Genomic DNA, 57,671 nt, shown 5'->3' on the forward strand with positions numbered 1-57,671 from the left:
CCCATCATCATATAGGTTTCCGGCCAGCCGATCCGCGCAGCGATAATCAGGCCGAGCGCGCCGCCCACCAGAGAGGAGAGGCGATAACCCATCTGGTAGACGGTGGAGAGAATGTCGATCGTCGCCACTTCGTCTGCGACATCGATGCGCCATGCATTGATCGCGATATCCTGTGTCGCACTGGCAAAGGCGCCGATCCCTGCGAGCAGCGAGAACATGCCGAGCTGCGTTCGCGGTTCGAGCACGCTCATCGTCACCAGGATCGCCCCCAGCAGAAGCTGCATCGGGATGATCCATTGCTTGCGCCGGCCCAGCTTTCGCAGCAGCGGAATGTCGACCTTGTCGATCAGCGGCGACCACAGGAACTGGAATGCGTAAGCCAGCCCGATGAGCGAGAAGATGCCCATCGTCTCGAGGTCCACATCCGCCTCGGTCAGCCAGGCAAACAGCGTGCCCAAGAAAAGTGCGAACGGCAGCCCGCTGGCAAAGCCGAACAGCAGCATGAAGCCGGTCTTGCGGTTGCCGAGCGCCAGACCAAGCGCTCGCCAGGCTGAAATCTTTTTCTTATGTTCTGCGACCGCGGCCATTCCCTAGCGTCCTTCCTATCGGGCGTGTAATTTGCAACACTAACGGAGTGTGAGAGAGAGGAACAGGCGTCATGAGCGATGTCGACACCAAACATTCGGCGCGGCGACCAACCGACGGCATGCTGGCTTTGGCGAAGGACATCGCAGACGGGCGCATGCGCGATTCCTCGCAGGCTACCACCGTCCCCGCCAGCGTCTACACCGATCCCGGATACTGGGCGCGCGAGAAGGCCGCGATCTACGACCGGCTGCCGCAGATCCTCGCCCCGTCGGCGCTGCTTCCGGACCCCGGGATGGCAGTCCCCCACGATGCAACCGGGCGCCCCCTCCTGATCACGCGCGATGGCGACGGCACGGCCCGCGTATTCCTCAACGTCTGCCGCCACCGTGGCACCCGGCTGGTGGAAGGCGCCGAGGTGCAATGTACCAAGAAGCTTGTCTGCCCCTACCACGCATGGACCTATTCGGTGGACGGGCGATTGCTCGCCCTGCCCCGGCCCGACACCTTCCCGGGCCTCGACAAGAGCGACTACGGCCTTGTCGAACTGCCCAGCAGGGAGACCGGTGGCCTGATCTGGTTCTGCCCGCAGGACGGCCCAGCCGATTTCTCGCTGGCGGAAGAGATCGGACAGGATTTCGATGCACTAGGCATGGGCGACCAGGTCCTGTTTCGCCGCAAGACGCACGAGGTCGCCGGTAACTGGAAGCTCATCATGGACGCCTTTCTGGAAAGCTATCACGTCACGCGCCTGCATGCGAAGACCATCGGCCCCTTCTTCAAGGATGGCGCCACCAGCGGCGATATGATCGGCCCCCATTCGCGCAGCGCTGTGGGGCGGCTCGAGGAAATGGAAGGCATCGATCTGGAGGATATGGCGCAGCTGCGCCGTGTGGTGACCTTCGCCTACCAACTTCTGCCGGGCGCCCTCATCATCCCCAGCCCGGACTATATCAATGTCATGGTGATGATGCCGCAGGCGCACGACCGCACGCTGGTCGAAGATTTCATGCTCATTCCGGAACACCCCGCGACCGACAAGGCGCGCGACCACTGGGAACGCAGCTGGGCCCTGCTCGATGGCGGCGTGTTCGCCGGTGAAGATTTCCGCGCGGCCGAGCTCGGGCAGCAGGGGCTCGCCACGGGGGCGGTCCCGCACCTCACCCTCGGTACACTCGAAGGCGGCATCCGGCGCTATCACGAAACCGTCGAAGAGGCCCTGCGCGCCGCCAACTGACGCGCTCCCCGCGCTGGCCTCTGCTCAGCTTGCGCTTCCGCTTGGGCGGGGTTGTGTGTAATGGCGCGCCCATGGCCGACAATCGATTACCAGAAGAAGGCGACCGGATCGCCAAGTTACTCGCCCGTGCAGGCATAGCGAGCCGTCGAGAAATCGAACGCATGATCGCCGACGGTCGCGTGTCGATCGACGGTAAGGTTCTGACCACACCTGCCGTCAAGCTGAACAACCTCAACGGTGTGACCGTGGACGGAAAAGCCGTTGCCCAGGCCGAAGCGCCGCGCCTCTTTGCGTTTCACAAACCCTCGGGCCTCATCACGGCAGAACGCGACCCCAAGGGCCGCCCGACCATCTACACGGCGCTGCGCAACGCCCTGCCCAAGAATGCCGGCCGGGTCATGCCCGTGGGGCGCCTCGACTTCAACACCGAGGGCCTGCTGCTGCTGACCAATGACGGCGAGATGAAGCGCGCGATGGAACTGCCGTCCTCCGGCATTCCCCGCACCTATCGCGCGCGCGCCTTCGGCGACATCACACAGGCGCAGCTCGACGAATTGATCGAAGGTATCGAAATCGACGGCATTCGCTACGGCCGGATCGAAGCCGATCTGGAACGCGGATCGGGCAAGAACCGCTGGGTTCAGATGACACTGACCGAAGGCAAGAACCGCGAAGTTCGCCTCGTGCTCGAACATCTCGGCCTGCAGGTCAATCGCCTGCTGCGTGTCGGCTACGGTCCGTTCGAACTGGGCGAACTTGCCCGCGGACAGGCGGTGGAGATCCGTCAGGCGGACGTCGAACGGTTCCGCAAGCAATTGACCCGGGTCCGCAAATGAGAATCATCGCAGGCGAATGGCGCGGCCGCAGGCTGACCGCTCCGCCCGGAGAGGTGACGCGCCCGACGGCGGATCGCACGCGCGAAACGCTCTTCAATATGCTCGCAAGCAGGCTCGGATCGTTCGAAGGAGTTAACGTTGTCGACCTGTTCGCTGGATCGGGTGCGCTCGGGCTCGAAGCGCTATCGCGCGGCGCTGCGTCCTGTCTCTTCGTCGAACAGGATGCCGATGCGGTAAAATCCATCCGGAAGAATATCGAGTCCCTCGACGCGAGGACACGCACGACCGTCCAGCAGGCCTCCGTGATGAGCCTCGGTCCGGCTAAGGCCCCACACGACCTGATCCTGCTCGATCCGCCTTACGATACCGGAGCAGGCCATGTCGCCATCGACCGACTGACGCGTCTGGGATGGATCGGCCCGGCAACTTGGGTCGCGCTGGAAACCGGGGCAAGGGAAGAGCGCGAACTGCGCGGCCTCGAAGTCGTGGCGGACAGAAAAATGGGCAAGGCGAAGGTATCTCTTCTCCGCCTTGCCCAATGATTTGATCCAGACCGATTACATCGGATCGGTGGCTGCATCCGTTTCGGGTTCGACCGGCGCGGTAGTGTCGCCCATCGGATCGGCCGGTGCCGTAGTATCAGCCATCGGCTCGGTAGGGGATGACGGTGCGGTTGTTGCGGGCGCAGTGGTTGCCGGTGCAGTCTGGGCTGCAGCCTGAGCTTCGATCTGAGTCCAGGCCTGCGCCTGCTGCTCGGCACTAAGGGCCGTGATCGTCACCTTGTTTTCGTCTGAAATCCGCCAGAACAGTTCCTGACGCTCCGGTGTAAGGTCCCAGTAATAGGCTTTTACGTCTTCCGGCCAGGCGTCGAACTGGGTCTGCTGCTCGGTCGGCCATCCGTCATAGGAAACCTGTTGTTCGGCCGTCATAGCCGTGGACGGGGTCGTCGCAGCATCGGCAGTGTCGGTTTCCGCTGTCATGTCCTGTGCAACAGCCGGGATAGATACGGCAGCAAGTGCGCCGCCAGCTATGTAATAGAATGTCTTACGCATCATTGGTCCTTTCGTTTGGCCACTGGGCCGTCCTGAGGCACAATTCGCATGTGCTCGATTATGGGGGATCAACGGACGGTGCAGGGATTTGGATGCGGCTCGAACGCAGCCGCGGACCGGTTTGTCGTAAAATGTGCTCAAAATGCGGCAAGCTGCGCCTCGCCCCGTAAGATCATTTCGAGGAAAACCCGCTAATACCATGATGAGAATACGAAAAGGGGCGGGAACACCATGGTGTCCCCGCCCCCTCCAAGCGTCGCGCTGCCAGCTTCGGGCGCGCGAGCGGAAAGCCTGTTGTTATGAACCTGGCTTGGTCGCAGGCAGTGGCTCGTCGATTTCACTCGCGGGCCTGCCCGGCCAGTATTCGAGCGGACGGGTGCCAGTTTTGTTCTTTTCCCAGCTGTTGATGCAACCATCCTGCTGATCGCCGCGGCAGACGGGCACGTCTTCACCCGATGCAGCCGCATAACCCGAAGGGGTTGCCTGCGTGACTTCCTTGCTCACGAACCGCGGCGCGGCCGAACTCGTGGACGCACCGGCGGTCGTCGCAGTACGCGCTGTTGCCGTGCTGGACGGGGCAGAAGTGGTCGCAGCCGGGGCAGCGCTCATCTGCGAAGAAATCTGCGTCCACGCCTGCGTGCGGGCTTCAGGCGTCATTTCATAAATGCGCACGCGCTGATCGTCCGTCAGCACCCACCAGCCTTCAACCTGCGCCGGGGTTAGCGTCCAGTAATATTCCTGCACCTCGTCAGGCCAGGCGTCATAGGTCGTCTGCCGCTCGGCAGGCCAGCCGTCATACATCGTCTGCTGCTCGTCGGTCAGGACATAGACCGTACCGTCGGCATCTACTGCCACGTCCTGCGCGATGGCAGGAACGGCCGTAAAGGCAATTGCTGCGGCGCCGGCGAAAATAAGATTACGCATAGGAGAAGTCTCCATTATCGTTGTCATTGTCCGTCTTACGCAGGAAACGGGTCGTCGGTTCCAGAGGGGGGCCATGCGCAGGGCTTGTGTTCTGCCTTGGCGTTCCCTAGCTGTTCCGGACTTCATGTCCGACCCATCACCCTCGTCCGGCGCGCTCGAAAAGGCGCAGATTCCCGCCTATGCGGCCCAGTTGAACGCACCCCAGCGCGATGCCGTATTGACCACGGAAGGACCGGTGTTGATGCTTGCTGGGGCGGGCACCGGCAAGACCGCGGCACTCACCGCACGTTTGGCACATCTCATCGCAACCCGGCGCGCATGGCCAAGCGAAATCCTGTGCGTAACCTTCACCAACAAGGCAGCGCGCGAAATGCGCGAGCGTGTGGGCCGTCACATCGGGGATGCGGTCGAAGGCATGCCGTGGTTGGGGACGTTCCATTCCATCGGCGCACGCATGCTGCGCCGTCACGCCGAACTGGTGGGACTTGAAAGCAATTACACGATCATCGATACCGACGATCAGCTTCGTCTGCTCAAGCAGTTGATCCAGGAAAACGATCTCGACGAAAAGCGCTGGCCCGCCCGCCAACTGGCCGGTTTGATCGACCGGTGGAAGAACCGTGGGCTCAATCCGGGCGATCTCGATGCGGTCGAAAATGAAGCTTATGCCAATGGCCGCGGCGCGCAGTTCTACAAACTGTATCAGGACCGCCTCAAGACCCTCAACGCCTGCGACTTCGGCGATTTGCTATTGCATATCCTCAACATCTTTCGCGATCACCGCGATGTGCTGGAACAGTATCAGCAGCGCTTCAAATACATCCTCGTCGACGAATATCAGGATACCAATCAGGTTCAGTACCTCTGGCTGCGCCTGCTTGCCCAGGCGCGCAAGAACATCTGCGTGGTGGGCGATGATGATCAGTCCATATATTCATGGCGCGGCGCAGAAGTCGCCAATATCCTCAAGTTTGAAAAGGATTTTCCTGGCGCAGCTGTGATCAAGCTTGAACAGAACTACCGCTCCACGCCGCAGATCCTTGCCGCGGCATCGGGGCTTATCGATGCCAATAGCGAACGGCTCGGCAAGACGCTGTGGACCGAACTGCCCGCCGGCGAAAAGGTCCGGGTTATCGGTGTCTGGGATGCGCCCGAAGAAGCGCGCCGCGTGGGCGAAGAGATAGAGCGGCTGGAAGCCGAAGGCGCTCCGCTGGACGAGGTCGCCATTCTCGTTCGCGCACAATATCAGACGCGCGAATTCGAAGACCGCTTCATCCAGATCGGCCTCAACTATCGCATTGTGGGTGGCTTCCGCTTCTACGAACGGGCCGAGATCCGCGATGCGCTCGCTTATTTGCGCACCATTGCCCAGCCGGCCGATGATCTGGCATTCGAACGGATCTACAATCAACCCAAGCGCGGCCTTGGCGCAAAGACGCTGGAAGCCATGCGCCGCCATGCGCGCCGCACGCAGACGCCGCTGGCCGCCGCCAGTCTCGATCTGTGCGATACGGACGAATTGCCGGCGCGCGCACGCAACACTCTGATCGGCCTGCTGGGCCAGTTCGTTCACTGGCGGGAGCTATCGGAACAGATCACGCCGTCCGAACTGTTGCGCACGGTGATCGCCGAAAGCGGCTACGAGGACATGCTGCAGAAGGATCGCAGCGCCGAGAGCGCGGGTCGCCTCGAAAACCTGACCGAACTGGCCCGCGCCATGGAAGAATACGACACGCTCGGCGATTTCCTCGAACATGTCAGCCTGGTGATGGACAATGAACGGGCCAATGACGGTGAGAAAGTCACCATCATGACCATGCATGCGGCCAAGGGGCTGGAGTTCGATCATGTCTTCCTCCCCGGTTGGGAAGAAGGCGTCTTTCCCAGCCAACGCGCTATCGACGAAGGCGGGCTGGCCAGCCTCGAGGAAGAGCGCCGCCTCGCCTATGTCGCGATCACGCGCGCCAAGCGCCGCTGCTCGATCTTTCACGCCGCAAACCGCCGCATCTATGGCCAGTGGACCAGTTCGATACCCAGCCGCTTTATCGAGGAACTACCCGAAGAACACGTGAAGAGCGAAACCACCATGACCGGTGGTGCCTCGCTCTGGCGCGCGAACTGGAGCGAGACTGACGACCCCTTCGCCCACGTTTCCTCCAACCGCCCGGATCGCTCGGGCGCGCGTGGCCCCGGATGGCAACGGGCCCTGTCGACGAAATACGATTCGACGCCCAAGCGTATAGCCGAACCGGGCCGCAGCGCCGCCAGCTTCGCCGCCAAGCCCCGTAGCGACATCGCCGATGGCGCCCGCGTCTTCCATGACAAGTTCGGCTACGGCACCGTAACCGGCCAGGAAGGCAACAAGCTGACCATCGATTTCGAAAAAGCCGGCGAAAAACGCGTCCTCGACAGCTTCGTCACCCTGGCCGACTAGACCGCCTCACCGCGTTTCGGCTCAAGCGGCGTACTTTCACGCTTCCAGTATCGCCTCTCGAATGGACGACCTAGCTCACCGAGAAAGCCCCGCGTACCTTCCGCGATGCCCGTCTCGCAATTCAGATGGGGTGCCGGGTCCCGATAGGTTCCGAAAAGCCGATCCCACAGCGTGACCGTATTGCCATAATTGGCCCCCATCAGCGCTTCGTCGCGAATATGGTGGAGCCGATGCGCGGCTGGTGAAATCATTACCTTGCCCAAGAGACCCAGAGTCCATGGGACATCGGCGTGAATAAAAAATGCCCACCAACTGCGAAGAACGCCGGCCGTTGCGATCGCCCATTCCGGGAAGCCGATCAAAAAAAGGATCCAGACGTCGATCAATACACTAAACAGCTTGCTCAGCGGGTGTTTGCGCTGCACCGAAAGCCAATGCAGCGCCGTGTCTGCATGATGGGTTGCGTGGATCGGCCAGAGCATGGGATGGTGTTCCGCTCGATGCCGCCAGTAAACGACAAAATCGGACACAAGCACGGTAACTGCGACGACGATCACATCGTAACTATTGCTCCAGAATGCCATCATCGCGGGCATCACAGCGATGTGATTGCGAATGAACCCTTCTGGCATGGCGAATAGCGGAGCGAGAAGAACGACATTAAACAGCATCAACGCAAGGTTTGTAGTGAACTCACCATGCACGCGCATCAGCGCTTTTCCAATCGCACGGCGCTTGAGCACCAGAGCCAGCGCACCAAACAATGAACCGGCCATCGCCAAGATAGTCAGCGCCATCAGCGCGTGGTGGGCTATCGTTTCCATAAACCGCCGATATGCCGCGGCTGTAGTTAGGAACCCGTTAAATCAGGTGGCGGAGATGTCGAGAAAGCCCGGGCGCGGCCCGTTCCATTCGCCCGCTGCAACCGGCACATCGTCTTCGTTACGGCTTCTGCGCGGCTCGCGCTTGGCCTTCGGCGCGCGCTCCGGCTTGGTCCGCGGTGCGACCTCGTCGTCCTCGCGCTTCTTCCGGCTGCGCTTGGGCTGCTCTTCCGGTTCCGCCGTCTCTTTGGGCTTCGGCGTGTTCTCGACCAGATCGACGCGCACGTCCTTCTTGCCGAACACGGGTACTTTCGCACCGGTCAGCTTTTCAACGTTGGCGATCGCCTCGGCGTCTTCTTCTGCAACGAAGGTGAACGCGCGTCCCTTGGCGCCCGCCCTGCCCGTACGACCAATGCGGTGAACGTAATCGTCCGGGTGCCAGGGCGTGTCGAAATTGAACACGTGGCTCACGCCTTTTACGTCGAGGCCGCGCGCTGCAACGTCCGATGCGACGAGAATGTTGATCTCGCCCTTCTTGAACCGGTCGAGTTCCTTCAGGCGATTCGATTGATCCATGTCCCCGTGGATTTCGCCGCTGCGGAATCCGTGGCGCTGCAGGCTCTTGTTGAGCTCGCGCACCGTCGTCTTGCGGTTGGCAAAGACGATCGCGGTTTCGACCTGGTCGTGATTGAGCAGCCAGCGCAGCGTCTCGCGCTTCTGGCGGCTCTTCACCGGAATCTTGAAAGCAGTGATGTCTTTATTCGTTGTCGCGGCGCGGCTGACCTCGATCCGCTTGGGATTATTGAGGAATTTCTTTGTCAGCTTCTCGATCGGGGGCGGCATCGTCGCCGAGAAAAGCATCGTCTGCCGCGTTTCGGGCAGTTTCGAACAGATGAACTCGATGTCGGGAATGAAACCCATGTCGAGCATGCGGTCCGCTTCGTCGATAACCAGCAGTTCGCAGCCATTCAGCAGGATCTTGCCCCGCTCGAACAGATCCATCAGGCGGCCCGGCGTCGCAATCAGCACATCGACGCCTTCGTTCAGCGCCTTGACCTGATCGCCCATCTGCACGCCGCCGATCAGCAAGGCGAGCTTGAGGTCGTGATTCTTGCCGTATTTCTCGAAGTTTTCGGCGACCTGGGCTGCCAGCTCGCGGGTCGGTGCCAGGATCAGCGAACGCGGCATCAGCGCCCGCCGGCGGCCGCTTGCCATGATGTCGATCATGGGCAGCACGAAACTCGCCGTCTTGCCCGTACCCGTCTGGGCTATACCGATGATGTCCTTCATCATCAGCACCGGCGGGATGGCCTCGCGCTGGATGTCGGTCGGCTCGGTATAGCCGGCTTCGCTTACTGCCCTGAGCAAGTCTTCGGAAAGGCCGAGATCGGCAAAAGTCATGTGGTTCGAAATTGTCCCTGGAACATAGGCCGATGCGAAATTGCGCATGCGCAGCATCGGCTGGCGCCGCCATTCGCTGGAAATGCGGTAAAAGTCAAGAAAACGGCGTTAGTCGCCCTTCAGCGATCCCCGCCCACCGCTACGAGGCGGCTGAAATGGGAAATCCTGCATTTCGCTCCGGCCCTCGACATCAGCCGGTCGCGATCCACGCAAAGTTTCCCGTCCTCGCTACGCTCGACATAAAACCCGAGGTAGAAGTCGCGGGGGCTGCAGGACTTTTCCAACTCGGCCGAAATGATGTGCCGGTCCCGCATGTACATCATCAACCTGCTACCACGATCGGAAACACCCACGATGTCGCCGGCATCGACACATTTCCCGTGCGGACGCTCGACCAACCGTGGGGGAACCGCCTGCTGCGGCAACTCGCTCAACATGCTTCGGCTGATGCTGCTCGGCCGCGGGCTGACGCGCATGATGACCCGCCGCTCGATCCTGACCTGATTGACGATCGGTATTATCGTCGTGTCGACGAATCCGCGCCATACCGGCCTACGCGCAGACAGCGACTTCAGATCGACCGACCCAGCCTCGCTATCCTGGGTATGACGTGCGGCCATGTCAGATCCCGTCCCCTGCGGAGTGCCCAATGCGATAAGCATAGCAGCCAGGGGGGAAAGCAAGGACATGGGGTTGGTACGAAAGCTCCTCTGCCCGCAGGTTTGGTGACGTGCGGGAATCCAGAGAATGCCGATGTGCCCCCACGCTTGAATGCGGGCTTAATTGTTCGGCATAGATTGGCAAGTGCTGGTAATCACTTGTCAGGATGTGGCAAAGACGCCGCATTATGAGAGACAGAGACACGTTCCGAAGCGCAGCGGCAGAGTTGCTGGGGCCGCGAGGGTTCACATACGACAAGAATCTTGTGGAGCCGTGGCTGACCGACTGGCGCGGCCGCTACACCGGCAAGGCTGTCGGGCTGGCATCTCCCGCGTCGACCGATGAAGTGTCGCGCTTCGTGACGCTGTGCAGCGCGCATGGCGTACCGATCGTACCACAGGGCGGTAACAGCGGAATGTCGGGCGGTGCCACGCCAGACGACGGGGGCAACAGCGTGATTCTTTCACTTCGCCGGATGAACACAATCCGCGAGCTGGACGTCGCTGCCCAGCAGGTCACCTGCGACGCCGGTGTGGTCTTGCAAACGCTGCACGAGGCCGCAGAAGCGAACGGCCTTCGGTTTCCTCTGACCCTCGGGGGGAAGGGATCGGCCACGATTGGTGGCCTTGTTTCAACCAATGCCGGGGGCACGCAAGTCCTGCGCCACGGTACCATGCGTGCGCAGGTTCTCGGCTTGGAGGGTGTGCTGGCCGATGGTTCCGTTTTTTCGAACCTCGTCCCGCTCAAGAAAGATAATCGCGGTTTCGATCTTAAACAATTGCTGATCGGTTCTGAAGGGACTCTTGGAATTGTTACGGCCGCCACATTGCGTCTCGTGCCGCAAACGGCGCAGCGGCGTGTGGCATGGATCGGCTTGTCGAGCATTTCGAGGGCGCGCGAATTGCTGCTTCACTGCGAGAAACGTGCAGGCGATGCGCTAGAAGGCTTCGAGGTGCTGCCTCACCATTGCCTCCAGTCGGTGCTCGCACATCTGCCCAATTCGCGAAGTCCATTGTCCAGTGACCACGCATGGTACGCACTGGTCGAACTGGTCGCCGAAGCTACTGAGGCAGATGCTATCGACGGGCTCGCCGAAGACGTGCTGCACAGCGCTATGAAACTTGACCTCATCGAAGACGCCGTCATTTCTGCGAGCGAGGCGCAGGCGGAAGCTTTTTGGTTGCTGCGCGAGAGCATCTCTCCTGCAGAAAGAGCCATCGGCCCGGCGATGCAGCATGACATTTCCGTCCCTGTGGCGCGCATGGCCGAGTTCGTCGAAACCGCCTCTCCCGAAATCGAAAAACGATTTCCCGGCACGACAGCAATTGGATTCGGGCATCTTGGCGACGGGAATATCCATTATCACGTACTTGCCCCCCCAGGAGCCGTCCAAGGCGATTGGGAAAGGACTGACGGCAAAATCATCAGCGCATTTGTGCATGATCTTGTCACCGAGTTTGGCGGATCGATCAGCGCGGAACACGGGATCGGTCAGATGAAGCGTGTCGAATTAAGCAGGCTTGGCGATCCCGTGGCGCTAGGACTAATGCGGACTATAAAACAGGCGCTCGACCCACAGGGAATACTCAATCCTGGCAAACTCGTGCCGCTTGCACCCGACGCGCCAACACCGTAAAGCGCCCGCTTCGAACGCTTGCCTGCCGGCTTGTCGACAATCCAACTGAATTTCGGAGAGATCCATGGCCAGCGCGCCGCAGCCCAACCTGCCCCTGTTTTTCAAAGACCTCATGCCGCTCAACAGCAAGGACCATGCGAACTATCGCTCGCGTCCGATGACCAAGGCGCCATGGCTTGCCAAGCAGCATGCCATCCCGCTGACAGTCGATGAATTCGTGCAGGCACAGCGTGACATGCCGATCGTGTTTTCCACCGGCCCCGATGCCGTGCCGCTGGCACTGATGGGCCTCAACGATGGCGTAAACACCTTCTGCGACGATGAAGGCACTGTCACCGAGCAGGTTTACATTCCTGCCTATGTCCGTCGTTACCCGTTCATGCTTGCTCGGCTGAACCAGAACAGCGACGATCTTTCGCTGTGCTTCGATCCGACTGCTGAAAACATCGGCGAGTTCGAAGATGGCCAGCCTCTTTTTGAAGATGGTCAGCCCAGCGAAGGCACCAAGGAAATCCTCAACTTCTGCGAACAGTTCGAGCATGCCGGTCAACGCACGCAGAATTTCATGAAGGAATTGAAGGACCACGACCTGCTGATGGAAGGCGAAGTCGCCATCACGGAACAGGGTAATGACAAGCCTTTCGTTTATCGCGGTTTCCAGATGATCAATCAGGAAAAGCTGCGCGAACTTCGCGGCGATCAGTTGCGCAAGTGGACCGAGAATGGCTTGCTGCCGCTCATCTGGGCACAGATCTTTTCGATGGACATGATGCGCACGATCTTCGGTCGTCAGATCCAGCAGGGCAAAGTCCCGCAGCCCGACGCCGCCACCGCGGCAGTGCCTACTGCGTAAGGCCTCAAAACCCAGCAAATCGAGGGCGCGCCCGCATGCGGGTTGCGCCCTCTTTCTATTTACCGACCTCGCTACTTTGGAGAACCGCGCTCTTGCCGACACTCTTCGGCATCTCGCCTCTGACGAGGTGCATTGCGGCGAACTGTTTTAAGTCAGCGCCGAATCTCTCCGAACCGCTTGAAACGGCCTTATACCGACCTATTTTGGTGATGCCGGCAGGGCTTCCCCTCATGGCTCTTCCGGCAGATGCACGTGAGTGCATTTCCTCCCTGAACCTTGGCCACCTCGCGCAACTGCGCGAGGTGGTTTTTTATCGCCTACCTACTCCGCTGCCTGTGGCATCTGCCGGTTGCCACTGATGGCCTCCACCTCAGCAGCCATCGTCTCGACAAGCCCTGCCAGCAATTTAGTGATCGCCCCCGCCCGAAAACTCGGCTGATCGAGATTGGCATCGAGATACGACGTGCGGCACACCTCTATCTGCATGGCATGTACGCCTCGCGCGGTTTGCCCATATCGATCAAGGACGTATCCTCCCGAATAAGGACGATTGTGCGCAACACGCCGACCGTGCGCCGAAAGATAGCGAATGGCCAGATCGACCAATCCGGGATCACAGGAAGCGCCGAACCGATCGCCGATCACGAATTCGGCCGGTCGGTCCTCCGGATGGGTTTTCCGCAGCGGCGGCATCGAATGCAGGTCAATCAAAAGCACAGCGCCCCACCGATCGCGCAGCCTTTCCAATTCACTGGCCAGAGCCATGTGATAGGGCCTGTAAATCCCTTCGATCCAGCTATCGAGCTCAGCCTTCTCAAGTGGTTGCCGCCAGATTTCCCCCATGCCGGGAATGCGGCGCGGTACGAGGCCCAACCCATTGCGTGAACGACGATTGGCAAGCGAGTGCCGAACCGCACGCGGTTTTTCGCCGCGGACCATCGACCAATCGATATCGTCCGCCGACCGGTTCAGATCGATCATTGCGCGAGGCGCTTCTGCCATCATCAGGCTAGCCCCCGCCGCCGCCGCAACTGGGCGGGCGACGACGTCGATATAGCGATCCTCAAGCCGAAGCATTGCCTGCGCGGAATCTCGAAGTGCCGAAACGACCGCCTCGGGATAACACCTCCCGCTATGTGGAACTGATACAAGAACCGGAACGCTGCATTGCGCCGAGCGCCAAAGCCGATAGGCCGGTCCGGCACATCCGGCAATCTGCCCGCCACTCGAAAGCTCGATATCCGTCGCCGATTCTGACTGAATCTCCCGCATCGAACGAGCGTTGTCCGCGAAAGATCATTAATCAAGACCGGAATTGCCAAGCCCCGGCTACGGTGCGCAAAAACTGTCCCATATTTACATTACCCGTTTGCGATACATGCTTTTTTAAAGCGGTGGGGCTACAAGGCCCCCATGACGAACACAGCGACTCAACGGATCCTGCTTGCAGAGGATGACGATGCAATGCGCGTTTATCTCGAACGCGCCCTCGTCAATGCTGGATACAAGGTGGATTCGGTTGATCGCGGCACCGCTGCCGTTCCCCTCCTGGTGGAAAGCGATTACGACCTGTTGCTGTCCGATATCGTCATGCCGGAAATGGACGGCATCGAACTTGCCCAGAAATGCAATGAGGTGAGCCCGCATACAAAGGTGATGTTCATCACCGGATTTGCCGCGGTTACCTTGAAGGCGAGCCGTGAGCAGCCGCATGCCAAGGTTCTGTCAAAACCCTTTCATTTGCGTGACCTCGTACTGGAAGTCGAACGGGTCTTGGACGACCGCGTGAGCGCCCGTCTGCAATAACTGGCGAATTGCCCTTGCGCGGCCAGATCAGCCTCGCTAAAGGGCCCGCCTGCCCCGGAAAGGGGCGCTCGATGGTGCGGGCGTATAGCTCAGTGGTAGAGCACTATGTTGACATCGTAGGGGTCGCAAGTTCAATCCTTGCTACGCCCACCATCGAAGCCTGAAAGTCGGCCCGGCCCATATGGGCGGCCCCTTGGCCCCAAGCCATTTCATCGCATTCTCGATGCGCTTCGCTGCGCTGACGCAGTCATTGCAAGCTCGACTTAAAACAGGGGCGCAATCATCGTCAGGAGATTGTCCGCAAGGCGGCGTGCCAAGGGGCGCCGGGTAACGTTATCGGAGTCGATCTCGATAGCATCGTCCAACCAGAGATTCTGCCGGTCGCTCAGTTGAGTTGCGAACTCTGGGGACTCGAGCAAAATGTTGTTTTCAAAATTAAGGTCCAGGCTGCGCCGGTCCATATTCGACGATCCGATCAAGGCCAGCGCATCGTCGATCACCATTGTCTTCGCGTGCAGCAGCCCGCCACGAAATTCGAAGATTTTTACACCAGCCTCTACAAGTAGCGGATAATAGGCTCGGCCGATGGCGCCGACGATCCGGCTGTCGTTACGATGGGGAAATACGATACGAACCGCGACTCCGCGTCGGGCCGCGGCAACTATTGCAGCCAGTAGCGGAGGATCGGGCGCGAAATAGGGTGTGGTGATAGTCGCGCTGCTCTGTGCTGCGGCGAGCACGGCAGCAAACATCTCGCTCATGGTTCCGCGAGGTGAGAGCGGGCCCGTCCCCGTCGCAATTGCGGGAATGCCCACCGACGAAGGCCGAGGCGGCTGCGCAGACATTATCGCGCTAAGATCCTCTCCTGTTTCGACAGTCCACGCAGATGCGAAAATGATATCCGCCTGGCGCGCCACCGGCCCTTCGAAACGAGCGAGGACATCGACCCAGGGCGCGAACTTCCGTTTGATAAGAAATGCCGGGTCGGCGCAGTTCTGGCTTCCGCAATAGGTTACGCGTCCATCTATCACGGCAACCTTGCGATGGTTGCGCAGATCCGTGCGATGCCCGGCAAGGAAGGCCATTCCGAACGGCACTTCCAACGATTTGCAAAGTCGGGCGCCCGCCTGGCGCATCATCGTCCACAAATCGGAGTTGATAAGGGCGCGCGACCCTATTGCGTCCGCTGAAATGCGGCAGACCACCCCCCGCCGGGCAGCGCGACAGATCGCCTTGACGACTTTTCTGCCGTTGTTATCGTCGAGCCATATATAGAATGACAAGTGAACCGATTGCGCTGCGGCGTCGATGTCCTCCACGAGCATCGCGATGGCAGTATCTGAATCAGGCGTGAGGCGCGCAAGGTTGCCAGTGGAAGTGGGCCAGCGCGATGCCCCCTCGAAAGTGCGGAAGGCATTTGCATTCGGTCCCTCCCCGCCTGAATGGATCGCTGGCGAAGGTGCGAAAGGGAGCAGCTCTTCATATACAAGCCGTCCGCGCTGCCTGAACCTCTTCGACGTCCATGGCTCTCCGAACAGAACATACAATGTCAGCCCGACGAAGGGTAGAGCGATCAGCAGCAGCAGCCACGCCGCGCGCGCATAGGGGTCGCGCCCCGCAAGCAGGACTGCCCTGGCGATGACAGCGAGGTGGAGCGCCGCGATGATTACCCAGATGGCTACATTCAGTTTAGTCAATTAGGCGCCACCATGTCCCCCGCCCGCCGGTCCTCCGTCGAACCGACGCTGGTTCGTGCTGAAACATCCCGTCAGAATTCGCATGCGGGCGAATTCGATACAAGCATGGTGGATACGGAAATCAGAGATTGTTTGCGCTCACACGCTGACGTTTGTGTCTGATCGTCCAGAATGTCCAAATTTAGGACAGGCGGAAAGAGTGCAGGCGAATCCACTGGTAATCAGTATGATTGTGTTTTACCAAAGAGAATAGGTTAACGAATCGATTAACCGGCCAGTCGCACCCACAATCAAAAGGCCTCTCCTCGCTTTAAGCGGGGGTCAGGTGGTGTGCGATTTCTGTGTAGAACCATAGATGAAGAATAAGAAAAGGGAAGCATAGTTTAAACAACTTGGGGGGTACGTATCATGCGTACGGTATCAACGAGTGTTTCACTTATCTGCTCTAACCCGATCGTCAGTGAAGGGCTAAAGTCCATCCTGTACGATGAAGAATTTTCAGTGGTAGGTTTACACAAAACCTGCTCCGCCATGATTTCAGCCAAGGATCACGCTGCAGTCCCTGTCGGAATGATAGTCTTCGACGCCGATGCATCCCGCAATATCGCCGAAGATGTTCATGCCGTGCGTCAGGCGTTTCCGGATTCGCGCTTAGTCGTCTTGCACGAAGGTCTCGAAGTCGATTGCCTCGTGGACGTGTTCGAAGCCGGTGCGGACGGTTATATCCTCAAGGAAATCTCGTGCGAGTCCCTCGTTAACTGCCTTCAATTGGCAGCGCGTGGTGAGAAAGTTGTTCCGGGAGAGCTGGTCAAACAACTGCCGCACTTCACCTTGGCAACAGCCGACCGGACAAAGGCTGAAGGCGACCTTTCAAACCTTCTTTCCGAGCGCGAGATCGCTACTCTGCGATGCCTCGTTATGGGTTACCCCAACAAGGTGATCGCTCGCCGTCTCGACATCGGCGAAGCGACCGTGAAAGTTCATGTGAAGGCAATTCTGCGCAAGCTTAATGTCCAGAACCGTACGCAAGCCGCGATCTGCGCCGTTAATCATGGGGTGCAGGCTGCCATGCCCGAAATAAAGGTACGCGCTCCCGTCGCGGCGATAGACGCGCCGAGCAAGCCTGCCGACACGTGCGACACCGGCGCGCCACGCCCGTTCATGCTGGCCGAGACGCGTCCCGTGGAGCATGCGGTAAAGGCCTGAACGTCACCGGACGCTTGCTGGTGAAAGGCCCGGTGGAGACGCGATCACCATTCGCGTGGCCGCCCGGGCGTCAAGGAAATCCGGAGATTTCGGCTTCACCGCCAAGCGTCAGTTGCTGGTTTTATGCCACCCCGCTGAGGCTTTGGGCGAGTACGTTTAACGTGCCCTGCCTCTCGTACGCGCATAGCGAAGTGGAAATGCGATGAAGATCACAATGATCGGATCCGGGTATGTCGGTCTCGTTTCCGGCGCCTGCTTCGCCGATTTCGGGCACGACGTTGTCTGCGTCGATCTCGATGAAGCTAAGATCGAGGCGTTGCGAGGCGGTGAGGTTCCGATTTTCGAGCCCGGACTTGCCGATCTGATAGAGCGCAATGCGCGGGCCGGACGAATTTCGTTTACGACTGAGTTGGCCCCTGCCGTTGCTCGTGCAGAGGTCGTATTCATCGCTGTCGGCACTCCGTCGCGCCGCGGGGACGGTCATGCCGACTTGAGTTTCGTCGAAGCCGCCGCCGCCGCTATTGCGCGCGCGATGGACGGTTTTACCGTTGTCGTCACAAAGTCGACGGTTCCGGTCGGTACCGGCGACGAGGTGGAGCGGATCATTGCCACAACCCGGCCGGATGGCGAATTTGCGGTTGTCTCGAACCCCGAATTCCTCCGCGAAGGCGCCGCGATCGAGGATTTCAAGCGGCCCGACCGCATCGTAATCGGTAGCGAAGACACGCGAGCACTCGGTGTGATGCGCGAAGCCTATCGTCCGTTAAGCCTAAACAAATCGCCGATCCTCGAAATGAACCGTCGTTCGGCCGAACTCACCAAATATGCCGGCAATGCCTTTCTGGCGACCAAGATCACATTCATCAACGAAATCGCCGACCTTTGTGAAAAGACTGGCGCTGATGTGCAGCAGGTCGCTCGCGGCATGGGCCTCGACAAGCGGATCGGCAGCAAATTCCTCAATGCCGGCCCCGGTTATGGCGGTAGCTGCTTTCCCAAGGACACGCTGGCGCTGCTCAAGACCGCCCAAGACTTCGAAGCCCCGCAAACCATTGTCGAAGCGGTCGTCCAGACGAATGAGAAGCGCAAACGCGCAATGGGTCGGAAAGTCATTCAAGCGATCGGCGGGGACGTACGCGGCAAAGTTGTGGCCGTGCTCGGCCTCACCTTCAAGCCGAATACCGATGATATGCGTGACAGCCCCGCAATTGCGATCGTGCAAACACTACAAGATGCAGGCGCCGTGGTTCATGCGTATGATCCCGAAGGTATGCCCAACGCCAGCCAGATGTTCGAAGATGTAGCGTACTTCGATGACCCTTATGCGGCCATGCAGGATGCCGAAGGGCTCGCGATCGTGACTGAATGGGATGAGTTCAGGGCGCTGAACCTCACCAAGGTTCAATCGCTGCTCAAAGGTCTGGTCTTGGTCGATCTCAGGAATATCTATGATCGCGGCGAGCTGGAAATGCTTGGAATCAAGTATGTCGCTGTCGGTCGTTAGGAACCTGAACCTCGATGACGCGGGTTTCAAGGCGGTCTTCACGCGTAGGCGGTTTGCTATGAGACGTTCCGACAGCGTCACCGTGCATACCGGCAGGCGCTTTCCGCAAACAGGAACGCTGGAACCTCGCCGATGCCGAAAGTAATGTTCGTCATCTCGGGCCTCGGCGCTGGCGGCGCGGAGCGCGTTATTTCGCAGATCGCCTCGCATTGGAATGGCCGTGGCTTCGCCGTAGAGATTGCCAGCTTCGACACGCCTTTCGATCCGGTTTTTCATCACGTCGCCCCCGGCATCGGACTTCATCGTATCGGCGCAGAAGATACGGTCACGAAGAAACGCAAGCTGACAAAGCTCGGCGACCTGCGCCGCCTCAGGCGGTTGTTACGCCACAGGCGACCGGACGTGGTCGTTTCTTTCCTTACCAAGAATAACCTGCTCGCTCTCTGCGCAACCATGGGCCTTTCGATCCCCGTCGTCTGTAGCGAGCGGAACAATCCAGAGCGGCAGGAAAAAAACCCGATCTGGAACCGCCTGCTCGCAATTGCTTACCGGCGGGCAAAATTGATCGTCTGCCAAACGGCTGCGGTTAAGAGGTGCTTTCCCAAGGCCGTTGCGGATCGGGTGCGCATCATTCCGAACCCCGTTAGCGCCTGGCCAATGCGGCGAATTCCGGCGAAGCCACCGCGTATCGTCGCGGTTGGCCGACTGACCGAGCAGAAAGGCTTCGATCTGCTTCTCGATGCATATGCGAGGGCAGAAACGAAGGATTGGCAACTCTACATCTTCGGCGAAGGTCCTCAGCGAAGTTCTCTTGACGATAAAATTGCCCAGCTCGGGCTTGGGGGAAAGGCAAGGCTGGTGGGAAACAGTGTCGTGCCTGGTGACTGGACCCGTAAGGCGGACATTTTTGTTCTTTCATCGCGTTACGAAGGCTTCCCCAATGTGCTGGGCGAAGCAATGGCAGCCGGATTGCCAGTCATAGCCACCCGATGCGACTTCGGACCCGCCGAGATGATCGATCATCGTCACTCGGGTCTGCTTGTGGCGCCCGAAGATGCGAACGCCCTGAGCGTTGCTATTCAAGAATGTATTGACGACAGCGCACTGCGGGACCGGCTCGGACGGGAAGCGAGCCGGGCGGTCCGTGCCTTCTCACCACAGCGCGTGATGCGAATGTGGGATGAAGTCCTGAGTGAAGTTCTATCGGCAGCACCGGTGCTCCATCACAATATAACCGAAGCGAAAGAGCCGACCGCGTGACCGGGCTGCCCATCAAGATGCTGCTCACCTCGGCCGGTAGGCGCGCGGGACTCGTCGAAAGCTTCCGCCGTTCTGCAGAACGTATGGGAGTGAAGCTTGAGCTTCACGCCTGTGATCTGCATCCCGAACTGAGCGCTGCTTGTGCTCTGGCCGATCAGCACTTCACAGCACCTCCCTGTACCCATTCGGAGTATATTCCGGCCCTGCTGGACTACGCGCGTCAGAACGACATCGTCCTTGTCGTGCCTACCATCGACACCGAATTGCAGCCCCTCGCGACACGGCGGGCCGACTTTGCTGCTCTTGGTATCTATGTCCACGTGTCGTCTTCGGATGTGATCGACATCGTGCGAGACAAGAAGCGCACAATGGACGTTCTCGCGAACGCCGGCGTTCCCGTCCCTCACACCGCTACGCTCGAAGATTTTCGACAATGCCAGGAGGGCTGGAAATGGCCACTATTCGTCAAGCCCGTGGCGGGCAGTGCGAGCCGCGGCGTCGCGCTGATCTGCAGTCCTGCGGATTTGAAGCACGAATATGACGAGCCCATGCTCGTTCAAGAAGCGCTCCAAGGCGATGAATATACGATCAACATCTTCGTCGATGAGGGCGGTGTGATGCGCGCTGCAATCCCGCACCTTCGAATATCGGTCCGCGCAGGGGAAGTCGAAAAGGGACGTACCGTTCGCCGCGCTGACTTCGATGCGATTGCTCGCAATCTCGCCGCCTCCCTGCCCGGGGCACGCGGCGTTCTGTGTTTCCAGCTATTCGACGACCCTAAACTCGGTCCGCGCATATTCGAGATCAACGCCCGGTTCGGCGGCGGCTATCCGCTTGCTGATCACGCGGGCGGCCATTTTGCCGAGAATGTCCTGCGTACTGCCATCGGCATGCCGCTGGTTGCCTGCCACGACTGGCAAGACGGCCTCACCATGTTGCGATACGACAGTGCCGTCTTCCTGTGAATCGCCACCTGCCCATGTGCTGGTCTTCGATCTAGACGACACGCTGTATCTCGAGCGCGACTTCGCTCGCAGTGGATTTACGGCAGTAGAAACGCACTTGAACGACAAATATGGCAATAGGGTTAGCCACGGGACCTGTTGGCGGCTTTTCGTCGAAGGCGCGCGAGGCAAAATCTTCGACCTCGCGCTGGAAAGCTTCGGCATTGAAGCCACCCCTTCACTTCTTGAGGAACTGGTTCAGGTTTACCGCAACCACCACCCTCAAATAAGGCTCTGCCCGGATGCCTGCCGGTTCCTCGCAAGCGATCGGAGACGGCGTGCTATCATCACCGACGGGCCAGCAGACATGCAGCGATCCAAGATCGCGGCGCTCGGGATCGAGGAGAGTTTCGATTGCATCATACCGACCGGCGAACTGGCGAAAGGTATGGGAAAGCCGCATCCGATGGCGTTCGAGCAAATAATGCAATGGTCTGGTGAACTTGGAGAAATGCACGTCTACATCGCCGACAACCCAGCAAAGGACTTCATTGCGCCGCGCGCGCTCGGCTGGCGCACAGTGCAGATAGATCGGGTTGGAAGAATACACTCTCCCGACGCCACATCATCCGAACACGGTGCGGAACTTCGAATAAACACGTTCGACGACCTGTCGAAGGCGATTGAATTAACCCACTAAGTCGGAGTTTCCCGAACTGGAGAAGCCGTAAGCCGCTCGCCAGCGATCATTACTAGGATTGTTCGAAAGAGTATCCTCGCGTCGAGCAAGGCACTGCGGTTTTTAACGTACCAGAGATCAAGCTCGATCTTCTCGTCGAGCGAGAGCAAGGTGTTACCGTTTACTTGCGCCCAACCGGTAATTCCCGGTCGAACCTCGCCACGCGCCTGTCCGGCTTCGCCCTTCATTTTGATCGTCTCGGGCAGGAGCGGTCGCGGTCCGACGAAATTCATGTCGCCGCACACCACATTGAGAAGCCCCGGCAGCTCATCAAGACGGGATCGCCGCAGAAACCGTCCGACAGGCGTAGTCCGCTCGCTATCGGACAGAAGCTCCCCTGCACTGTCTCTTTGTTCGTTCATTGAGCGGAGCTTCAGGAGTGTGAACGGCTTACCCCCTGCGCCGGCGCGGGTCTGCCGGAAAATAACCGGACGCCCCATGGTCAGAGCCACCAGCACCCCGATACACAAAAGCAGCGGCAACAGCAGGACAAGCAGTGCCAGAGCCGTAATACGCGAGATCATGATCGCACAGCGACCATATCAAGCCATTTCATTTACCAGGCCCCGCCTTTTGCGGAAGATCCGCATGATCCGGTCCTTGATCGAAGGCGGCGCGTAGAGGGTGTCCGAATAGTAATCCGACGCATCGACGTAAAACTGGATCGCATCGCCATATTGCCGGCGCGCATGCTCTTTGTAATCGACATGATCGAAGACGACGCCATCGGCCCGCCCGGAAAGGGTTTCCAGGGTGGCATTCATCTGCTCGATCGTCGTGCGTCCCCAGCGCGAAACGACCAGGGTGTGATCGGTAAAGTCGCACATTGCCCGGGCATCTCGCACAGCAAGGGCGGCAGGAGCATTGATGATCAGGAGGTCGAAGTGGTTCTTCAGCTCCGCTAGCAGGTGCCGCAAGCTCTGTGCGTTCAGAAGGGCGGCCGGGTTATCCACCGGCTGCTTGGCGCTGAGCAATACGATCCGCCCCTCATCCTCCGGCCCTTCACTCTGACCCACGGACTGATCGATACCATCTGGTGCCTTGAGCAGCGCCGAGTGATCATCCAGCAGGCTTTGGAGGCTCGCATGGCCTGAAAGGACGTCGACAATATCGGGTGTATCGAGATTGCTCTGGACGTTCTTCAGCAGTCCCATGGCGCGAAGGTCGAGATCGACCAGCACCACGCTTTGCCCCATGACCTTGGCTGCAGCGGCCAAGGTTAGGGAGACAGTCGATTTGCCGTCGTTTGGAAGCGGGCTCGTGATGAGCACGGATTGAGAACCGCTCTTCGTGCGCAATGCCCGCATCTCCGAATAGGTAGCCCGCGCAGCTTCCGCAAAGAGTGATTGCGGGCTCTGGATAACCGGGCTCTCGCCGATTTGGTCGGATAGCCCCGCATCGATGCGCGGTAACATGCCGAGGGTCGGCAGCCCGAAGTGGCGCGCGACCTGGGCCGAAGTCCTCACGCGGCCGTCGGCCAGTTCCAGTCCAAGCGCCATCATCACCGCCAATGCACCCGACCCCAGCATTGCGAGCAGCGTAAGCTTCAGTGGTTCTGGCGATATGCGGTCAAAGTTCGCCACGGCCGGTGAAACGACGGTTGTGTTCACTCCTTCGAGTTGCATCTGCGCGCGAACCTGCTCGATGCGTTCGACTATCGCGGAAAATGCCGCGTTCGCAAGCGCATCGTTGCGCTCAAGCTCGGACAGACGGACCGAATTTTCGTTGTTTTGAAAAGCCTGCGATTGAACCGCAGCAAGCGTGCCCTGCAATCGGCCGGCCCGCGCCGCATCCTGCGCGGCCTGACTGCGAGCAACCTCGCGCATTTGTGCCGCATCGGCATTGGCAACCGCCTGCGCAGCTGCCTGGGCCTGGGCTCGCTGCTGCGCCAGCGCGGACTCGACTGACGACAATTCGGAAGTCACGCGCACGACGTCAGGATGGTTGGATCCGAAGGTCGCGCCCAGCCGGGCACGTTCGGCAACCAGCGTCGCCTGTTGACGCTGAAGTTGCTCCACCGCGGCCGATGTCGCCTGTGCCGTACTGCGCAGGCCGGCTGCATTCGCGATGACGGCGCTTCTGGAAGAAGAGCCTGCGCTATTTGCACTTGCCGATGCCGCCTCTGCGGCAATTTGGTTCATATACGACAGATTTTCGTTCGTCCCCAAACCGAACGGCATTCGCGCATCCCTGCGGAACTCAGCAAGTTCGGTCTTGGCATTTCGTGCTGCCTCTTCACGATCCGCCCGCTCGGCAAGCAGCGATTGCAGCAACTCTTCCCTCTGCTCGGTTCCACGGCGCGTTCGCACCTTAGCGACAGATTCGGGATATTGATTGGCAATCCTCGCGGAAAGCTCGGGAGATTTTGTCGTAACGGTGACTTCGATAAGATCGGAGCTCGGCTCGCTCGTGACGGTCAAGGCGCTCAGAAGCGTATTGATGGCCTGATGCATTTGCGCCGCTTTTTCTTCCGGAAATTCTCCGACCTCGGCACGGAAATCCGGATCGCTGAGAAGATCCAGATCTTCCACTACCGATTCAGCCGACGACCGCGAACGATAAAGGCGAACCGCATTGACCACGCGCACTTCGTTGCGATTGCTGATGTCGGCCTGATTGATCCCGACTTCGTCGAGCAGCTGCACCTGTACCTGCGCGGAGGAGCTGTAGAGATTCGGTGACAAGAGTTGATACACAAGTACCGAAATTGTGACCGCGGCGACCGTCACTACAATCAGTTTCTTGTGACGCTCCAAAAGGCGGACGAAATCGCGCAGGGATAGGGCGTGATGGGTCGCGGCCTCCGGCCGGTAGGTCCATGGGAGCCTTCGTTCCGCAGGTGGATGGTTTTCGAACTCGCTGACTTCTACTAGATTTGCCATGATCAACAGCCTGTTACGCCTCGTGCAGAGGCGGCTTTCCGAGGAAATTCGACGGTCAATATTGTGCTGGAAGGCGGCCGGTTGTCATCTGACCATCGGTATTGAAGCAGAGTTATTCAGGTTAGCCCATTTTGATATGTAGACCGCAATGCATCATCGGTGCTTTGCGCGTACGAAATAACGCCAAGACCTTCGTTCGATCCTACAACCGAACTCTCACGCCCACCCCCGCTTGAAACCGATCGTACTCATCGAGCGGATCGTCACTGCTGCGGGTCCCGTAGCTTGCCCTTCCAAACACCGACAGCCGACGATTAACGAGATATTCCAGGCCGCCGCCAACGCGAACGCGGTCCTGCCTGATATTCGAACCAACGAACTTCGTTCGTTCCCAACCAATCTCGGCTGATCCAATAAGGTTATGGCGAATCTCCTGATCGACCGACAAACCGATTCTCGTTTCGTTGCGCGTCGAGCCGCCTGCTCGAAATGATGCGACGTCGCCGCTGAACAGATTGAGATTAAGTGCAGTTCGCTCTCGCGGCCGATAGGTCAAAAGGCCCTGCATCGAAAAGCCGGTCCGGTCGGGGCGTAAGTCATCGTCGGCTTTAAGGCGAAAAATACCTGCACTGACACCGCCGCTGATCAGGCCACCATCAGCAAATCGGATCCCAACCATACCGCCAATGGTCGACACGTCACGGTCGACGTTCGTAACAGCCTCGGGCAGGCGGAAATTCAGCCGGTTATAATAGCCGGTGCCGGTGAAGTAGAACGGCCCGCCAGGGCGATACCCCACCGTCAGTCTGGCAGAGTAGCTTGAGTAGTCGCGATCATCGTCGATGGGATCGAGTGCGTTGACGTTTCGTGCGTCTCCCACCGCCTCGATCAGAAAGCGCGAGCCTTGCCGCGTGTATCCCGCACTACCGCCTGCAATGCGATAAATACGCGGGCCGATGCCCTGAACCCTTCTCGCTTCGGGGTCGCCGCGATCTTCGACTGCGCGGTCGATCGATCCGGTCAGGAAAAGTGCTTCACCTTCTCGTGGGCTAAACAGGGTTGTCAGTGTCGCATTATATGCCTCGGCATTCTCGCTGGTGAAATCGGCATAACGACGAGCGTCCAACTTGCCCGAAAGAGACGTGGTGAAGGAGCCAGCAGCATGTTCGATCTCAGCGTAAGGCCGAATTCGCGCGATAAAGTCACTCCGAGCGGCGACCGGTTCCGCAAACACGTTGCTGTTGTATTCACCTTCAGCCTCGGCACCGGCCTTGAGGGTAAAAGGACCGACGCGGATTGGCGACTGGCGATACTCGGGATCCTTCGCCAGGATCGCCGGGGCCGTTGAACCGATCTCCTGGGCGCTGACTGGGCTAGCGATGCCCGAGACTGCGCACGCTGTCGTCAGGGTAACCCAGAACCTGCCATTTCGCATCAGAACCACCGTTCATAGACCCTGATACGATCGCCAGGCTGAATTAAAGTGTCCTCGCTGGCTTTGGAGCGAACCTCTTGACCATTAACGGTGCGGACGACTTCGACCTGCCCCTCTTGTGCGCGATAGGTGTAGCCACCGGCCGCCGAAATTGCCGAGAGTACGGTCATACCCTGCCGATAATTGATTTCGCCGGGCGAGTTCACCTCGCCGATCACGTAAAAGGGACGCAGCGCCCCCGGTTGCACCGAGATGATCGGGTTTTTCAGGAGTTCCCGCGCCCGGAACCCTTCGGCGATGCGGTTTTCGACCTCGCGCACGCTGAGCCCAGCAACTTTCACCTCTTGCAACAGTGGAAGAGAAATCGTGCCGCCACTGTCGATGATGTAGGACCGGTCGGCTTGCGCAACATCCTGGATCGTCACCAAGAGTTCGTCGCCAGGCTGGAGCCTATACTCGGATGCCGAAGCGGCGGATACCGGCGGCAGGCTCCCCAAAGGGGACGAACACGCGCCGAGCAGCGCAAATGCTGCCAAGCAGGTCATTGTCAGTACGAGTTCTTTCGATCGTTGCATCATGTCACGGCTCCCCGATCATTACGGTGTTCGATGATAAATTCGGACGAATTGAAGAGTGTCGCCGGTCGGGCCTGGCGCTGCTGCCTGATCGCCTCAGGAGCAGATTGGCCTCGCTCCTCTGATTTCGCAGCGGGGGTCCGAAGAGTGTCACCTGCCTCATAGGGAAATCCGCAAAACCGCATCCGCGATGCTCTTCATGTCGTTCTGATCAAGTGTGTGATCTACCTGAAGTGCAAGCGTACGCTCTCCAAGCGCGTGGGCGGAAGCCAGTTCGCCATCGCGGGGACATCCAAATGGCTTCAGGGCCAGTTCCTGGCTCATGTCAGGGCAGGATCCCGAACCACAAGGAATCCCGCTTGCCATAAGGCCAGCAATGATATGGCCCCGCCGTGGGACTGGATCGGACACTTCCGGCCGGATCATCAGATAATATTTGTACCAGGCATGCGTCACGCCGGCGGGCAGTTCGGGGACTTCGACCAATGGGTGGTTCGCCAGTGCATTTGACAGATAGCCAGCGTTGGCGCTGCGAACTGCCAACCAGTCGGGGAGCTTGCGTAATTGCACACGGCCGATCGCAGCCTGCATTTCTGTCATCCGGGCATTGGTCCCCAAACTGTCGTGGACATAACGGAATTGACCGGGAGCCCCTTGCCCGTCGGATAGTTTGTGCGGATTCTTGCCATGATCCTTCAATGACCAGGCGCGCTCGTGCGCAGTGTGATCGCGCATCACCAGAAGTCCGCCCTCCCCTCCGGTCGACATGATTTTGTCGGTGCAGAAGGAGAAGGACGCCGCATCGCCGAATGTGCCTACCTTGCGTCCGTCAATCGCTGCCCCATGGGCCTGGGCACAGTCCTCAACCAGGAAAAGCTCGTGCCGGTCGCAGAGATCGGCAAGCGCGGGCATATCGCATGGCCACCCTGCCAGATGCACACAGATCACCGCCTTTGTTTGCGACGTGATCATTCGTTCAACCGAGCGTGGATCGATATTCTGAGACGGTGATAGGACGTCAGCGAATACCGGCATCGCCCCGACCGCCGCAACGCAACTCGCTGTCGCAAAGAAACTACGTGCCGGCACGATCACCTCGTCACCGGCACCAATACCGAGCGCACGCAGAGCGATTTCCAAGGTAACGGTGCCGTTCGCCATGCAGATCGCGTGCGGAACACCAAGAAATTCTGCAAATTCAGCAGCGAAGGCTTCGCACTCGCCCCCGTGAACGAGCGCATTGACCTTTCCCGAGGTAAGAACCTTCAGCGCAGCTTCGCGTTCGTCTGCTTCAAACCTGGGCCAGGCCGACTGGACACCGATTTGCGGTCGAGCGTTCATGGACACGGCCTCAGCGGTCATTCGCTGTCTCCGTTAAGCTCGCGCTCTCGAACTTGGTCACCAGCTCTGCCGCAGATGAATAGTCCAGAAGATCCTTGTGATTGCCCTTGGCGGGATAGCGCGCAAGACCATGGACCAGCCGCACGATTCCCTCATCTTCCCCGCCTACCGCAAGCTCGGCAATGCGATTGATGGCCATGGTAATGAACGGCAGGGGGATCGGGCGAGAGCGTGCCTCGAAGATCCCTTCGATGCCGGATTCGATTTGCTCCTCGCAGATGTCGAACAGCTCTTCATAAAGCTTCTCGCCGGGTCGCAATCCAACGAACTCAATGGGAACGTCCTCGTCCGGCTCGAGACCGTAGAGCGTGATCATGCGTCGAGCGAGATCGACGATCCGGACCGGATTGCCCATATCGAGGACGAAGATCGATCCTCGCTGTGTCTCGGTTTCCAGGGCACTCGAACTACTCTGCAGAATCAATTGCACCGCTTCGCGCACGGTCATGAAAAATCGCTCGATGTCCGGGTGAGTGACCGTCAGGGGCCTCCCCTCGCGTAATTGTCGCTCGAACAGCGGCACGATAGAGCCACTGGAACCGAGCACATTGCCGAAGCGGACCGTCATGAAGCGGGGTGCCTTGGTGTCGTCGACACCACACATGTCGAGAGCCTGACAATAAAGTTCACCAACACGCTTCGTTGCGCCCATCAACCCGATCGGGTTGACAGCCTTGTCGGTCGAAACCTGAACCATCGCCCGCGCACCGTATTCACAGACGGCGTTGGACACGATGCGAGTACCGATGATGTTGGTCATCGCGCCGGCGCAGGGGTTCACTTCCACGATCGGCACATGCTTGAGCGCGGCAGCGTGATATACGATGGAAGGTCGGTAGGTTGCAAAAACCCGGTTGATTGCGGGTGCATCGCAGATCGAGGCGATCTCGGACACTATATTGAGATCGGGGTAGAGCTCTCGCAGGCTCATCTCGATTTGATAGAGATTGTATTCGCTCGAATCGACCAGAACCAACGTCCCTGGCCTGATCTGTGCGATCTGCCGACACAGCTCTGACCCTATGGTGCCACCTGCCCCAGTGACGAGAATGCTTCGACCCGCGATCTGGCGCAGCACCGTCTGGCTATCCAGTTTGTATTCGCTCCTGCCGAGCAGTTCCTCAATCGGGAGGCGCTGACCATTGGGGTCTGACGAGTGCTGCAACAGCTGCGCCCATGGATCCCTTATACGGCAGACTTCTACGCCACGCTCCCGGCAAGCGTGTATGATGCGGGTGACATCGCGATTGCTGAGGAAGGTCCCGTCATCGCAGACGATGACATGGTCGGGCAGCTTTTCTTCGAACTCGAGCCGTCGCAGCACGCTGGCAATGTCATGCTGGCTGCCCAGGATCGGAACTCCACATCCACGAACAAGCGAATCTTCTTGGCGCGGCAGCAGGACACCTTGGATTTCAACAGACGAACCATGATCGGTTTTTGCCAGATCGATCGATACGCGTGCCCACTGCCAAGACCCGACGAGGATTGCTTTCTTCCGGACTGCAGCTTTTGGACCCACGCGGCTTGCCGACTTTCGCCGCTCTGAAAATTGGCGCTCGCCTCGCCGCAGCATCCGCACACTAAGCAGCCCGAGTATCGCAAAAGCCCAATGGACCACTGCAACCTCTATTAGCGAGGAAGCCTCTGCTCGAGCTTGCGGAAAAACCGATGTGATGAGCCACGCCAGGGATGTCCCGCCAAGTATTACCGCGACGAGAAAGCCTGATTGCGTGAAATTCACATATCGCCAGCTACGTTTGTACAGGCCCGCAACCGCGAAGATCGCTGTTGCGACGAATGCGAAGCTCAGAGCGAAAGAGGCGTTGCTGGAAAATGGAGGAAACGGACGAACGTGCGCCACGCGAAGCGCCGCGTTGAGCGTTGTTGCAACGATCGCAAAATCGATGCCGATCACCGCTATGTCACGTAGCACGCGGCGCAGTTTCACCTTTCCGCCAAACAGGGCGCTGACGCCCTTTCCGGCTGCCAGCTCACCGTCGCTTTGCATGATCCTCTCGGGCTTGTTCATCGACTTCGGCTCGCTTCTTTGCCCAGATGTTGCCGCCCTGTGGCGAACGGCACATCATGATGGCGTGCCACACGATACCCGCCCCGACAGAAGGTGGGGCATGTGCAAGCAGGCAATAGCCGGAGTAGTCGCAGGCCGATCAGAAACGCCCGACGAGATAGCCGAGCGACAATTTGGCTAACCGGCACTGTCCACAGCGCAGCAGTCTTTTCCAAATGCGCCAACGGAACATATCGAAAGGGTAATCGCCGTTTGTCCGGTTGTCGGTCTTTGCAATCGACCGCATACCGCGATCGTGTTTTGTCGAAACAAATACCGTTTGTCGGTCTATCGGTACCAAGATGGATATTGCAGTAAAGTATGGCTGCGATCCACTGCAGTCGCGTTCCGATGAAGATTATCGTTCTCTCGAGCCTCGCGTACTCGCTCGTGAATTTTCGCGGCGACCTGCTCAAAGCCATGATCGACAATGGCCACACGGTTATAGCCTGCGCCCCGGATCGCGACCTCGTCACTCAGAACAAATTGACCGATATGGGCGTCGAGTTCGTGGTGACCCCGATGCAGCGTACAGGAACCAATCCCGTGTCAGACCTCGTCTTGGCATTAGACTACTTTCGCCTGATACGACGCGAACAGCCTGACATCGTCTTGGCCTACACCCAGAAGCCGATAATCTACGGCGGCCTTGCCACTCGCCTCGCCCACCTTGTTGGTTCGCGTGCGAAATTCTTCGCCCTCATGTCCGGGCTGGGCCAGGTTTTCACCGAAGGTGCCGGCTACGCCAGTTGGCTGCGGATTGCTGTGATACGCCTATATCGCGCAGCGATCGCGAAATCTCAGGCTACCTTCGTCTTTAATGCCGACGATCGGAAGGATATGATCGCGCTTGGAATTATTAGCCATCATCAGAAGGTGATCCAGGTTCCCGGATCAGGTGTTTCGCTGGCGCGGTTTCCACCCTGCGCTTCTGTCGTCCTGCCGACACGTTTTCTGATGATCGGACGGCTGATGCGGAACAAGGGTATCGTCGAATTTCTTGAAGCTTCGCGGCTTGTTCGCAGGAACTTTCCACATTGCGAATTTCAGATTGTAGGCCGCTGCGAAGATGAAAATCCGTCGGGCATATCGCGCGCCGAAAGCGAGAGACTGGCGGCAGAGTACGAGGTCGATTTCGTACCCGGCACGGACGATGTGCGACCATATCTCGCAGCATGTTCGGTATTCGTATTGCCATCTTATTATCGCGAAGGCCTGCCCCGCACTATCTTGGAAGCCCTCGCCAGCGCGCGTGCGGTGATAACCACCGATTTGCCCGGATGTCGCGATGCGGTCGTTGACGGCATCAACGGCTATCTTGTCCGCCCGCGGGACGAAAACGACCTGGCGATGGCCATGATGCGTTTCGCTGCGGAGCCCGAACGCGCGAATTTGATGGGCAAGGCATCCCTTGCGTTAGCGCGGGACGTTTACGACGTGGACAAAGTCAATTTGCAGCTCCTCGGTGAAATGGGCCTGATAAACAGCAGCGGTGTACATCCGCAGGAGAGGCGCCCCAGTACCAGCAAGATTCCTCCCCATCAGATAGCTGCGAGCAGTGGGGCCTGATGAGCGATGTTGAAGGCGGCTCTTGTGGGATGCGTTGGCAGTACTGCGTTGGCGGCCGAAATGATCGCTCGCTCGGCAGACTGGTCACTCGAATTAATTGTCACTCTCGAACTTGAGGCGGCTGGCAGACATTCGGATTTCGTTGATCTCAACGACATCGCCAGTGCGGCAGGCGCAGGAATTTTCCGAACGATCAATTCGAACAGTGTCGATTGCCTCGATGCAATTGGGCAATCCGGTGCGGACTTCATCTTTGTAATTGGTTGGTCGCAAATTTGCCGTGAGGAATTCATGAACCTCAAGCCCGGCAAGATAATCGGATATCACCCCTCTCCTCTGCCACGTCTGCGCGGCCGCGCTGCACTGGCGTGGACGATCCTCCTGAACGAACCGATTACCGCGGGCTCTCTCATGTGGCTCGGTGACGATGTCGATAATGGCGATCTGATTGACCAGCAGTTTTTCCATGTGGCGCCGAATGAGACTGCGGAAACGCTCTATGCCCGGCACCAGGCAGCGCTCGCGGTAATGCTCGAAAGGTCGTTGAAACTCCTTGCCGCAGGCAATGCGCCTCGCTTGCAGCAGGACGAGCGATACGCGACCTATGCAGCCAAACGGACACCGGCCGATGGCTTGATAGACTGGCGCGCTGCTGCAGCTGACATCGATAGATTGGTACGCGCCGTCGGGAAGCCCTATCCTGGTGCATTTACATATGATCGGGGGGAGCGACTGACCGTGTGGCGCAGCACGTTTTTACCTGATGCTGGCCGTTATCACGCAACCGAGGGCCAGATCGTCGATCAAACTGAAGAGCACTTTACGGTCATGACAGGCGACGGACTGCTCCGGGTGGAGGATTGGGAATCGGGGGCGAACAAAAGGCCGAGGCTGCATTCAATCCTGGGAAATTTGTGACAATGACGCTTGCCGAGCGATTTGGCCGGGTGCTGGCGATCGCCCCCCATCCCGATGACGAGATTCTGGGGTGTGGAGGCACCCTCGCGCGGCTGGCAGATGAAGGTGGCGACGTTACTATCGCAGTGGTCACAACGGGCCGGTCACCGACATTTCCCGCAGAGCAAGTTCAGCAAGTACATGCGGAGATGCGGCGAGCGCACGCCATTCTGGGGGTGACCGATACGCGGCTGCTCGATCTTCCGGCTGCCGAAATGGACACTCTCTCGGCGCGGGACTGCAACGCCCCGTTTGCCGATCTGGTCGAAACCCTACAGCCCGATACCCTGTTGTTGCCATTCGTCGGTGACATCCATCTGGATCATCAATTGACATTCTTGGCGGCGATGGTTGCCGCGCGGCCGCGGCATGCGAAGGCACCCAGCCAGATACTCTGTTACGAAACGGTGAGTGAAACCAACTGGTACGCCGCGCCCATTACACCGGCGTTCGTTCCGAACGTTTTTATCGACATCTCGGCAACGCTCGACCGAAAGCTGGATGCCTTTGCTGCGTTCGAAAGCCAGTGCCGCGCTTTTCCCGATGAGCGCAGCCCGGAGACATTGCGTGCGTTGGCAAAGGTACGGGGCTCTGCCGTCTATTTGCCGGCAGCCGAGGCTTTCATGCATGTGCGGTCAATCCTTCGCGCGTGACGCAACGATCGGAGAATGTGTCACATCCCGGCGCTTTCCCTGCACATCCCGTCCAATTCATCCGCATGACCGCAGCCTCGGATAGATACCCGCCGCATGAACGCGTGTATGGTGCAATGTCACGAGGGCCGCAGACTCGAAGTCCATTTCAGGTGACGAGACGATGGCCCGCATATCCAAGATTTACTCGCTCAGCAGAACCAGAAGCATAATTGCCGGGAAGGTCGTGAGCCCGGTAGCTTTAATGCTGCTGACGGCTTGTGGCTCCGGCGACAGCGCTCCGCCGACCCCGACACCGACTGCGTCACCAGCGCCCTCACCGACGCCGAGCCCAACGCCCACGCCCACTCCGGGAACCGGTGCCGGTTCCGCTTTCGCAAACCCGGACGACGGGGCCATTCCCGAGGCAAGCCGCCACCCCCTCGCCTTTCCGACTGCGATTGGATTTGGAGCGCAGGCAAGTGCCCGTGGCTCCAATGCGGTCGTTTACCGGATCAATAGCCTCGCCGACACAGCAGACCCCGACGATGGCCTTATCACATTGCGCGAATGCGCTCTCGCTCTGGCGGTGTCCTCCCCATACGCAATTCCTGCAGGGCGCCCGCGTTACTGCGTGTTCGATGTAAGCGGGCAGATCGTGGTGAATTCGGAAATGCGGATCACCGTGGACGGAATTTACATCGCCGGTCAGACATCGCCGAACGGTATCGAGGTCGTTCGCGGCAAGGGACTGGTCGACGCCCCGCTATTCTATACGCGAAGCCAGGCGAACGCGATCGTTCGACATATCAGGTTCCGCTATGGCAACCACACCGATGCACCGAGCAGCAATGGAGATTCCGTCCGCATCGGCAGCAGCAGCCGGCAGATACTCGACCATGTGACCGCCATGTTCGGCACGGATGAAAGTCTGGATGCGGTTTGCACCGATTGCACGGTGCAGTTTTCCATGGTCGGCCCGAACCTTTGCCGCGACGCTGGCCATGACCCAGGCAATTATCACTGCAAGACCTTCTTCATGAAGCCCGTCAACCGCGCCACGATCGTTTACAACCTTTCGCAGCACGGCGACGAGCGCGGCGCCAATATCGCGGCAGGTACGACGCCTGAAGCCACAGGCAACACCGGGCAGGTCGATTACATTGGCAACACGGTCTACAATTTCATCAGCGAGCCCGGCCTGATTTCAAACCAGTTCGGGAGCGTCTACCTCAACTGGATCAACAACACCCACATGGAGGGTGTCCTTTCACAGGACCGCCCGGAATCGTTCTTTCCAGCCATCTTCAACCGAGCGACGATCGCATCGTTCGGCTTTTCGATCTATCGATCGGGTAACGAGGCACGACGCGGGTTCGGCGCCTATCCCGGCACAACCATCAATTCGGGCATGTTTGTCGATGCCATGACCTACGCGCCCGGCATCAGCCAGAATTACCTTCGCCCCTGGATGCTGACCGATGCCCGAACGTCGCAGCGTACGGTGTTGGATCAGGCGGGGGCGATACTCTGCCGAGGGGGCGGTTGCCGGGACAATGTCGATGCGCTGTACATCGAAGACCTTCAGACGTGCGATCGTGCACCCTACCTTTTCCAAGGTGGCTTCACGAGCGGAGACCCTGCAGATTACGGCGGCTTCGCTCTCATCACGGCCGGATACGATCCACTGCCGGACGGGGACAACGACGGCATGCCCGATGAATGGGAAGCCCGTTACACAAACACAGATGCGAACCGTCCAGATGCAAACGAGGATGCGGACGGCGACGGCTATCCCAACATCGAGGAATATCTGAACATGTTGGCAAAGGACGATGTCCGTTACGAAAACCTGTTCAACAGTTCCCGGCAATTGCCAGCACCGAACTGCGGTCGGTGACTGGGCGGAAAGCCATGCCCGTCGTCGGCACAAGTCGCGATCCACATTGGCAAGCCACGGCAAATCAGGTGGAGGGTATACCTAAGAGAATTTGAGTTTCCGGCCGCCAGCGCCGACTGTCCCGCTTTCAGATGCTGCGCCCTTTCGATGCCGATCGGCCCTGTCACGCCGTGTTTCGTGACCCTGCCTTTTCCCAGTCGGCCAATGCGCAACCGGTGAGGAGCGAGCTTAGCGATATGGCTACCCGGCGAAGAACGACCATCTGCCTCGCATTTGCCGGTGATCGGTTGGGAGGCAGTCATATTTCCCTCAGAGGTCTCCTCGATGCGCTCTCCGAGCACCTCTATCGTATCATCGTCATCGTCGAAGTTCCCGATGGTCGGATTGCGCAATATTTCAGCCATTTCGAGCAGGTCATCGATCCCTGCGCCCTGGAGGAGCCATTCACGGTCGGCAGCAGATTCGGCCTTGGAAGTACGCTCCGCACCGTGCCTCGCATCGCGGGCCGCGCTCGCCTGCTGAAAGAATTGCAGGCCGATATAGTCCACACGAACGATGGTCGAAGTCATGCGAGCTGGGCGCTGGCAGCAAAGTTGGCGGGAGCGAAAGTCCTGTGGCACCACCGGGGCGACCCGGATGCCCGCGGAACGGGTTTCGTCGCCCCTGTTCTTGCCGATCAGATCGCCGCTGTTTCGGAATATTCGCTTCCTCCGCGGCGCTGGGGAAAGTTGAAGGCGGCCCGCGTGATCCACAGCCCGTTCGACGTCAATCTGAACATCGACCGCGCGGCGATGCGCAAGCGTCTGGTCGCCGAACTGGGCTGCCCGGATGATACGATCATCTGCTGCTACTGCGGCCAATATATCGTTCGCAAGCGCCCCCTAAAGTTCATCGACGCCATAGAGGAGCTGGCAAAGATTGCCGATCGGCCGGTCATGGGGGTCATGTTCGGCGAGCCGGAGGACGCAGAACTTTTCGCGGAGATGCAGGCTCGGCTGGCGTCGAGGCACGCTGGGTCATTGGTCAGACTGATGGGCTATCGAGAACCGGGGCATGACTGGATTGCGGCTTGCGACGCGCTGCTTGTGACAGCATTGAACGAACCTCTTGGACGCACCCTCGTAGAAGCCATGCTGGTCGGCACACCCGTTGTGGCCACGAAATCGGGGGGCAATGCGGAAGCGTTGACCCCTGATTGCGGCATTATCGTTCGACCTGACGATCCCTATGCGATGGCAACAGCCATCCTGGATTTGCTTGGCTCTCCGGAGCGCTGCACCGACCTCGTTCGCCGTGCCCAAGCAATGGCGAAGAACCGGTTCTCGCGAGAAAGGCACGTCGAGCAGATGACGCTGATCTACCGGGAACTGGCCAAAGAAGCGCAGCCCGCTGTGAACATAACAGACAGGAGTAGCCTCTCGTCTCAATAGCGGGCGCGCTTCGCGCACTACCCCGCTTTAGAGCGCATTCTTATCATGCTTGCTTCAATCGAAGATCTCGACGGTGCACTCCGATGTCCCCTGACTGGAAAAGCCCTTAAATTCGAAAACGGGCGTGTGAGCATGCGGACCGCGGCCGACGCAAGCGAGCCTTGCGACTTTCCAGTAGCCCGTGGAAAACCCGTGCTTATCGATTTTGCGAATTCGGTAATCCGCCGCGAAGATCTTGAAACAACGAATGCAGAAAGCGCGATCGCGCGGCCACGATATTCCTTCGCCACGAAACTGATCAAATCCCTGCTGTCGCCCGAAAAGAATTCGACGCGCAGAAATGTCTGTCGCCTGATTTCCGAACTCAAGCGCCGGTCCGATCGTCCCAGGGTTCTCGTGATCGGTGGCGGGAGCGAGGGACAGGGAATGAAGGCGCTATATGCCGATCCCGATGTGGAAATTTTCGCCTTCGACATATACTCGACGCCGCAGGTGCAGTTCGTCGCCGATGCGCACGATATTCCGATCGTCGATGGCTATTTCGATGGGGTCGTGGTGCAGGCTGTGCTCGAACACGTCCTGGAGCCGCAGCGAGTAGCCGACGAAATCCGGCGCGTACTGAAGCCCGGAGGGCTGGTTTATGCCGAAACCCCTTTCATGCAGCAGGTCCACGAAGGGGCTTACGACTTCACGCGATTTACCGAGAGCGGCCACCGCTATCTGTTCCGCCGATTTGCCCTGATCGATTCAGGGTCATCCGGTGGGCCAGGAAGACAGTTGATGTGGGCAGTCGATTATTTCGTGCGCAGCGTTTTTCGCTCACGCTCTGCCGGCAAGATCGCCAAGCTGGCCTTTTTCTGGGCAGTCTATTTCGACGCGATCATCCCTGCCGACTATGCCATCGACGGTGCCAGCGGAGTTTATTTCCTGGGCACGAAATCGGACCAGGCTGTCGGTCCGGATGCGATCATCGCGCATTATGGTGGGGCGCAATAGCGGCTTCACCCGAGCGAGCATCGTACAGCGCCATATCCACGCAAGAGGCATGTAGTTCCTCATAAGCAGCGCCGATCTTTTCGAGCGCGTAATCTCTGACCACGCGCTCTCGCCCTGCCCGACCCATGGCCGCACGTTCCGCAGCAGGGCGCGCGGCAAACGCCAATATGGCCTGGGCCAGCGCTGCCGTGTCATTGGGCGGCACGACGATGCCCTGTGCCCCCACGATCCGCGCACTGTCCCCGACATCGGTGGCAACCACCGGCACGCCGCAGGCGAGTGCCTCGCCGATGACATTCGGAAATGCCTCGCCCCAAGCAGACGGTACGACGAGAAGATCCATCCCCGGAAGCCAATCGGCCACGTCGAGACGCGCGCCGCAAACGGTTATCCGATCGGAAGGAATATTGGCCTCGATCGCCTGTTGAAGATCGCGAGGCGGATCGGCCAGTCCGTGCCCGACCATGACGAGATGCACATCGCATCCCGCGTTTCGCACCCGGCCGATCGCGCGCACCAGCCGCGCGTGATCTTTCATGGGATGCAGCCTTGCAACACACGCAACCCGCAGAACACCCGGAGCGAACCCGAACGCCGTCCGGGCCGCATCGCGCGCAGACGGGTTTGGCGCGAAGCGGGCGGTATCGAAGCCGTTGGCAATCACAACGGATCGACCGGAAGAATAGCCGACAGCCTGATGCTGAGAGCGGGACACATGTGCGTTGTACACGATCGCTTCGGGCCCTGCCGAGATGGCTGCGCCAAGCCTTAGAATCGCCCTCGTCTTGAAGGATTCCTTGGCGAGATCCGGAATGGAATGTCTGACGTTCCACACCAGAGGCACTCTGCGCCCGAGCCCGAAACGCGCATAGCTCGCGATGAGATTTCCGTGATACATCCAGCCATGGATCAGGTCGGGGCGAATTCGATCGACCAGTCGCCGCACGCGGAGCATTGCTTTTGGACCCACCATGCCGCGCCGCATTCGGAGCGAATGCACCGGGACACCCCGCGCGGTAATACGTTCGGCAATCGGCCCGGGCGGCAGGAGGGAGAGGACTTCGGGCTGGTCCGCTCCGCCCTGCTCTATCAGCTTGGCAAGCATGTTCTCCGCCCCGCCGACATTGAGCCCGGTGATGACATGCAGAACTTTCATGGTTGCCGATTTCGCATTCGGACGAGCATCAGGACGTGCTCGATGACCGGACGCCGCCCATCAGCTGCTGATGGCGTTCCTCGAGCCATTCCTCGATATTCGCCAGGCCATTCCCGTTCGCATCTTTCCAGGCATCGGGCAGGTCCGGATTTGAACCGTGAGCGTCTTCCCAGTCATCCGGCATACCATCCCTGTCCGTATCGGCAGGCGCGCGAGACGCCGCGATTGCCGGTATCGTTCCCGGTGAATGGACGATCGACCCCTCGCGCCGCTCCACCTCGCCGACGACCTGCCGGTCGAGCGCATCGCGCGGAAACGCCCCGGCCATAGCCAGAACGCGGGCATAGGCGGCTTGCGGCGAAGCAGGGGCGACGGTCAATGGACAGTCCGGCCGGTCCAACGTGATCTCCGCCAAATCGTGATCCTTCAGCAGGAATTTCCCGATGAAGTCGTTGTCGGCAACGAACACGCGCGCAGGCCCGGTGCTGGCGATCCTTTGTCGCACGACACCGATCGCGTTGGATTTCGTATCGGGGCCGGCGATGAAGGTGTTTCCGACAATCGCCACGGGCGTGCCGCCATAGGATTCCCAGACCTCGGCGAATTCAGACTGAGCATTGTAAAATACGTTGTTGACGACCTCGACGCAGGAGAGCGGCGGGAAGTTGATGTCGGGATTGCGATCGCCATTATGGGCGCACAAATTGCCCAGGAAGCTGAAATGCTGCGGCCTTTCCGGATCGGAAGCGAGCAAGGCGCATTTGTCGTGCTTGGGAATGCCCCAGGAAAACAGCGAATTGCTTATGGTAATGAAGTTGTTGTTACCAAATCCGTTCACCAGTTCATCACGCGCCCATGATGCGCTGACATGATCGATGATCACGTGGGAGCTGTTCTCGATGGTTATGCCATCTTCGCTCCCGCGTTCATCGCCGACCCGGTCGTTGCGAATGCGCAGATGGCGCACGATCACATCATTCGTGTTCTTAATGACAAGGGGCGTGCGCCCAACTTTGCCGCCGCCGTGCGCCAGGGTAATGCCCTCGCCCGGCGCGCTCTCGCCAGCGATGGTTATGAAGGGATGGCGGATGCGAGGCGGCGCGCCGGTGAAACGGATCAGGCCCGATACGCGAAAGACGCAGACCCTCGGCCCCAGAGTTTCGATGCAATCGCGCAGGCTGCCCGGCCCGGAATCGGCCAGTGTGGTCACCCGAATGATCCGCCCGCCGCGGCCGCCCTTGCTCCGGGCGCCATAGCCTTCGGCGCCCGGGAAGGCGGGGACGTCGGGCTTTTGCCAGACCTCCTGTTCCGCGTCCGGCTGAGTGCCGCTTTCGGCAGAATCCGCGCAGGAGGCCAGGCTCGCCGCGAAGGCCAGCCCCGACAGTTTCGCACAGAGTGTCCATACCGGTCGCATGATGATTACTGAGCCTGAGACCTCGCCCGCAAATGTGGTTAGCCGAGGGCAGACGCTGCAGCCTGCCGGGGCAAGTGTCCATCGCTCACCCGGATAGCGCGTCGGCGAAGTTTCGCTGCCGCCGAGGGGCACTCCCCCATAGGGCGTAGGCATCGACCCAAAATTGCCGGTCCGAGGCGCTAGAGAGCCGCGGCGATAGCCAAACCCGTCTTTGGCTGCGGAAAAGCGATACAGTACATTTCGGTGTGATGAGCACTGTCTTCGAAGATGCGCGCCTCGACGCGCCGGCCGCGACCAGACGCGCGGCCGCAAGGAGGTCCCGGCAGGGCGCCCCGCTCTCGATTTCAGGCGTTCTTTACGGGTTCCTGCTTGTCGGCATCTTCTCCGTATCTTGGCAGATCGCGCGGCCGGGAGACCTGAACTTCACGATCTCCGACGGCGCGTTTCTGGTCGTCATATTGGGACTGGTGGCCACCTCGCGCTTCAACCTGACGCCCATGGAGGGGTTTTCGCCGGCCTGGATCTTTGCATTGATCCTGATGTTGGGGAGCCTGTTCGTCAGCACGGTCGTCAATGGCGAGGTGATGCGATGGCTCGTCGTCGCACTGCAATACAGCTTCGCATATCTGCTGCTGCCGATGATGTTCGCCAGTTTCAATCAGAAGACGCTGCAGCACTGTGTGGTGTTCTACATCCTTGGCGTCACGTTCTCGCAAGCGTTCGGGAATATCGCCAATATCTTCTTCGACTACGCCGATACCGCGCCAATATTCGGCAACAATTTCATCACGGGCATGGGCCGGCTGGGGGCGTTTTCGGGAAACGCCAACAACAATTGCGCCATGGCCGGCTTCGCGTTGGTACTGCTGCTTTATGCGATCGATCGGGGCCTGATGAACCGGCTGCTCGCGCTAGTGTGCGGCGTGTTCCTGTTGTGGGGTATCATCGCCTCGGCAAGTTTCGGCGGCTTCGTGATATGCCTGAGCGCGGTATCGCTCGTTATGATCATTCGATCGCCGCAATGGGCGATCCTCGCGTTGATGACGTTGGTGGGACTGGGTGCAGCGTATTTCGCCAGCGGTTTCCCCTTACCTGCGCCATTCGAGCAGCGCGTCTATGGAGCACTTGCGGGAGGCGGGCTCCAGGAAGCGGGCACCTTTGCCGGACGCATGGAGCTGGCAAAGGAGGCTTGGCGCATGTCCGGCGATACGCTGTTCCTGGGGCTCGGCGTAGACAGCTTCAGGGTCGTCAGCATCCATCAGGCGCCAGTCCACGTCTTTCCTCTGCTGCTGTTGACCGAGGGCGGGTTATCGGGACTGATCGGTTTCCTGGGACTGCTTGCGATACTGTGGTTCCGGGCCTTGACCAACATGTCGGTTGATCCGCGCCGCGGGATCATCTGCGTGGGAGTCCTGCTGATCTTCACGCTGTTCACGCTGACCGTTCCGCACATGTACGCGCGGCTGTGGGTCGCCCCGGTATTCCTCGCCATACTGACTTGCACGCGCGTTGAAATTCCGCGCGCCCGGCCACGGCCTCGCGACGAGCTTCAGGCCAGCCCGGCGCCAATCCAGAAAACCGCTGACAGCGCGACCTGGGGATCGCCTTCATGAACAAGGGTGTTGCTGTGCCCGGCACTTCGGAGAAGTCGGTCTTGCGATCACGTGTAAAGAGCGTGCTCCATCTGCTGACCGGAAATCTCGGCAATGCTCTGGTCATGATCGGAAGCATCGCATTTGCCACACGCGCGCTGGGACCGGAGGCCTTCGGCGTACTCGCCCTGACATTGGCCGTCGGGCGCGTGTGCGAAAGGGTTGTGCGTTTTGAATCCTGGCAACCGCTCGTTCGGTACGCCGCTACAGAAGAAGGCGCGTCCGACCCGGAAAGAATGTCGCGCCTGTATCTCTTCGGCCTGCTTCTCGACGCGGTCGGAGCGGCGGTGGCCGCATTGCTGACCGTCCTGGCAGGCTTCATTCTGACATCGTTTTTCGACTTTCCGCCGGAAATGGTCCCGTTGGTGGCGATTTATGCGATCGCGATCGCCTTGAACCTGCGCGGCATGTCATCGGCCGTCCTGCGCATGGCAGGCATGTTCCGGACGATGGCGTACATCGTCTTTCTGGCTGGCTTGCTGCGCCTGCTTCTAGCGGCAATTTTCTATTGGATGGGAAGCGGACTGATGACGTTCGTCTGGGTTTGGACCATTTGCCAGGTGGTCGATGCCCTGATTTACAACTTCATCGGGTTTCGCCAGCTTGCCCGGCAAGGCACTCCATCCCCGTTTCGTGCGCGCATGGGTAATCTGCACAAGGACTTCCCCGGTTTCCTGGGCTTTGCCTTTACCACGAACGCATCGAGCGCTTTGCGCACGATTACCCATGAAGCAGATACGCTGATCGTCGGTGCGCTGACTGACAGCACGGAAGCGGCCGGTTTCTACCACATCGCAAAGCGAATGGCGAAAGTCGCCATGAGCTCTGGCGAGATGATACAGATGGTTGTCTATCCGGATCTTGCACGAATGTGGGCCGGAAAAATCACCGAAAGCTTCCGCCGGACGGTTGTCGGCGTTCAAGGACTGCTTGCTGTGATCCTGGGCGGCGTGATCCTGGTTACAATAGTGGTCGGCAAACCGATTATCGGACTGGCATTCGGGTCTGCGTTTACACCAGCCTATGCGATCCTGGTCGCTCAGCTGTTCGCGGTGTTTCTCATCATGCATTCGGCCCCATCCCGGTCGGCCTTACTGGCAATGAACCGCCCGCAATATGCACTTGGAGCGTCGGCATGTTCGACGGCTGTGTTCCTTGCCATCGCCATCAATACAATTCCGGCTTACGGTGCGATTGGCGCAAGCTTTGCGCATATCGGGTTCGGTGCAGTCAATGCGATCATGCTGGATGTCGCAATGTGGCGAAGCCTGAGGCGGGCTTCCGCTTCACAGGTTGCGCCGGAGGCCTCCTGAATTATCGAATATGCCTAATGCGTCATCCAACGGCCATGCCACAGGCTGAAACAGATGCAGTTCCAAAGATGGAAGCCCCAGTTGCGCCGGCCCGAACGGTGTTCAGCCCACAGCTTGCTTACCTTATCGCTATCGAAATAACCTACCTGATCCACCTTGGCAGCGGCCAGATGTTCGTCGGCCAAGTTGCGAAGTGGACCTCGTAGCCATTCGTTGAGAGGCACCCCGAAGCCGCGTTTCGGCCGGTTGATCATGTGTTCCGGCACGCGCCGCGCAAGCAGCTTTCGCAATGCCATTTTCCCGATCTCGCCATTTTGCGTCCGCAGGCTCGCAGGCATTCTCCATGCGGTCGAAATGAGCTCATAATCCAATAGCGGCGCGCGAACCTCCAGGCTTGCCGCCATCGACGCACGATCCACCTTCACCAGAACATCATCCGGCAGGTAACAGATTGCGTCTAGATACATCATCTGTTCCAACTGGCCGAACCCTGGAGGCACAGGGCTTGTGATCAAAGGACTGGAACTTGCCGCTCCCTCCCCCGTCCATTGCGAGTTGAATTGTTCGTAGCGATGGCGGAAGTCGCGCTGACCGACAACCGCGAGTATCTTTTTCATCCGATCACCGCTCAATTCTTCCGCGTGTACTGCGGAGGTAAGCCGCCCGGCCGCTTTGGAACCGGCATCGACCAGCCACAACGGAGCTTTGTCAAACGCCTGCCATGCTGCGTTGGGCAACCGCTTTGCCAGCCGCTCCATCGCAAGCATACGCGAGTAGCGTTTATAGCCGCCGAAGAATTCGTCACCACCATCACCGGAAATTGCGACCGTGACCTCGGACCGGATCAGGCGCGAGATCAGCAAGGACGGGATCTGGGAAGGATCGGCAAATGGTTCGTCGAAAATTTCCTGCAGCTCACCAACAGCGCCGAGCGCCGCATCAGGATCAAGAGGCAGTTCGGTGTGATACGATCCGATATACGCGGCAAGTTCTGCCGCATCGGCTGTCTCGTCGAACTCGCTTTCTGCAAAGCCGACCGTAAAGGTCTTTGCGCGACCACCCAGCTGTTCCTGCATGACGGCGCACACAAGACTGGAATCCACCCCGCCAGAGAGGAAGGCCCCTACGGGGACGTCTGAAACCAGGCGCCTTTCAACCGCCGCGCCCAGTTGATTTTCGAGCGCATCCAAAGCCTCGGACTCATCTCCGAACCGAGCTTCCGCCCCTTCTCGTGCCGCGTCGTACATGCTCCAGTACTGGACTGCTTCCTCGTGAATTGCCTCCGGATCAGGCGCCTTCCCATCGATCGAGAAAACGAGATAGCTCGCAGCCGGTAACTTTCCGACATGGCGGTAAATCGACAATGGCGCCGGCACATAACCCAGCCGCTTATATTGCGCTGCGGCGCGAGGATCGATTTGCAAATGGCTGAATTTCGGATGGCAGCGGAGCGCCTTCAATTCCGATCCGAAAGCAAGTGTGCTGCCGCTGATGCCGATATAAAGCGGCTTCTTTCCCAGGCGATCGCGCGCAAAGGCCAGTTGTCGTGTCTTTCGATCGTAGATCGCCAACGCGAACATACCGTTGGCCCGCCCGAGCGCCCCCGCAAGACCGAAATGCTCGACCGCCTCGAGAAGAACCTCCGTGTCGGACGTTCCCCGGAAATCCACACCGAGCGCGGTCAGTTCGTTTCGTATGGACTGAAAATTGTAAATTTCGCCATTGAAAACGATGACATGGCGACCGGACGCCGATTCCATCGGCTGCGCACCGGTTTGCGATAGATCTATGATCGCAAGGCGGCGATGCCCCAGTCCAATCCGACCTTCCGCTTCCAGTGCGGAGCCACCGGCGTCCGGTCCACGGTGCGTCAGGGTATCCCTCATGCTGTCAAGCAGGCGGAGAGGATCAGCACATCGCTGACGATCAAAATCCAGAAAGCCAGCAATTCCGCACATACCGCTAGCTTAGGTGCGCGTATCTACGTTGCGAGTGCGAAAATGGGTATTTAAAGGGGAGAAAGTGGAATGAGCAGCGGGATGTGCTTCTGCGGTTAAAGCGAGGGCGCCGATCGCAAGAGGCTTGCAGCTTCGCCGATTACCGACGTCCTTTGAATCTCTTCCAGGCAAGCCAGGATTTGCCGGGATTCTGCGGCGTAATTCACGCTCATCCGGTCGACCTGCTCAATGATCCGTCCAGCATCCGGATCCCTGATATCGAACACATATTCGTCCTGCTGGAAGTGAGCCGCCAAGTCGATATATTTGCTTGCCCAGCCGAGGATGATGGCCGGTACACCGCTCCGGTAGGCGAACACCACCGAATGATAGCGGGAGGCAACGACGTATTTGAAGCGACCGATGATATCGATCAATTCCGGGCTGGAGTATTCCCCACTTATCAGACCTACCTTGTCCCTGTTTTCCGTTTTGCCGAGGACGCTTTCGACCAGTCTGAAGTCGGCAGTGGAGGTGTTGAGAATGAACACCCGCTCGCCTGCAGTGGTCAGACGGTCCAGCATGCGCGAATAGAGGTCCAGCACCGCATCGGGGTTTCCGATCCTGAATACATTTTCGTTGATGATGAAGCCCACGGATCCCGGGGGCGGATAGCTTACTGTCGCGGCATCGTAAGAACTGAGGATGTCGCGCGCTTGCGGAAATACCTTCTCGCGGATCACCATATCTGCCGACAACTCGACATTGCCCAGCCCGAGAGACCGTAGACACCCATATCCCTCACGCTCGCGCGCGTAGATGCGCGTGCAGTAGTCCAGTTCCTCCCGAACCTCGTCGAGGAATGCCGCATCATCGTCCTCACCCCAGTCGAAAGGGCCGAAGCTCTGGGGCATCAGGATGATCTGTTTCTTATATTCCCTCGCGATACGGATCGTCTGAAGAAGCAGCCTGCCCCCACCCTTCCCCCAGCCGGATCCCAACGTGTACCCGCTCGCATCGAAGATAGCGTCAGCGTCTCGCAGAGCGCTGTCCATCTCGGTAATCTTACCGGACCACTTTCCAGTCTTCCGCCACATGCCCGCGAACCTCGCCAGGACATCCCCTAGCCAAGGCACACGGTTGAGCCGGTATTTGAAAACCAGGCGCGTGAAATCGTCATATGGAAATAGTTCGAACTGATACTGAGCGGGGTCGTCGTACTTATTGGCAAACCCGACGACCTCACAGCCCGGATAGATGGACTTGAGCCCGTAACAGAGCGACAGGAACATCGCTTGAGAGCCCTTGTTTCGCATCTGAACGCCGGTCACGATGAACTTTTTCATATTGATTGAAGGCCTTCTCAAAATTCCGTTCACCCCGAGAGATGAGGGTTCGGGCGTGTTTCCACCGACCGAAGTGGTCTCGTGCCGAGCAACTTCTGCTCGATTTCAGCCAGCTGGCCTCGGCACCATCCGGCTCCGTCTAAAATTGCAGAGCTGTGGTATTCCGGCGGGCGTGAAGCTGGCACAGCCAGAGCTACCAATCGCTTTGACCGATCACATTTGGGAAAAGCGATTAGTCCTTTATAGCCGCCGGCATACGTTGGCGGCCGCCCGAACTCTCACGCCACTTTCGCCTGATCCGGAGAGCTGTACCAATGGCTGAGCGGCTGGCCACTCATCCGTTCCAGAGCTTCAATGGAGGGAGCGTAATAATCGCTCAGACGCTGTCTGAGTTCGTCGGTGAGCGGTGGATATTCGATCTCGGTTGCGATGAGGCCTCTCGCCGCCTCGAACGCGGGCGCGCCCCGCAATGGACGAACGATCGGCTTAAGCCAATCCAGCCGCTTGCGCAGGCGCCCCGGTACGAGCGGGGTCGTCTTGTCCTTCACCTTTGATTGCGACTTTACAGCGAGCGGACGTGGCGAAAGCCCAAGATGGGCGCGCACCTGTGTCAGCTGTGCCTTCGGGCTTTTCGAGACGCCTTCGAAAAACAGGATGAGCATCCTCTCACGCCCGAATAAATCGATGAACCGCTCGAGGTGCGAAGCGTATCTTCCGGACTTCAGGATCTGCTCGCTCTCCCCGAGAGAGGGGTTCAGATATTTGTCTATGTCGCCCCCGACCTGTCCCCGGCGATACAGCATGCAATAACTGGAGTAAGCCCGTTCTACCGGATGCCGAAGCTGCGCGATCAGTTTCGCTTGCGGGACGTCACGGTGAAGTCGTGCAGCGGCCTCCGGGACATAGAGATACGAGTTCGATTTCTCGCCAACAAGCTTGTCCCGCCGTCCTTCAGCGAATTGCGACAGGTACCAGTCTGTTCCGCGAGCATATTCCCTCGAGAAATAATGAAGTTCCGGGTCCGGCATGTAGACCGAAGGATCGGACTGCAGCTGTGTTTGCAGCCATGTCGTCGCCGATTTTGCGGCGCCGATAATGACGAAATCGATGTCCTTTAACTGCATTGCCTGCCCTAACCTTTGCCCATCGCGCTGGCCGCTGGATACCAACGCATTCGACGAGACGATGGAAGTGCAACCTGAGCCTTCGGACGGAAAGTCAGACTGCACCCTTCATATGCAACTGGCGCCGCACCTTCCCAGGAAGATGCACCATTAACGCTAGTCATGGGCACAAACCCGATCAAGGCAGGGCGATGGCGATCCAGGCGCATCGACTGACCCGCCTACCCGCGCCCGGCGCAAAAGATATGCTCAGGAGCATCCGCGCCGATCAGTGCATCACTTTCCTAAGCAGTTGAGAAGTGGCATTTTTATACCCCTTCTCAGTGGGCCGAAGCCTTCGATCTTGGTTCGTAGTTTGGCCGCTTAAGGCTTCGAGATCGTCATCTGACCCGTTTGCAGTACCTCTGATGAACCCACGCCATTCATCGTGACCAACGCGATATACCGATGCACCTCTTTCTCAACGAAATGAAGTTGGGCATCGCATCGGCATCACTGTCGGCACACCGTCAGTCGGACGCCGGCCAATCGCTATCGCTTTGGGAATGTAAAAATAGGGCGGATTTGCTTTGATATTTACCGATCCGATATTTTTATTTGTATTCCTGCCGATCGTATTGGTCGCTTTCTATGCGACAGCTTCGTACTTCGGACGGAATTACGCGCTCGCCTTACTCTTCGTAGCGTCGATAATATTTTACATCCCTCACTCGATGACGTCGGTCATCCTCTTGCTGATCGCGCTGGCGGTAAACTTCTCGGTAGCAATGATCATAACGAAGATGGATGATCAGGATAAAAACAGGCGTTCAACATATTTGTTCGGCCAATTTTATAACATAGCCTCCCTCTGCTATTTCAAATACAAGATTGTCACCCTTTTGTTGGGGCCGAAATCCGGTCTCATCGTGGACATCGCAGGCATAGCAATTCCTGCGGGAATATCCTTTTACACATTCCACCAGGCAGCATTCCTGGCCGATGCATATGCCCGCGAGAAGAATGTTACGCAGTTCTTGGGAAGACTTGGATCGATCAAGTCAGTATTTTCGGCATTTTGTCGCTACGGCGCTTTTGTGAGCTTCTTCCCCCAGCTGATCATCGGGCCGATCACCTATCTCAGCGAGTTCAATCCGCAAATTCAGTCGAAGCGGTTCTTGAGGCTCAACCCGATCGATCTCGCCGTTGGATTGACCTTCATCTCGATCGGGATGTTCAAGAAGGTAGTTCTGGCTGACAATCTTGCACCGACGGTCGACGTCGTCTTCAGCGCAGCGAATGTAGGTGCGGAAATTCACCCGGTTCAGGCCTGGATCGGTGCACTTGCCTATATGGCCCAGCTCTACTTCGATTTCTCCGGCTATTCGGACATGGCGCTCGGCCTCGCCCGCATGTTCGGATTGCGATACCCGATAAACTTCTTCTCGCCGTTCAAAGCCAACGGGATCATCGATTACTACCGCCGATGGCACATGACCCTCACGCGCGTGATCGCTCGGTTTCTCTACACGCCCCTATCGGTCGCGGGAACGCGCTACAGCATGTTCAACCGGCTTGCGCCCATTCCGGCTCACTTGCTCAGCCTGTGGCTTCCAATGCTCGTCAACTTCCAGATCATCGGCCTATGGCACGGTGCATTGTGGACCTTTTCCGTTTTCGGACTCATGCACGGATTCTGGTACGCGCTCGAAACCGAAGTTCGGGCGTCGAAATGGTACAAGAGCGTTCGCAAAACCACTTCGCCGCTAGTCATCGGGTTCATCGAAAGGGCAGTCTTCTTCTTGCCACTTTGCCTTAGCCTTGCGATGTTTCGTTCGGAAAGCGTCGCGGGCGGCTTTCATCTGTTCGGGCAAATGTTTGGTGCATCGTTCGATGCCCCTTCCGCTTTCAACATGCGCGAACCTGTCGTCACACTCGCCGTGGCGTTTTCGATCATCTATCTTTGTCCAAACAGCGTAGAACTGATGCGCCGATATCGCCCTGCGATCATGACCTACGACAACAAGAGCTATGGGCCAGCCTTTCTTCGCGAGCTGTGGCGTCCCGGATGGATACAGGCGGCGGCTATTTCCGGACTTGTCCTCGCGTCGCTCTACTACGTGTCACGGCAGCCACCATTCCTGTATCAGGGGTTCTGAACCATGGCCCGGCCAGAACACTTCGCAAGCGTCGCTGAATCGCCGCCTCCGCACTCGGCTGGGTTCAGGCTGACAGATACTCGCTGGCGAGCAGCGCGACCGATGATTCTGGCCGCCGCTCTCATTACTTTTCTATATCTATTGCTTGCGACCGTCGTCATCGCAGTCGATCCGCATAATGTTTATCGGTGGGGTGCAAATCCTCGAATTGAGCCTGACGACACACCCAGAGACATGGTCATCGACTGGATCGACGTTGCTACGAAGGATCCTTCTTTCAACACGTTCCTCGTAGGGAGCTCAATCACGGCGATGTATTCGCCGGAATACCTGAAGGCAATTCTTGGGCCTGAGACGCGCGCCGTAAACCTGAGCTATGGCGGCCCCCGCCCCAAAGATCGCGACCTGGTCCTGGATCGGTTAATCGACAACCCAAGCGTACAACACGTCATCCTTACGTTTGACTGGACTTACATGGTGGGGCCCGACGTTGCGAACTCGAGTTTCCCGACATTCCTGTACGACGGGGACATCACCAACGATCTACGGATGGTGAACCTTCCGACAATTCGGAAAACGTTCGAAATCATGAGCGGGAAGCTGACCTACGATAATCCGGACGATGCGGAATATCAGACCTTCGTGAAGAACATGTATGTCAAATTCCAGCGGCCGAGCGAGATTGCCAAGCTAGGTCGCATGATTGAGCGCAACCGCAAAGACATCGACGCGAAAAGCGGAAAAGACTGCCACAGCTTTCGGTCTGTGAACGAACAACTCATCCCCGACGTGCGGTCTCTTTCTGAGAGAGGAGTCAGGGTCGATATCCTGTTCCCGATAGAGTCTTACGCTTTTTATTATGTAAGGCAGAACGACATCAGTCCTACACTTCTCGATGAGCAAATGATTGCGCGGCGCTGTCTGGTAAATGCCGTCAGTGATTTATCTGGCGTCAGGGTCTTTGCATTAGATGGCGACCCCACGGTGGCGGGGGACCTCGCGAACTTTCGTGAAGTTGGCCACGCGTATGATCCAGCGATTTTGCAGCGATTTGTTTCTGCGATGAAAACCGGAAAAGACCGGATAACTCGGGCAAATTTTGCAACCTACGAGCGCGATATCCGCAATGCGGTAAAAGAATATCGCATCGCGAACAGCTTTCCGATCCACGAAAATTAGGCCCAGATCGTCACGAAAAGGTTTCCCAGATGTCCGATCAGAATGTCATTCTCGAAAAGATTACAGCCATTATTCGTGACCTGTTCGACGAGTATGACGGGCCGGTAACCATGGAGACGACTGCGAACGATGTGGCGCAGTGGGATAGCCTGTCGCACGTTCGCCTGATGGTGATGATCGAAATGGAGCTAGGAGTACATTTCAGCACATCGGAGATGCAAAGCTTCAAGAATCTGGGGGATCTGGTCAACGCGGCCGCGAAGCAGGTCGGATGACCTCCGAAAATTTCCCTTGGCGACCTCCTCTTTCTTCTAACTGGGGGGAACGGCTCAAAATTTTCGAGGCTGCGCTCATCGAGGGCCGCGATCTCGACTTTCACGCGGTCAGATCGCTAGCGGGTCAGCGACTTACCACCCGTGAGCAACTGCGGCTTGAACGGTTTGCGAACAAACTGCTCAAGTCGGACATACCTAGCCCGACTTTTGCCCCTGTTTCGATAGGTCTGCTTGGAAATAGGACACTTAGCTATCTACCTGCCCCCCTGGCCGCTGCGGGTCTGGCGCGGGGCCTTGCCATATCGTCAGTCGAGGCGCCCTACGACAGCGTTGCAAGTTACGCTTATTCGCCTTCGGACTGCTTCGGTGAGCCTCTGGATGCTGTGCTCGTTGTACTCGATGAAACCGCCTTCGCGAACAAGCGCCCAATTCTCGACCGCGCCGCAGAGGAGGAAGCTGTCGCAGCCGCTGAAGACCTCTTTTCTGCGCTTGCCGCCGCCACCTTGGAAAAGTCACAATGTCGGCCAATCTTTGCAACCCTTCCAGCCGCACAACAGGTTTCATCGGCTGAACTGGCCACACCTGGTACCAGCGCGCGCTTCAGACATCTGGTCAACCTCAAGCTTGCCAAAGGGGCGATGCTCGGCAAATGGCTGATATGGGATCAGGCCGCACTGGCCAGCCGCGTAGGAATTGAAAACTGGCTCGATCCGATCCGTTACCATGCAGCCAAAATACCGTTTCGTATCGAAATGTGTCCTTTAGCATCGGACAGCATCGCCGCGGTATTAGCTACAATGAAAGGCAAGTCCGCGCGAGCGCTTGTCCTTGATCTTGATAACACCCTGTGGGGCGGAGTGATCGGCGATGATGGGCTGGCAGGCATTAGGCTTGGCCAGAATTCGCCTGAGGGAGAGGCATTTGTCGCCTTTCAGAACTTCATTTTGTCCTTACGCGATCGTGGTGTGGTTTTGGCTGTTTGTTCGAAAAATACTGACGAAATTGCGCGCGAGCCTTTTCGAAATCATTCGGAAATGGTCCTCAAAGAGAGTCACATTGCGGTCTTCCAAGCCAACTGGAACGACAAAGCTACCAATATCCGGTCGATTGCCGAGACCCTCGGTCTGGGCCTTGAGTCGCTGGTCTTCGTTGACGACAATCCTGCCGAACGCGAGCGAGTGAGACAGGAATTGCCGATGGTATCGACCATTGAGGTCGGCGAAGATCCTTCCTTCTTTATCGAGAGGATTTCGCAGTCGGGACTGTTCGACCACCTGCCGCTCAACACGGAAGATATTTCGCGGGCCGAAAGTTATGGGGGCCGAGCGGCAGCAGCCGAAGTGCGCGCAAAAATCGGAAACTACAGCGACTATCTGTCGTCGCTTGAAATGCGCATGACGATCAAGCCCTTCGACGGTGCCGGGCGCAGTCGCGTCACCCAGTTGATCAATAAATCCAACCAGTTCAACCTGACGACCAAACGATATGGCGAACAGGATGTTCAAAGAATAGAAGAGGATCCGGATCAGCTTGCATGGCAGGTTCGCCTGGAGGACAAGTTCGCGCAGCATGGCATGATCGGTGTGATCATCGTGCGCAAAGATGGTGCGGCTTGGACGATCGACACTTGGCTGCAATCGTGCCGGGTCCTTGAACGCGGTGTCGAGCAAACCGTCATGGATGCCCTCTTCGACACGGCAAGGCGGGCCGGCGCATCAACAGTACATGCGCGATATGTTCCCACAGATCGAAACGGAATGGTTTCGCAGTTCTTCCCCGCCTTCGGTTTCGATATTGTCGAACGCTGCGATGACGGTTCGATCACCTATTCTCAAGAGGTCGACCAGTATGCGCCGCATACGACATTCATCGACGTGAGCATCGCCGACTGACCTGCGAAGGCGGAAGCTTTGCTTGGTATGCACGGAACCGCTTAGTGCCTCCGAATTGCGTTCAAAAACCTACAGCTATGATGACCCTTAGCTCTGGTTTCCTGGTCCGCTCGCCGTGTGCTCGGAAATGCCACGTTTCGTGGTCAGATAGGTTGCAAAGCTTCCCAGCCAGTGGCTGCCTTCGTAATTCTCCGCACTGATCGCGGCGATGCCAACCTCACGATGCCGATCGGCAGAAGCCTCGAGTGCGGCGCGCCGCGGGTCTTCTGGAGGCAGAGCCGACAGGATCCCTTCCATCGCCCACGCGCGCGACAGGTTGACACCATCAAGATGGACGAGCTTGCCGTCGGTAGGGTCACGCACAATGCCGGGTTCCAGCCAATCCGCCGAACCATCCGTGGGTATGTCTGGCAAAAATCCGCTGAGCCACTCGGCGAAGCGGTCGGATGGCATGACCCTGCGCATCAGATCCGCTTCCATCAAACAGGGAGAAAGAAAATCCTCGCCAGAAGGTTCATATCCGATCGGGCAATCGCGATCCCCTTCGTGGAATTCCAGCGATTTCGCGACCAGCAACTGCTCCAGTTCGGTATTGCCGACCTGACGGGCGTAATCGAGCATCAGGCCGAACGCGAACGCACTTTGATTGTGAGTCCCGACACGAATGGGATAAGCGAGATTGGGAAGCCAATTCATCATGTTGGCTACGATCGAATTTTCGAGTGACCGAAGATTCTCCCGCCACCTCTTCATCTGAGGATCGTCGCTCTCGTCCAGCTCGGCCACCAATTGCAGAAACCACGCCACGCCATACGGTCGCTCGAACGACGCGCGATCGCCGTTGGTATAATAGCTGAGCTCACCGGCCATATTCTGTTCGGTCAAGCTGCGATCGAGTGCGGCAAGGATCGCTTCGCGCATGGGCGTGTCCGGGTCAGTGCGCGCTAATCTGGCGAGCAGCCAATGCCCATGCACCGAACTGTGCCAATCGAAACATCCGTAAAATGCCGGCGTGAGTTGGCTGGGCGGAAGCGCGTCGGCATCGCTTTCCAGAACGTGCGAGATCTTGTTAGGGTATTCGCGATGGACGCAATCAAGTGCAAGCAAGGCAAATCGATCAGTCTGGCTGTCTGCGCGAGGCGCTGGAAATTTCCTTGCCTCGGTCGCATCATCAGCCTCGGGTGAGCAAGCCACTAACAACAAACCCAATAGCGAACCAATTGCAATTCTACGCATACAACTGCGTATCCGCTTTCCTAGCCTTCGCCAAGCGTCCCAAAACCATTCAATCTGGATAAATGGTAGCGGAGGAGGGACTCGAACCCCCGACACGCGGATTATGATTCCGCTGCTCTAACCACCTGAGCTACTCCGCCCCGAAAGGCATGCCGGGGCATTTGCTCGCTCGGCAGGCGGCGCGTTTAGGGCGGTCCGGCCACCGGGTCAACCGCGCAAATGTGCTACATGTGCGATTTCCGGAATGGGCCTCACGCAAACAATTTATCTTCGGTCACAACGGGCCGGCAAGCCATCTGTTTACCAGCTAGAGACGGCCATGTCCGCGGAAGTCGAACCCTTTCACCTTCTCCCAGGGTCCCCCTCGATACCGGAAGAGGTCAACCCCCGTGAACTGGAAGGCTCGGTGCTCGATCGTGCCCGCCAAGGCTGCTTGCAGTGCCTTTGCTTCCTTGCCGCTGACTTTGTTCTGGATCGTCACATGCAGGCGTGGGCGATGCTGATCCTGTTGCGTCAACAGGCCATTGAAATGGTCGGCAATCAGTTCGCGTAGTAAAAGCATGTCCGCACTGATCAGTTTGACGGCCGTTCCCCGCCCCAGCGACATTATGCCTTCGACATGGCCATCGATGGGCGCAAACTCTGCTGCCAGGCGCCTGAGATACGTGCACGCCTCCGCTTCGCACATGGCCGGCAAGGCGTGAAACAGCGTGACATGAGCTTCGAGATAATTGCGTTCTGCAGGAAAATGGGCCTTGCGGAGGGCCGTATATCGGGCGTGCAGATCACGCGGCAGCCGGGCCGTGACAATCAGAGGCGCTTCACCTTCGGTGTTCACATTTCCCCACGCTGGCGGCGGATTTCGAACCACTTGGCTACATTGCGATTGTGCTCGTCCAGCGTTTGGGCGAATGCGTGCCCACCAGTGCCGTCGGCCACCATATAACGCGCAGACGTCTTTGCCGGATTGAGCACGGCAGCAATGGACTCGCGGCCCGGATTTGTAATCGGCCCCTTCGGCAATCCCACCATCGAATACGTGTTATAGTCGTTGATGGCGGCAATTTCGGATTGCTTGATCCGTCGGCCCAACGGCCGGCCCTTCGTAATCGGGTAGATGATCGTGGGGTCAGCCTGCAGCAGCATCCCATCCTTCACGCGATTGGAGTAGAGGCCGGCGACCATGCGCCGTTCTCTGGCGACGCCGGTTTCTTTCTCGACGATGGAGGCAAGTGTCACGGCTTCCTGAATGGTATCGACAGCGATATCGTCGGCGCGCTTGGGCCAGGCTTCGGCGAGATAGTTCTGCATTGCCGCTTGCATGCGTGCCAGCACGGCGCCGCGGGATTCGCCGCGTTCATAGTCGTACGTATCGGGAAGCACCGAGCCTTCGACCGGGACAGGGATCTCTCCGGTCAAATTTTCTTCTGCCATCAGCCGGTCGTGAACCATGACGGAAGGCAATCCTTCGGGAATGGTCACGAACCGCCTTATTACCTCGCCATGCTGAAACGTATCGAGGATTTTCGAATTGCTGGCGCCTGCAGGCAAAAGAAATTCGCCAGCCATGATCGGATCGGACGATCCGAATATCTTGGCGCGCAGCAGGAAGCCGCGTGGGTCGGAGATCAACCCTTCATCCGCCAACTTGTCAGCCACAGACGTCAGGCTGGCCCCAGACGGGACGATGAAATTCGTATCATCCTCGACCTGGGCACTGCCCCACCAGCCCGACAGGAACCAGATAACGCCAATCGCCAGGACGAGCGCCAATACGCTGGTTAGAAGGCACCCGGCCTTCTTCACGTCAGTCTACCTTCTTGATGATTACCGACGCGTTGGTGCCGCCGAAGCCGAAGCTGTTGTTGAGTGCGGCATTCACTTCGCGTTGTTTCGCCTTGAGGGGCACAAGATCGACACCTTCCGTGCCCTCGTCGGGGTTATGCAAGTTGAGCGTCGGCGGGACGATCTGGTCGCGAATGGCAAGAATGCAGAAAATCGCCTCGACTGCCCCGGCGCCGCCCAAGAGATGGCCGATGGCAGACTTGGTCGAACTCATTGATGCGCCGCCAAGATCATCGCCCAGCACACGCTTCACGGCGCCAAGTTCGATCGTATCGGCCATGGTCGATGTACCGTGCGCATTTACGTAATCGATGTCGCTCGGCTGCATGCCGGCTTTCTTCAAGGCCATGCGCATGGCGAGCTCAGCGCCTTTGCCCTCAGGATGAGGCGCGGTCACATGATAGGCGTCGCCAGAAAGGCCGTAGCCGACGATTTCCGCGTAGATTTTCGCACCGCGAGCCTTTGCATGTTCGTACTCTTCGAGCACGACGACGCCAGCCCCCTCGCCCATGACGAAACCATCGCGGTCCTTGTCGTACGGGCGGCTGGCTTCGGTCGGGCGATCGTTCATACTCGTGTTGAGGGCGCGCGCTTGTGCGAAGCCGGCTACGCCGAGCGGATTGATGGTCGATTCTGCGCCACCTGCCAGCATCACATCAGCATCGTCGAGCGCAATCATCCGCGCGGCATCGCCGATGGAGTGCGCGCCGGTGGAGCAGGCGGTGACGACGGCATGATTGGGGCCCATGAGGCCGTATTTGATGGAAACCTGCCCGGAGATGAGGTTGATCAACCGCCCATGAACGAAATGCGGGCTGACCCGCCCAGGGCCGCGCTCGTGAAGAACAATCGATTCGCTTTCAATGCCCGGCAAACCGCCAATGCCCGAACCAATCGATACGCCCGCGCGCAGTTTGAGATCGTCATCCATGTCGACGAGACCGGCATCTTCCAGCGCCTGGCCAGCTGCATCGATCCCATATATGATGAATGGATCGACCTGGCGCTGAACCTTGTGATCCACCCGCTTGTCGGGATCGAAACCGTCTTCGTGGTCCTTGGGTTTCACTTCGCAGGCAATGGTGCATTTCTGCCCGGTCGTATCGAACCGGGTGATCTGCCCCGCCCCGCTTTTACCAGCGATAAGGTTTTTCCATGAAGTCTCCACATCACCCCCGAGGGGGGTGACGAGGCCAAGTCCGGTTACGACCACACGACGCATGCTATTCTCCGCAAAAAGACAACAGGCCCGGCCCAGTTACCGGGTCGGGCCTGTCCGAACCCGCACTCGGCGGGCATGAAGGCAGCTGAAGGCTTAGCCCTTGTGCTCTTCGATGTACTTGGTCGCATCACCAACGGTGGTGATTTTTTCGGCAGCGTCATCGGGGATTTCGACACCGAATTCTTCTTCGAACGCCATGACCAGCTCGACGATATCGAGGCTGTCCGCACCGAGATCATCGATGAAGCTGGCTTCCTGGGTGACCTTGTCGGCCTCGACGCCGAGATGCTCGACGACAATCTTCTGCACGCGGTCGGCAGTATCGCTCATTGTAATCCCTCTCAGATCTGGGGGTTATTGAATTGCCTGTCGCCCTAATGAACGCTGAAGGCTTAGGCAAGGGTCTAGGAATCGTTCTGACAGAGCGCGGACGGTAGCTCGGGGCCCGCTCACTCCCCTGCTTGATCGACCCGCGTCGCTTCCGCGCCCTGCGGCTTGG

The 57,671-nt window shown here is 58.6% G+C and carries 49 protein-coding genes and 2 tRNA genes (2 of these 51 running past the window's edge); 25 read left to right on the forward strand and 26 right to left on the reverse strand.

Annotated features, from left to right (window positions below):
- Positions 1 to 587: the beginning of an AmpG family muropeptide MFS transporter gene (locus tag AC13F2_RS14745; protein WP_482965647.1), read on the reverse strand. The gene continues 1,141 nt to the left of window position 1, outside the view; 587 of the gene's 1,728 nt are visible here — the first part of the coding sequence; the start codon lies at positions 585 to 587; the stop codon falls past the left edge of the window.
- 71 nt (positions 588 to 658) lie between these two features.
- Here AC13F2_RS14745 and AC13F2_RS14750 point away from each other — a divergent pair, with 71 nt between their 5' ends.
- The 3 genes from AC13F2_RS14750 to rsmD all read left to right on the forward strand — a co-directional run bounded on the left by AC13F2_RS14750 (position 659) and on the right by rsmD (position 3,200).
- Positions 659 to 1,822, forward strand: a complete 1,164-nt coding sequence (locus AC13F2_RS14750) for an aromatic ring-hydroxylating oxygenase subunit alpha (protein ID WP_375246671.1) — start codon at positions 659 to 661, stop codon at positions 1,820 to 1,822.
- A gap of 71 nt (positions 1,823 to 1,893) precedes the next feature.
- The gene (locus AC13F2_RS14755) at positions 1,894 to 2,658 is read left to right on the forward strand and encodes a pseudouridine synthase (protein ID WP_482965648.1); all 765 of its coding nucleotides are present in this window, start codon (positions 1,894 to 1,896) and stop codon (positions 2,656 to 2,658) included.
- Positions 2,655 to 3,200 (forward strand): 16S rRNA (guanine(966)-N(2))-methyltransferase RsmD, encoded by a 546-nt coding sequence (gene rsmD, locus AC13F2_RS14760; RefSeq protein WP_482965649.1) that lies wholly within the window; start codon positions 2,655 to 2,657, stop codon positions 3,198 to 3,200. Before AC13F2_RS14755 ends, rsmD begins: the two co-directional genes overlap by 4 nt.
- 15 nt (positions 3,201 to 3,215) lie before the next feature.
- On the opposite strand, the gene AC13F2_RS14765 is transcribed toward rsmD, so the two are convergent.
- Positions 3,216 to 3,710 (reverse strand): hypothetical protein, encoded by a 495-nt coding sequence (locus AC13F2_RS14765; RefSeq protein WP_482965650.1) that lies wholly within the window; start codon positions 3,708 to 3,710, stop codon positions 3,216 to 3,218.
- 297 nt (positions 3,711 to 4,007) lie between these two features.
- Positions 4,008 to 4,634, reverse strand: coding sequence for a hypothetical protein (locus tag AC13F2_RS14770; RefSeq protein WP_482965651.1), 627 nt, complete (start codon positions 4,632 to 4,634; stop codon positions 4,008 to 4,010).
- A 124-nt stretch (positions 4,635 to 4,758) separates the two neighbouring features.
- Here AC13F2_RS14770 and AC13F2_RS14775 point away from each other — a divergent pair, with 124 nt between their 5' ends.
- Positions 4,759 to 7,068, forward strand: coding sequence for an ATP-dependent helicase (locus AC13F2_RS14775; RefSeq protein ID WP_482965652.1), 2,310 nt, complete (start codon positions 4,759 to 4,761; stop codon positions 7,066 to 7,068).
- Here AC13F2_RS14775 and AC13F2_RS14780 read toward each other — a convergent pair.
- From AC13F2_RS14780 to AC13F2_RS14790, 3 genes are all read right to left on the reverse strand, one after another.
- Positions 7,065 to 7,844, reverse strand: coding sequence for a sterol desaturase family protein (locus AC13F2_RS14780; RefSeq protein WP_482970477.1), 780 nt, complete (start codon positions 7,842 to 7,844; stop codon positions 7,065 to 7,067). The genes AC13F2_RS14775 and AC13F2_RS14780 overlap by 4 nt on opposite strands.
- A 90-nt stretch (positions 7,845 to 7,934) precedes the next feature.
- Entirely contained in the window at positions 7,935 to 9,290 is a 1,356-nt protein-coding gene (locus tag AC13F2_RS14785; protein ID WP_482965742.1) for a DEAD/DEAH box helicase, read from the reverse strand.
- 119 nt (positions 9,291 to 9,409) lie between these two features.
- Positions 9,410 to 9,910 (reverse strand): hypothetical protein, encoded by a 501-nt coding sequence (locus AC13F2_RS14790; protein ID WP_482965654.1) that lies wholly within the window; start codon positions 9,908 to 9,910, stop codon positions 9,410 to 9,412.
- Between the two features lie 227 nt (positions 9,911 to 10,137).
- Between AC13F2_RS14790 and AC13F2_RS14795 the strand changes: the two genes are divergently transcribed.
- Together AC13F2_RS14795 and AC13F2_RS14800 are read left to right on the forward strand one after the other, a co-directional pair.
- Positions 10,138 to 11,586 (forward strand): FAD-binding oxidoreductase, encoded by a 1,449-nt coding sequence (locus AC13F2_RS14795; protein ID WP_482965655.1) that lies wholly within the window; start codon positions 10,138 to 10,140, stop codon positions 11,584 to 11,586.
- Between the two features lie 64 nt (positions 11,587 to 11,650).
- Complete coding sequence (locus tag AC13F2_RS14800; RefSeq protein WP_196845938.1) at positions 11,651 to 12,439, forward strand: SapC family protein; 789 nt, start codon at positions 11,651 to 11,653, stop codon at positions 12,437 to 12,439.
- Positions 12,440 to 12,760: 321 nt separating this feature from the next.
- Here AC13F2_RS14800 and AC13F2_RS14805 read toward each other — a convergent pair whose 3' ends face one another.
- A complete protein-coding gene (locus AC13F2_RS14805; RefSeq protein ID WP_482965656.1) occupies positions 12,761 to 13,711 on the reverse strand; it encodes an N-formylglutamate amidohydrolase in 951 nt (316 codons plus the stop codon).
- A gap of 141 nt (positions 13,712 to 13,852) precedes the next feature.
- Between AC13F2_RS14805 and cpdR the strand changes: the two genes are divergently transcribed.
- Both cpdR and AC13F2_RS14815 read left to right on the forward strand, forming a co-directional pair.
- Entirely contained in the window at positions 13,853 to 14,245 is a 393-nt protein-coding gene (gene cpdR / locus AC13F2_RS14810; protein ID WP_103023597.1) for a cell cycle two-component system response regulator CpdR, read from the forward strand.
- Positions 14,246 to 14,323: 78 nt separating this feature from the next.
- Positions 14,324 to 14,398, forward strand: a tRNA-Val gene (locus AC13F2_RS14815).
- Positions 14,399 to 14,508: 110 nt separating this feature from the next.
- Here AC13F2_RS14815 and cls read toward each other — a convergent pair.
- Positions 14,509 to 15,942, reverse strand: a complete 1,434-nt coding sequence (gene cls, locus AC13F2_RS14820; protein WP_482965657.1) for a cardiolipin synthase — start codon at positions 15,940 to 15,942, stop codon at positions 14,509 to 14,511.
- Between the two features lie 408 nt (positions 15,943 to 16,350).
- Here cls and AC13F2_RS14825 point away from each other — a divergent pair, with 408 nt between their 5' ends.
- The 5 genes from AC13F2_RS14825 to AC13F2_RS14845 all read left to right on the forward strand — a co-directional run bounded on the left by AC13F2_RS14825 (position 16,351) and on the right by AC13F2_RS14845 (position 21,556).
- Entirely contained in the window at positions 16,351 to 17,148 is a 798-nt protein-coding gene (locus AC13F2_RS14825) for a LuxR C-terminal-related transcriptional regulator (protein ID WP_482965658.1), read from the forward strand.
- A gap of 202 nt (positions 17,149 to 17,350) precedes the next feature.
- Complete coding sequence (locus AC13F2_RS14830; RefSeq protein WP_482965659.1) at positions 17,351 to 18,652, forward strand: UDP-glucose dehydrogenase family protein; 1,302 nt, start codon at positions 17,351 to 17,353, stop codon at positions 18,650 to 18,652.
- 132 nt (positions 18,653 to 18,784) lie between these two features.
- Positions 18,785 to 19,912 (forward strand): glycosyltransferase family 4 protein, encoded by a 1,128-nt coding sequence (locus AC13F2_RS14835; protein WP_482965660.1) that lies wholly within the window; start codon positions 18,785 to 18,787, stop codon positions 19,910 to 19,912.
- Positions 19,909 to 20,877, forward strand: coding sequence for an ATP-grasp domain-containing protein (locus AC13F2_RS14840; protein ID WP_482965661.1), 969 nt, complete (start codon positions 19,909 to 19,911; stop codon positions 20,875 to 20,877). The genes AC13F2_RS14835 and AC13F2_RS14840 overlap by 4 nt, the downstream gene beginning before the upstream one ends.
- On the forward strand, positions 20,780 to 21,556 hold the full coding sequence (locus AC13F2_RS14845) for an HAD family hydrolase (RefSeq protein WP_482965662.1): 777 nt from the start codon (positions 20,780 to 20,782) through the stop codon (positions 21,554 to 21,556). Before AC13F2_RS14840 ends, AC13F2_RS14845 begins: the two co-directional genes overlap by 98 nt.
- Here AC13F2_RS14845 and AC13F2_RS14850 read toward each other — a convergent pair.
- From AC13F2_RS14850 to AC13F2_RS14875, 6 genes are all read right to left on the reverse strand, one after another.
- Complete coding sequence (locus AC13F2_RS14850; protein ID WP_482965663.1) at positions 21,553 to 22,119, reverse strand: sugar transferase; 567 nt, start codon at positions 22,117 to 22,119, stop codon at positions 21,553 to 21,555. The two genes, AC13F2_RS14845 and AC13F2_RS14850, sit on opposite strands and share 4 nt — an antisense overlap.
- A gap of 18 nt (positions 22,120 to 22,137) precedes the next feature.
- The gene (locus AC13F2_RS14855) at positions 22,138 to 24,477 is read right to left on the reverse strand and encodes a GumC family protein (RefSeq protein WP_482965664.1); all 2,340 of its coding nucleotides are present in this window, start codon (positions 24,475 to 24,477) and stop codon (positions 22,138 to 22,140) included.
- A 202-nt stretch (positions 24,478 to 24,679) separates the two neighbouring features.
- Entirely contained in the window at positions 24,680 to 25,912 is a 1,233-nt protein-coding gene (locus AC13F2_RS14860; protein ID WP_482965665.1) for an outer membrane beta-barrel protein, read from the reverse strand.
- Complete coding sequence (locus AC13F2_RS14865; RefSeq protein ID WP_196845927.1) at positions 25,912 to 26,490, reverse strand: polysaccharide biosynthesis/export family protein; 579 nt, start codon at positions 26,488 to 26,490, stop codon at positions 25,912 to 25,914. Before AC13F2_RS14865 ends, AC13F2_RS14860 begins: the two co-directional genes overlap by 1 nt.
- A gap of 156 nt (positions 26,491 to 26,646) precedes the next feature.
- Entirely contained in the window at positions 26,647 to 27,849 is a 1,203-nt protein-coding gene (locus tag AC13F2_RS14870) for a DegT/DnrJ/EryC1/StrS family aminotransferase (protein WP_482965666.1), read from the reverse strand.
- Positions 27,839 to 29,920 (reverse strand): polysaccharide biosynthesis protein, encoded by a 2,082-nt coding sequence (locus tag AC13F2_RS14875; RefSeq protein ID WP_482965667.1) that lies wholly within the window; start codon positions 29,918 to 29,920, stop codon positions 27,839 to 27,841. Before AC13F2_RS14875 ends, AC13F2_RS14870 begins: the two co-directional genes overlap by 11 nt.
- Positions 29,921 to 30,310: 390 nt before the next feature.
- On the opposite strand from AC13F2_RS14875, the gene AC13F2_RS14880 reads away from it, so the two are divergent.
- The 6 genes from AC13F2_RS14880 to AC13F2_RS14905 all read left to right on the forward strand — a co-directional run bounded on the left by AC13F2_RS14880 (position 30,311) and on the right by AC13F2_RS14905 (position 37,443).
- A complete protein-coding gene (locus AC13F2_RS14880) occupies positions 30,311 to 31,528 on the forward strand; it encodes a glycosyltransferase family 4 protein (protein ID WP_482965668.1) in 1,218 nt (405 codons plus the stop codon).
- Positions 31,529 to 31,588: 60 nt separating this feature from the next.
- Positions 31,589 to 32,446 (forward strand): methionyl-tRNA formyltransferase, encoded by an 858-nt coding sequence (locus tag AC13F2_RS14885; RefSeq protein WP_482965669.1) that lies wholly within the window; start codon positions 31,589 to 31,591, stop codon positions 32,444 to 32,446.
- 2 nt (positions 32,447 to 32,448) lie between these two features.
- Positions 32,449 to 33,138: a PIG-L deacetylase family protein gene (locus tag AC13F2_RS14890; protein ID WP_482965670.1), complete on the forward strand. Its 690-nt coding sequence runs from the start codon at positions 32,449 to 32,451 to the stop codon at positions 33,136 to 33,138.
- Between the two features lie 163 nt (positions 33,139 to 33,301).
- Positions 33,302 to 35,017, forward strand: a complete 1,716-nt coding sequence (locus AC13F2_RS14895; RefSeq protein WP_482965671.1) for a hypothetical protein — start codon at positions 33,302 to 33,304, stop codon at positions 35,015 to 35,017.
- A gap of 236 nt (positions 35,018 to 35,253) precedes the next feature.
- The gene (locus AC13F2_RS14900) at positions 35,254 to 36,447 is read left to right on the forward strand and encodes a glycosyltransferase family 4 protein (protein WP_482965672.1); all 1,194 of its coding nucleotides are present in this window, start codon (positions 35,254 to 35,256) and stop codon (positions 36,445 to 36,447) included.
- A 192-nt stretch (positions 36,448 to 36,639) separates the two neighbouring features.
- Positions 36,640 to 37,443, forward strand: coding sequence for a class I SAM-dependent methyltransferase (locus AC13F2_RS14905; RefSeq protein WP_482965673.1), 804 nt, complete (start codon positions 36,640 to 36,642; stop codon positions 37,441 to 37,443).
- On the opposite strand, the gene AC13F2_RS14910 is transcribed toward AC13F2_RS14905, so the two are convergent.
- Together AC13F2_RS14910 and AC13F2_RS14915 are read right to left on the reverse strand one after the other, a co-directional pair.
- Complete coding sequence (locus AC13F2_RS14910; protein ID WP_482965674.1) at positions 37,415 to 38,599, reverse strand: glycosyltransferase; 1,185 nt, start codon at positions 38,597 to 38,599, stop codon at positions 37,415 to 37,417. The genes AC13F2_RS14905 and AC13F2_RS14910 overlap by 29 nt on opposite strands.
- Before the next feature lie 28 nt (positions 38,600 to 38,627).
- Positions 38,628 to 40,013 carry a pectate lyase family protein gene (locus AC13F2_RS14915; protein WP_482965675.1) on the reverse strand — a complete coding sequence of 462 codons (1,386 nt, stop codon included), beginning with the start codon at positions 40,011 to 40,013 and terminating at the stop codon, positions 38,628 to 38,630.
- Positions 40,014 to 40,261: 248 nt separating this feature from the next.
- On the opposite strand from AC13F2_RS14915, the gene AC13F2_RS14920 reads away from it, so the two are divergent.
- Both AC13F2_RS14920 and AC13F2_RS14925 read left to right on the forward strand, forming a co-directional pair.
- Positions 40,262 to 41,626 carry an O-antigen ligase family protein gene (locus AC13F2_RS14920; protein ID WP_482965676.1) on the forward strand — a complete coding sequence of 455 codons (1,365 nt, stop codon included), beginning with the start codon at positions 40,262 to 40,264 and terminating at the stop codon, positions 41,624 to 41,626.
- Positions 41,623 to 42,978 carry a lipopolysaccharide biosynthesis protein gene (locus tag AC13F2_RS14925; RefSeq protein WP_103023577.1) on the forward strand — a complete coding sequence of 452 codons (1,356 nt, stop codon included), beginning with the start codon at positions 41,623 to 41,625 and terminating at the stop codon, positions 42,976 to 42,978. Before AC13F2_RS14920 ends, AC13F2_RS14925 begins: the two co-directional genes overlap by 4 nt.
- Before the next feature lie 14 nt (positions 42,979 to 42,992).
- Here AC13F2_RS14925 and asnB read toward each other — a convergent pair whose 3' ends face one another.
- From asnB to AC13F2_RS14940, 3 genes are all read right to left on the reverse strand, one after another.
- The gene (gene asnB / locus AC13F2_RS14930; protein ID WP_482965677.1) at positions 42,993 to 44,936 is read right to left on the reverse strand and encodes an asparagine synthase (glutamine-hydrolyzing); all 1,944 of its coding nucleotides are present in this window, start codon (positions 44,934 to 44,936) and stop codon (positions 42,993 to 42,995) included.
- Between the two features lie 95 nt (positions 44,937 to 45,031).
- On the reverse strand, positions 45,032 to 46,261 hold the full coding sequence (locus tag AC13F2_RS14935; RefSeq protein ID WP_482965678.1) for a polysaccharide pyruvyl transferase family protein: 1,230 nt from the start codon (positions 46,259 to 46,261) through the stop codon (positions 45,032 to 45,034).
- Positions 46,262 to 46,539: 278 nt separating this feature from the next.
- Positions 46,540 to 47,385: a sulfotransferase family protein gene (locus tag AC13F2_RS14940; protein ID WP_482965679.1), complete on the reverse strand. Its 846-nt coding sequence runs from the start codon at positions 47,383 to 47,385 to the stop codon at positions 46,540 to 46,542.
- Between the two features lie 617 nt (positions 47,386 to 48,002).
- On the opposite strand from AC13F2_RS14940, the gene AC13F2_RS14945 reads away from it, so the two are divergent.
- The 4 genes from AC13F2_RS14945 to AC13F2_RS14960 all read left to right on the forward strand — a co-directional run bounded on the left by AC13F2_RS14945 (position 48,003) and on the right by AC13F2_RS14960 (position 52,869).
- Positions 48,003 to 49,523, forward strand: coding sequence for an MBOAT family O-acyltransferase (locus tag AC13F2_RS14945; RefSeq protein ID WP_482965743.1), 1,521 nt, complete (start codon positions 48,003 to 48,005; stop codon positions 49,521 to 49,523).
- 102 nt (positions 49,524 to 49,625) lie between these two features.
- Positions 49,626 to 50,702: a hypothetical protein gene (locus AC13F2_RS14950; protein WP_482965680.1), complete on the forward strand. Its 1,077-nt coding sequence runs from the start codon at positions 49,626 to 49,628 to the stop codon at positions 50,700 to 50,702.
- Between the two features lie 29 nt (positions 50,703 to 50,731).
- Positions 50,732 to 50,977 (forward strand): acyl carrier protein, encoded by a 246-nt coding sequence (locus AC13F2_RS14955; protein WP_482965681.1) that lies wholly within the window; start codon positions 50,732 to 50,734, stop codon positions 50,975 to 50,977.
- A gap of 503 nt (positions 50,978 to 51,480) precedes the next feature.
- Complete coding sequence (locus tag AC13F2_RS14960) at positions 51,481 to 52,869, forward strand: HAD-IIIC family phosphatase (RefSeq protein ID WP_482965682.1); 1,389 nt, start codon at positions 51,481 to 51,483, stop codon at positions 52,867 to 52,869.
- An 87-nt stretch (positions 52,870 to 52,956) separates the two neighbouring features.
- Here the strand turns inward: AC13F2_RS14960 and AC13F2_RS14965 are convergent, their stop codons facing one another.
- The 7 genes from AC13F2_RS14965 to aspS form a co-directional block, all read right to left on the reverse strand.
- Entirely contained in the window at positions 52,957 to 53,976 is a 1,020-nt protein-coding gene (locus tag AC13F2_RS14965) for a DUF2891 domain-containing protein (protein ID WP_482965683.1), read from the reverse strand.
- Between the two features lie 192 nt (positions 53,977 to 54,168).
- Positions 54,169 to 54,245: transfer RNA gene (locus tag AC13F2_RS14970), tRNA-Met, on the reverse strand.
- 167 nt (positions 54,246 to 54,412) lie between these two features.
- A complete protein-coding gene (locus tag AC13F2_RS14975; RefSeq protein ID WP_196845909.1) occupies positions 54,413 to 54,943 on the reverse strand; it encodes a 2'-5' RNA ligase family protein in 531 nt (176 codons plus the stop codon).
- Positions 54,940 to 55,911 carry an endolytic transglycosylase MltG gene (mltG, locus tag AC13F2_RS14980; RefSeq protein WP_196845908.1) on the reverse strand — a complete coding sequence of 324 codons (972 nt, stop codon included), beginning with the start codon at positions 55,909 to 55,911 and terminating at the stop codon, positions 54,940 to 54,942. Before mltG ends, AC13F2_RS14975 begins: the two co-directional genes overlap by 4 nt.
- A gap of 1 nt (position 55,912) precedes the next feature.
- Positions 55,913 to 57,172: a beta-ketoacyl-ACP synthase II gene (gene fabF, locus AC13F2_RS14985; RefSeq protein WP_103023531.1), complete on the reverse strand. Its 1,260-nt coding sequence runs from the start codon at positions 57,170 to 57,172 to the stop codon at positions 55,913 to 55,915.
- A gap of 93 nt (positions 57,173 to 57,265) precedes the next feature.
- Entirely contained in the window at positions 57,266 to 57,502 is a 237-nt protein-coding gene (locus AC13F2_RS14990) for an acyl carrier protein (RefSeq protein WP_006834437.1), read from the reverse strand.
- A gap of 119 nt (positions 57,503 to 57,621) precedes the next feature.
- Positions 57,622 to 57,671, reverse strand: the end of a protein-coding gene (gene aspS / locus AC13F2_RS14995) for an aspartate--tRNA ligase (protein ID WP_482965684.1). It continues 1,768 nt past the right edge of the window; only the last 50 of its 1,818 coding nucleotides appear in the window; the start codon falls outside the window, past its right edge — the gene reads right to left on this strand; it ends in the stop codon at positions 57,622 to 57,624.

It is taken from the genome of Qipengyuania sp. L-5Y (assembly GCF_056859455.1).

Bases quoted from the DNA above. Each gene is read 5' to 3' on its own strand.
- AC13F2_RS14750 (WP_375246671.1), top strand. From the start codon at position 659: ATGAGCGATGTCGACACCAAACATTCGGCGCGGCGACCAACCGACGGC.
- AC13F2_RS14755 (WP_482965648.1), top strand. From the start codon at position 1,894: ATGGCCGACAATCGATTACCAGAAGAAGGCGACCGGATCGCCAAGTTA.
- rsmD (WP_482965649.1), top strand. From the start codon at position 2,655: ATGAGAATCATCGCAGGCGAATGGCGCGGCCGCAGGCTGACCGCTCCG.
- AC13F2_RS14765 (WP_482965650.1), bottom strand. From the start codon at position 3,710: ATGCGTAAGACATTCTATTACATAGCTGGCGGCGCACTTGCTGCCGTA.
- AC13F2_RS14770 (WP_482965651.1), bottom strand. From the start codon at position 4,634: ATGCGTAATCTTATTTTCGCCGGCGCCGCAGCAATTGCCTTTACGGCC.
- AC13F2_RS14775 (WP_482965652.1), top strand. From the start codon at position 4,759: ATGTCCGACCCATCACCCTCGTCCGGCGCGCTCGAAAAGGCGCAGATT.
- AC13F2_RS14780 (WP_482970477.1), bottom strand. From the start codon at position 7,844: ATGGCCGGTTCATTGTTTGGTGCGCTGGCTCTGGTGCTCAAGCGCCGT.
- AC13F2_RS14785 (WP_482965742.1), bottom strand. From the start codon at position 9,290: ATGACTTTTGCCGATCTCGGCCTTTCCGAAGACTTGCTCAGGGCAGTA.
- AC13F2_RS14790 (WP_482965654.1), bottom strand. From the start codon at position 9,910: ATGGCCGCACGTCATACCCAGGATAGCGAGGCTGGGTCGGTCGATCTG.
- AC13F2_RS14795 (WP_482965655.1), top strand. From the start codon at position 10,138: ATGAGAGACAGAGACACGTTCCGAAGCGCAGCGGCAGAGTTGCTGGGG.
- AC13F2_RS14800 (WP_196845938.1), top strand. From the start codon at position 11,651: ATGGCCAGCGCGCCGCAGCCCAACCTGCCCCTGTTTTTCAAAGACCTC.
- AC13F2_RS14805 (WP_482965656.1), bottom strand. From the start codon at position 13,711: ATGCGGGAGATTCAGTCAGAATCGGCGACGGATATCGAGCTTTCGAGT.
- cpdR (WP_103023597.1), top strand. From the start codon at position 13,853: ATGACGAACACAGCGACTCAACGGATCCTGCTTGCAGAGGATGACGAT.
- AC13F2_RS14825 (WP_482965658.1), top strand. From the start codon at position 16,351: ATGCGTACGGTATCAACGAGTGTTTCACTTATCTGCTCTAACCCGATC.
- AC13F2_RS14830 (WP_482965659.1), top strand. From the start codon at position 17,351: ATGAAGATCACAATGATCGGATCCGGGTATGTCGGTCTCGTTTCCGGC.
- AC13F2_RS14835 (WP_482965660.1), top strand. From the start codon at position 18,785: ATGCCGAAAGTAATGTTCGTCATCTCGGGCCTCGGCGCTGGCGGCGCG.
- AC13F2_RS14845 (WP_482965662.1), top strand. From the start codon at position 20,780: ATGTCCTGCGTACTGCCATCGGCATGCCGCTGGTTGCCTGCCACGACT.
- AC13F2_RS14850 (WP_482965663.1), bottom strand. From the start codon at position 22,119: ATGATCTCGCGTATTACGGCTCTGGCACTGCTTGTCCTGCTGTTGCCG.
- AC13F2_RS14855 (WP_482965664.1), bottom strand. From the start codon at position 24,477: ATGGCAAATCTAGTAGAAGTCAGCGAGTTCGAAAACCATCCACCTGCG.
- AC13F2_RS14860 (WP_482965665.1), bottom strand. From the start codon at position 25,912: ATGCGAAATGGCAGGTTCTGGGTTACCCTGACGACAGCGTGCGCAGTC.
- AC13F2_RS14865 (WP_196845927.1), bottom strand. From the start codon at position 26,490: ATGATGCAACGATCGAAAGAACTCGTACTGACAATGACCTGCTTGGCA.
- AC13F2_RS14870 (WP_482965666.1), bottom strand. From the start codon at position 27,849: ATGACCGCTGAGGCCGTGTCCATGAACGCTCGACCGCAAATCGGTGTC.
- AC13F2_RS14875 (WP_482965667.1), bottom strand. From the start codon at position 29,920: ATGAACAAGCCCGAGAGGATCATGCAAAGCGACGGTGAGCTGGCAGCC.
- AC13F2_RS14880 (WP_482965668.1), top strand. From the start codon at position 30,311: ATGAAGATTATCGTTCTCTCGAGCCTCGCGTACTCGCTCGTGAATTTT.
- AC13F2_RS14885 (WP_482965669.1), top strand. From the start codon at position 31,589: ATGATCGCTCGCTCGGCAGACTGGTCACTCGAATTAATTGTCACTCTC.
- AC13F2_RS14890 (WP_482965670.1), top strand. From the start codon at position 32,449: ATGACGCTTGCCGAGCGATTTGGCCGGGTGCTGGCGATCGCCCCCCAT.
- AC13F2_RS14895 (WP_482965671.1), top strand. From the start codon at position 33,302: ATGGCCCGCATATCCAAGATTTACTCGCTCAGCAGAACCAGAAGCATA.
- AC13F2_RS14900 (WP_482965672.1), top strand. From the start codon at position 35,254: ATGGCTACCCGGCGAAGAACGACCATCTGCCTCGCATTTGCCGGTGAT.
- AC13F2_RS14910 (WP_482965674.1), bottom strand. From the start codon at position 38,599: ATGAAAGTTCTGCATGTCATCACCGGGCTCAATGTCGGCGGGGCGGAG.
- AC13F2_RS14915 (WP_482965675.1), bottom strand. From the start codon at position 40,013: ATGCGACCGGTATGGACACTCTGTGCGAAACTGTCGGGGCTGGCCTTC.
- AC13F2_RS14920 (WP_482965676.1), top strand. From the start codon at position 40,262: ATGAGCACTGTCTTCGAAGATGCGCGCCTCGACGCGCCGGCCGCGACC.
- AC13F2_RS14925 (WP_103023577.1), top strand. From the start codon at position 41,623: ATGAACAAGGGTGTTGCTGTGCCCGGCACTTCGGAGAAGTCGGTCTTG.
- asnB (WP_482965677.1), bottom strand. From the start codon at position 44,936: ATGTGCGGAATTGCTGGCTTTCTGGATTTTGATCGTCAGCGATGTGCT.
- AC13F2_RS14935 (WP_482965678.1), bottom strand. From the start codon at position 46,261: ATGAAAAAGTTCATCGTGACCGGCGTTCAGATGCGAAACAAGGGCTCT.
- AC13F2_RS14940 (WP_482965679.1), bottom strand. From the start codon at position 47,385: ATGCAGTTAAAGGACATCGATTTCGTCATTATCGGCGCCGCAAAATCG.
- AC13F2_RS14950 (WP_482965680.1), top strand. From the start codon at position 49,626: ATGATTCTGGCCGCCGCTCTCATTACTTTTCTATATCTATTGCTTGCG.
- AC13F2_RS14955 (WP_482965681.1), top strand. From the start codon at position 50,732: ATGTCCGATCAGAATGTCATTCTCGAAAAGATTACAGCCATTATTCGT.
- fabF (WP_103023531.1), bottom strand. From the start codon at position 57,172: ATGCGTCGTGTGGTCGTAACCGGACTTGGCCTCGTCACCCCCCTCGGG.
- AC13F2_RS14990 (WP_006834437.1), bottom strand. From the start codon at position 57,502: ATGAGCGATACTGCCGACCGCGTGCAGAAGATTGTCGTCGAGCATCTC.